Below are 55,368 nucleotides of genomic sequence, written 5' to 3' on the forward strand. Positions count from 1 at the left end.
GAACAGGTCTTTGAATTCGTGACACAGCCCGAACATCTGATGAAGTGGTGGGGGCCGGAAGGGACCAATGTTTCAAACGGGAACCTTGATCTGACCAGCACCGGTGCGTGGGATTCCACGATGAAAAGCCAGCAAGGCAATGAATACAAGGTCAGCGGCCAAGTCACGCAAGTCAAGCGCCCGAACCTCGTCGCCTTCACATGGGGTTGGCACGACGAAAACGATGCGCGTGGCCATGAAAGCCATGTTATGATCGAACTTCAGGCCGATGGTGACGATCGCACGCGGTTTAGGCTGACGCATCAGAAGCTTGTCGATGAGGAAAGCGTCGAGAACCATAACATTGGCTGGACGTCTTCGATCAAAAAACTCGAACGCTGTTTCGAATAACAACCAACGGGAGGATAAAATGCCAAATTTCGTATTCGCTTACCACGGCGGCAAAATGCCGGAGACCGAAGAAGAAGGTGCCAAGGAAATGGCCGCCTGGGGCGCTTGGTTTGAACAGATGGGGTCTGCGGTCGTCGATCCCGGTAATCCCGTCGGGATGTCAAAAACCGTCAGCGCAGATGGTGTTGAGGATAGCGGTGGCGCGAACCCGGTATCAGGCTACACCGTGGTGTCGGCCGACACGATCGACGCGGCCTGCGACATGGCGAAGGGTTGCCCTATCCTGAAACACGGAACCGTCGAAGTGGCAGAGGTGCATGTGATCGACATGTAGATCACCTGCCGCCAAACGACCCCGCGCCTTTTCAGAAACCAATAGGATTGGAGCCTTTATCATGCCGAATTTTGTCTTTGCCTTTCATGGCGGAAGTATGCCCGACACCCCGGAAGAAAGCGCCAAGGTCATGGCCGAATGGGGCGCGTGGATGGAAGGAATGGGCAGCGCCCTCGTGCATCCGGGCGCGCCGGTCGGAAAATCCAGCACGGTCAGCCAGTCTGGCGTCGCGGATGATGGCGGGCCAAACCCGATTTCCGGCTTTATTGTCGTTGAAGCGAGCGATCAGAACGCCGCCGTTGAAATGGCCAAGGGCTGCCCCGGCCTCAAGACCGAAGCGACCGTTGAGGTCGCGGAAATGATGCAGATGTAGGCAAACCGCCTGCCTTAGAAAAAACAAACCCCCGGGCGATGGCTCGGGGGTCGTTTTTTGGCAATCGAAACTGCCCAGGTTCTTTGAAAGCGGCGCTTAGAGCATTCCCTCGCGCTGTGCTTTCTTCCGAGCCAGCTTGCGTGCACGGCGAATTGCTTCGGCCTTGCAGCGTGCTTTTTTCTCGGACGGCTTTTCATACGCCTGACGAAGCTTCATCTCACGAAAGACACCTTCGCGCTGCAGCTTCTTTTTCAGGGCACGAAGCGCCTGATCGACGTTGTTGTCGCGAACACTGACCTGCATGTGGTTGTCACCACCTTCCTAAGTTAAAGTTGCAATAGATTGCAGGAAGCCGCCGTATAGCAAAGCGCTTTGGCTTTGTCTACTACTGCGGATGAACAGTGGAAGGGGATGTGATGACACCCGAAAACCCGGTGAAAACCAAGTTGTTGCAAGCGGCGCTGCCGCATGTCGCCTTTGATGGTTGGGGGGAGGAGACATTTCGCGCCGCCGCGGCGGACGCGGATATTGCGATGGACCTTGCGACATCTGTCTGCCCGCGCGGTGCGGTCGATCTGGCCATCGCGTTCCACGAGGCGGGTGATAGCGCTATGGTCGATGCGCTCGCCCAAGAGGATTTAAGCGATATGCGCTTTCGCGACCGGATCGCGCGGGCCGTGCAACTGCGGTTGGAAGCGGTTGAGGATAAGGAACTCGTCCGGCGCGGCACGTCGCTGTTTTCGCTGCCCCAGCATGCGCCCGACGGGGCGAGGCTGATCTGGGGCACGGTGGATAAAATCTGGACCGCGCTTGGCGACACGTCCGAAGATGTGAACTGGTATAGCAAACGGGCGACGCTGTCTGCGGTCTATGGTGCGACGGTTCTGTTCTGGCTTGGCGATCAAACCGAGGGCGACAGCGCGACTTGGGCGTTTCTGGATCGGCGCATCGATAACGTGATGCAGTTTGAAAAGGTGAAGGCAAACGTGCAGAAACTGCCGCTGGTCGGCCCATTGATCGACGCAACGCTTGGGCAGATTCGCGCGCCGACGGCCGGACCGATGCGCGATGTGCCGGGCACCTGGACCGATGAAAGGACAAACACCGAATGACCACGCCGAAGACGATGCGCGCTATTGAAATCACCAAACCCGGCGATCCGTCTGTTTTGCAGACGGTGGACCGCCCTGTGCCAAAGCCGGGTTATGGCGAATTGCTGATCCGCTTGGCCTATGCCGGGGTGAATCGCCCCGACGCCTTGCAACGCGCTGGCGCATACGCTCCGCCCCCCACGGCAAGCGATCTGCCGGGGTTGGAAGGCGCTGGCGAAGTCGCCGCAGTTGGCGAGGGTGTCACGGGCTGGGCTGTGGGCGACGCGGTCTGCGCCTTACTGCCGGGCGGCGGGTATGCGGAATACGTCACGACCCCAGCCGCCCACGCGCTGCCAGTGCCGGATGGAATGTCGATGGACAAGGCCGCGTGCTTGCCAGAGACGTATTTCACCGTCTGGTCCAACGTCTTCATGCGTGGCCGTTTGCAGGCGGGGGAAAGGTTTTTGGTCCACGGCGGATCATCGGGGATCGGCACGACCGCGATCCAACTTGCACATCATTTCGGCGCGCGGGTCTTTACGACCGCGGGGTCTGATGAAAAATGCCGGGTATGCCGTGAATTGGGGGCGGAAAGGGCGATCAACTATCGCTCCGAAGACTTCGCAGAGATCGTCCGGGCCGAAGGCGGTGCGAATCTGATCCTTGACATGGTCGGCGGCGATTACATTCCCCGCAACATAAAAACTCTCGCGGATGAGGGGCGCATGGTCCATATCGCGTTCTTGTCCGGCCCGAAGGCGGAGGTGAACTTTGCCCAGATCATGGCGCGGCGATTGACCGTCACGGGTTCTACCCTGCGGCCTCAATCCGACCTCGCGAAAGCGCGGATTGCCGATGCGTTACGCGAACAGGTCTGGCCATTGCTGTCGGAGGGCCGTATCGGCCCGATTATGGATTCGGAGTTTCCGCTGGAAGACGCGACAGAGGCGCACAGGCGGATGGAAAGCTCTGACCATATCGGAAAGATCGTTCTGAAGGTCGGATAGCGGGCCTTGGTGTCGGTTTTCGCCTGACACGTCCCGCAAAATGTAGCCATAAGGCCATCGCAATAAAGACGAGGACGACGCATGGCCTTGATGCTGGGGATAGATACGGGCGGGACGTATACCGATGCCGTGCTGCTGCGCGATGAAACGGATGTGGTGGCCAAGGCAAAATCCCTGACGACGCGCCATGACCTCGCGCTCGGCGTTGGTGACGCGATTGCGCGGGTGATGGACGAAAGCGGGGCGGCGGCTTCCGATATCGGGCTGGTGTCGTTGTCGACAACGCTTGCCACCAACGCGCTGGTTGAGGGGCAGGGCGGGCGCGTTGCGCTGATCTTCATCGGGTTTGACGAAAAGGATCTGAATCGGCAGGGGTTGTCCGACGCGCTGAAGGGCGATCCGGCGCTGCGCCTTTCGGGCGGGCATACCCATGCGGGCAACGCGGTCGCGCCGCTTGATACGGGTGCATTGCGCGACTGGCTCGCGACCTATGGTGGCCAGATTTCAGGCTTCGCCGTTGCCGGGGCGTTCGCAACCCGTAACCCAGCGCATGAGCTTGAAGCGCAGGCGATCATTGCGGAGCTGACGGGCAAGCCGGTATCCTGCTCGCACCACCTGTCGTCAAAGCTGAATGGGCCTAAGCGGGCGATGACCGCCGTTCTGAACGCGCGTCTGATCGGTATGATCGACCATCTGATTTCCGCGACCGAAGGGTTGCTGGACACGCTCGGCGTCACCGCCCCGCTGATGGTTGTTCGCGGCGACGGCGCGTTGATCTCCGCCGAAATGGCACGCGGCCGCCCGATTGAAACGATCCTGTCCGGCCCCGCCGCCTCTATCGTCGGGGCGCAATGGCTGACCGGGGAAGGCAACGCGCTGGTGTCCGACATTGGCGGCACGACCACCGACGTTGCCCTGCTGCGGGACGGAAAACCGACGATTGACCCCAACGGTGCGCAGGTCGGTGGATTCAGAACGATGGTCGAAGCCGTCGCGATGCGCACAAGCGGTCTTGGCGGTGATAGTGAGGTTCATGCAATCTCGGTCGGGTTGGGCGATGGCTTGTTCCTCGGCCCGCAACGGGTGATCCCGATTGCGCTGACCGCCCACAACGCGCCCGCGATGGTGCACGACGCGCTCGACCGCCAGCTTGCGGCAGATGTGAACACAGATTCCGACGGGCGCTTTGTCGTTCCGGTCTTACGGGTGGACCCGCAAGTGGCCGGCTTGTCGGAGAGGGAGGCCGCATTGCTCGCCCGGATTAGCGACCGCAGCTACCCGCTGACGGGCCTTCTGAACAGCCGGATGGAGATCGCATCGCTAAGACGGCTTGTCGAACGTGGGCTGGTCCAGATGTCCGCCATCACACCAACGGATGCGAGCCATGTGCTGGGTGGCATGGCGGAATGGGATACGGACGCGGCGACGAAAGCCCTGCGTCTGTTCGCCCGCAGCCGCGGCAAGCTGGGCGATCCGATGGCAGCGTCGGCGGAGGCATTGGCCGAAGCCATCCTTCGCCAGTTGACCGATCAGACCAGCACCGTTTTGCTGGAGGCCACGTTTGATGATGACGACGGGTTTACCGGTGATCCGATGGCGCTCGCCCGGCATGAATTGCTGCTGAAGGGGATTGCTGGACATAGCGGCCTGATCGCCGCCGATATCCGTCTGAACATCCCCGTCGTCGGTCTTGGCGCGTCGGCGCACGCCTATTACCCGGCGGTGGGGGAACGGCTGCGCACGCAGATGATCCTGCCCGAACACGCTGAAATCGCGAATGCCCTCGGCGCGATTGTCGGGCAGATCAGCATCCGGGAATCCGGGATCGTTACGGTGCCCGCCAAGGCGCAATATCGCGCCCACTTGCCCGATGGCGGCGTGGATTTCGGCACCGAAAACGCGGCGCTGGAATGTCTTGAGACGCATTTGACCGAAGCCGCGAAGGCCGGTGCACTTGCCGCCGGGGCGGAAGACGTGCGCATCAGCGTAGAGCGGACGTTTCAGCGGACGGGTGAGGAAGGGGTCGATACGTTGCTTGAGGCCGACGTGATCGTCACCGCGTCTGGCCGCCCCCGGATTGCGATTGGGTGAGCGGCGATAAGAGATTAGTGCCTCCGGCGGGGATATTTATGGAAAGATGAAAGCGTGCTACCGGATCACGTCCATCGTTGCACGGTTAAGGTTGCAGTCGCGCTGAACATCCGCGCCGCAGTCCCGGAACTCAAGGGAACGGGTGAGACAAATCCGGGCTTCCTGTATGCCGCCGTCCTTGCAGGTGATCGTGATCTGGCCTGCCGAGAGGTTCGGGTTCGCGGCCAGAAACGCCTCCTCAACCACAGAGGCTGGCAGGCGGATCGGTTGCTTCAGGCGGCGGAAGGCATCGGGGTGGGTGACGGTGGCGTAAGCTTCACGCGACAGTGCGAAATAGGCGTCAGAGGACAGGCCAGAGCATCGCCCGTGCTTCTGCCACTGATGCCACGCAAGGCCGGAAGAGCCCATGATATCAGCCATCGCGCGGGTGTCGGAACGGGATGGGTTGCGGTGGCGTGTTGGGCAAAAGCTTGGCCAACCCCGATCATACTGGGGCCAGAGTCCGTGCAGAATCCACCCGAAGTCATGCCGCGCATCGCATTGATCCGCGTCCCGCGCATCACCTTCGCGGATGCACCAATTGGGCGACCAAGACAGCGACAGGACGTAATAGTCAAACTCGCCCGCTGTTTCACCGTCAGCGCGGGCCAACCCGACGCCAAGCGCGAGAACCAACAAAGACTGCGTAATCAGGCGCATTTCCTCTTCCCTCTTTCGCGTATCGGCACTATACAGCCGCCAAGTTCCCCGACAACGAGAACCCGCCCGCGCGAGGGCTGCCCCCTCAAGGGCGCGGGGAAGACGTGTTTAAAGGAGAAAGCAATGTCCAAACCGATCATGGCAAAAGCGACCGCCGTTTGGCTGGTGGACAACACCACAATCAGCTTCAAGCAGATCGCGGACTTCGCGGGGCTGCACGAACTGGAAGTGCAAGGGATTGCCGATGGCGACGTTGCAGCCGGCGTGAAGGGCTTTGACCCGATCGCGAACAACCAGTTGACGCAGGAAGAGATCGACGCAGCCGAGAAAGACCCGCTGCATAAGCTGAAGCTGAAATACTACGCCGCCGCCCAGGGCGAGGAAAAACGCCGTGGTCCACGCTACACCCCGCTGTCAAAGCGTCAGGATCGCCCGGCTTCTATTCTGTGGCTGGTGAAATTCCATCCCGAACTGACCGATGGCCAGATCTCAAAACTTGTCGGCACGACGAAGCCGACGATTCAGGCGATCCGTGAAAGAACGCATTGGAATATCAACAATATTCAGCCGATTGACCCCGTCGCGCTGGGCCTTTGCAAGCAATCGGAGCTTGACGCCGTTGTGCAGAAAGCCGCTGCGAAAAAGGCCCGCGAGGGTGAGGTGATGTCGGACGACGAACGGCGCAAGCTGGTATCGACCGAGCAATCGCTTGAGATGGACTCCGAGCCGAAAATCCCCACGGCGATTGAGGGTTTGGAGACCTTCACTCTCAGCGAAGACAAGCCGGAAGAGCGGGAGAAGCCGGTCGACGCGGACAGCTTCTTTAACCTGCCGGACAGCGATGAAGATGAGGACGAAGACGACAAATAGGTCGCGCGTCCGCTGCGGAATTCGAAAACCCCGGTCGGTTGGCCGGGGTTCTTCTGTTTGCGGGGATCTGTTTCGTGGGGCACCCCCATTCGGTTCTATTTCGTGGCTGTGACGACTGATACCTCAACAACTTGATTGGTTTCTGAAAACCTGAATACGACTTCGTATCTCAGAAGGGGATCAAACCCCGTTAGGGCTCGAATCCATGAGGGATTTCTTTCCCTGTATCGTTCTGTCGCCCAGTAGGCCGACATATGTGAAACTGGCTGTGTTTCGTAGCGAACGACATAATCTTCACCTCGATATTTGTGGAGTTCGCTCAACTCAAACCCGTGATACACCAACCACTGCTGAAGCCTCTCAAGATTCCCAAGGCTGCGCGCGATCCGAAACAGGCAGACCTCGGCACCGCGTCCGGTTCCTGTTCGGTCCCAATCAATCAGCAGCAGGTTCGGTTCTCTTCTGTTCCATTCGGTGCGGACCAGGCAGCGTTCTACATCCGGATATTCATGAATGGCCCGGCGAAACTGCCGCCATCGCGCTTGTTCGTTGTCCATGACGCGGCCCAGAAACATAAACGGATCGCTTTCTTGGGTCGCCAAATGATCAAATTCAATGCGGCAGGTATTGGTTTTCCGGCAGTCGTCCCAGTGGGTGTCGAGGGCTTCGTCGGCTTGGGCGTTGCCGACCGCAAGGGAGTAAATCGTTACCGCAGAAGCGAAAAATAATCTATGATTCAATATTTTAACTCACCCAAGTGACTGTCGAACTCAAAATTCAGTCAATCAAAAGTTGTGGCGAGTGGCAAGCGCAGATGGGCCATCGTGTTGGACGCCGTCAGAAAACAGTCTGACGTGCCCTTGAAAGGAAAAATCCATGCCCATCGCTGTTGCGGCATTCAAGGCCGTTCCTTGAGGAATGGCAGGTGATGCCGCCGAATTGCCCGGTGACGCCGTATTCCGCACGCTCGAACCCGTCGCGGTTGCGGTTTAGTGGCCCGCAGATCATCTGGACCGGCCCGGTGTCGAACATCAGAAAGCTGTGCCCCCAATCCGACGTGCAATTGGTCGGGCGCGGTGCGGCAGGTGCGCTGTGATGTTCGATGATCGTGCATTCAAGGTCGGCGCCGTTGACACCCTCACCGACGACGCATTGGATGTTTTCCGATGGCGTTTCAAACGTCCAGACATCCGCGATTGTAGGTGAGGCGGTTGCCGTTATCATCAAGAAAATAAGGCGCAACATGCTAAATCCCTCTCAATAAATAAATGACTTTCAATGCAGTCATGATAGTGGCCCAAGGGTGTGCTGTCATCTGGTTGTGGTCGCGAGGTTGCGGAGCGGACTAGAAAATTCCCCGGCCCTCGAAAATAAGTCTTGCGCGACTCTGCGTTCGGCCCTAAATGCGCGCTTATAGACGCCAACGCACGCGCCTCTGGCCGATGGTCACGCACCTCCGTGTTTACGTAGCGACGGTAACGTCTCCCTTGGAACTGAGCGGTCTCGGGCGGAATCTCCGCACAATGGCCGGGTCTATTGGAGATGACCATGAACGCTTTCGTAACCGGCCTTGTCGGCGGCGCTGTCGCTGACCGTTCTTCCCGCATCCACGACTACATCCGGGCGACCGCGTTTGACCGGCCTACGCTGGTTCTGGATACGGCGATTGTGGCGGAACACTACCGCGCTTTGAAGGCGGGGCTGGGCCGGGCGCATGTGCATTATGCGGTCAAGGCGAACCCGACGCGGGAGATCATCGAGACCCTGATCGCGCAAGGGTCGCGTTTCGATGCGGCATCGCGGGGCGAGATCGAGCTTTGCCTGAGCCTTGGTGCTGCGCCGGAGCATATTTCTTTCGGCAACACGGTCAAGCGGGCGTCGGACATTGCGTTTGCACATCAGGCGGGGATCGCGGTGTTCGCAGCGGACGCGGAAGAAGAGCTTGAGAAGATTGCAGAGCACGCGCCGGGGGCAGAGGTTTACATCCGCCTGATCGTCGATGCGTCGGAGGCCGACTGGCCGCTGTCGCGGAAGTTCGGCTGTGCGCGGGACAAGGCGTTGGGGCTGCTGGGCTATGCGCGGGACCTGGGGCTAAAGCCGGTTGGATTCTCGTTCCATGTCGGGTCGCAAACCCGGCGGGCGGCGATGTGGCGAGTGACGCTGGATCAGGTGGCGTCGGTCTGGAGCGCGGCGATCGAGGCGGGGTTTGACCTTGACCTGCTGAACATCGGCGGGGGCTTTCCGGCGTTTTACGGCGACGACATTCCGCACCCGACGGTTTACGCGGCGGATGTTATGGCGTTGGTTGCCGAGCGGTTCGGCGACGTGCCGCGCGTGATGGCGGAGCCGGGCCGCGGGCTGGTCGCAGAGGCCGGCATGATTGCTGCCGAGGTTCTGCTGGTGTCCAAGAAATCCGACAACGACCTGCACCGGTGGGTGTATCTTGATATCGGCAAGTTCTCCGGCCTCGCGGAAACGATGGACGAGGCGATCCGCTATCAGTTCATCACCGACCGCGACCACGAAGACATGGGTGCCTGCATCCTGGCCGGGCCGAGTTGCGACAGTGCCGACGTGCTTTACGAAAAGCGCCCGGTGATGCTGCCGCTGGGGTTGAAATCCGGTGACCGGTTCATCATCCGCAACTGTGGTGCCTACACCTCAAGCTACTCGTCCGTGGGGTTCAACGGTTTCCCGCCGCTTGACGTTATCGCGATCTGAAACGCGGGAGGAGGCTGCCCCCGGCGTTCAGGGAGGGCGTCGGGGTCAGACTGATTTACGGGCCTTGAGCGCGGCACTGATCGTGCCGTCGTCGAGGTAGTCAAGCTCCCCCCCAATCGGGACGCCCTGGGCGAGCGAGGTGACACGCACCTCGCTGCCGTCGAACTGATCCGCGATGTAATGGGCGGTGGTCTGGCCGTCGATTGTCGCGTTGAGGGCGAGGATGATTTCGGTCACGTTTTCATCACGAACCCGGTCGAGCAGCTTGGGCAGGCGGAGTTCTTCCGGCCCGATTGCGTCGAGCGCGGACAGCGTGCCGCCAAGCACGTGATAACGGCCCTTGAACACCTGCGCGCGCTCCATCGCCCAGAGGTCGGCGACATCTTCGACGACACAAATCTCACCGATTTCGCGTTTGGGAGAGCGGCAGATGTCGCATTTTTCCTCGGTCCCGATATTGCCGCAGGTCAGGCATTCGCGTGCGGTCACGGCGACCTGATGCATGGCATCGGCCAGCGGGGTCAGCAACATGCCACGCTTCTTGATGAGGTGCAGCACCGCGCGACGGGCAGAGCGGGGGCCGAGGCCCGGCAGTTTTGCCATCATGTCGATCAGGTGATCGATGTCGCGGGGGGCGTCGGTCATCGGACGTCGGTGATATTGATCGCGACCCGCCAGAGATTTTGAGCCTCCGGCAGGGATATTTTTGAAAAATGGTGGGGCGGTTGCCGCATCAAAACGGCAGTTTCACGTCTGGCGGCAGGCCCATGGATGTCGTCAGGTTGCGCATTTCTTCTTCGCTACGGGCTTGCGCCTTTGCCTGCGCGTCCTTGATCGCGGCGAGGATCAGGTCTTCGACCACTTCCTTGTCATCGGCGTTGAAGATTGACGGGTCGATGTCGAGCCCGGTCAATTCACCCTTCGCTGTCGCAGTGGCTTTGACCATGCCCGCCCCGCTTTCACCGGTGACGGTGATCGACGCGAGGCTGTCCTGCATTTCGGCCATCTTGCCTTGCAGTTCCTGCGCCTGTTTCATCATTTTGCCCATGTCGCCGAGTTGGCCCAGACCTTTAAACATTATGTCTCTCTCCTAGTCTTCTTCGAACGGGTCCCATTCATCGGGAACCTCTGGCAATGCTTCGGCTGCCGCGTCCGCTTCGATTTCCTTGGCTGTTCTGATATCCGTGATTGCCGCGTCTGGAAAGGTGTCAAAAACGGCCTGAACCAGCGGATGGGCGCGGGCTTCGGATTTCAGAGCTTCGCCTTCGGCGTCGCGGTCTTCGGCAATCGTCGTGCCGCCACCGTTGCCAACGACGCTGACGCCCCAGCGCGCGCCGGTCCAGCCCTGTAACTTTTGGCCAAGCCGTTGGGCAAGGTCGCCGGGCGCATCATTGGTCGGCTGGAATTCGATACGGCCGGGGGTGTAGCTGACGAGACGCAGGCAGGTTTCAACCTCGACCAGTAGCTTGACGTCGCGGTTGGCGCGGATCAGGGCGACCACCTGATCGAACTGGGCGTAGCGGGCAAGGGCGTTTTCGGGCGCAACGGCGAGGGCGGTCGCCGCACCGGATGCCTGCACGCCGCCGCTTGGGGCGGAGGACGTGGCGCGCGGGGCCGCTTGGCCGCCTTGCGTGGTTGTTCCGTTAGGCGTCGCGCCGCCGCCGCTTGGTGTCGGCGGGGGCGGCGTGTTTTGCAGCTTGCGCACAAGGTCTTCGGGCGAGGGCAGGTCCGCGACATGGGTCAGGCGGATCACGGCCATTTCGGCGGCCATCATGGCGTTCGGGGCGTGGGCGACTTCTTCCAGTGCTTTCAGTAACATTTGCCACATCCGGGCCATGACGCGCATTGGAAGGTCGTCGGCGACGGCACGGCCACGGGCGCGTTCATCGGGCGAAACGGTGGGGTCTTCGGCCGCTTCGGGGGTAATCTTGATGACGCTGATCCAATGGGTGATCTCAGCCAGATCGCGCAGCACGGCGAGCGGATCGGCCCCATCGGCATATTGGCCGGACAGTTCCGTCAGCGCCCCGGCGGCGTCGCCTTTCATAATCATGTCGAACAGGTCGAGCACACGGCCCCGATCCGCAAGGCCCAGCATCGCGCGGACCTGATCGGCGGTCGTCTCGCCTGCGCCATGCGAGATTGCCTGATCCAGTAGCGATTGCGCGTCACGGGCGGAGCCTTCGGCGGCGCGGGTGATGAGGGCGAGCGCGTCGTCGGTAATTTCGGCCTTTTCGGCATCGGCGATCTTGCGCAGAAGCGCGATCATCACTTCGGGTTCGATCCGGCGCAGGTCGAACCGCTGGCAGCGCGACAGGACGGTGACGGGCACCTTGCGGATTTCGGTCGTGGCGAAGATGAATTTCACATGGGCGGGGGGTTCTTCCAGCGTCTTCAGCAGCGCGTTGAACGCGCTGGTCGACAGCATGTGAACCTCATCGATAATGAAAATCTTGTAACGGGCCGAGGCGGCGCGATAGCTGACCGTTTCTATGATCGCGTCGCGGATGTTCTGAACGCCCGTGTGACTGGCGGCGTCCATCTCCATCACATCGACATGGCGGCCTTCCATGATGGCGACGCAATGTTCGCATTCGCCGCACGGGTCTGTCGTCGGTCCACCTTCGCCATCGGGGCCGATGCAGTTCATGCCCTTGGCGATGATCCGCGCGGTCGTGGTTTTGCCGGTGCCCCGGATGCCGGTCATGATGAACGCCTGCGCGATACGGTCGGCGGCAAAGGCGTTTTTCAGGGTGCGCACCATCGCATCCTGACCGACAAGATCGGCAAAGGTTTCGGGCCGGTATTTGCGGGCGAGCACCTGATAGCCGGTATCGTCAGGCTTGGACATTGCGACCTCGGATTCGTGACATTGGCAAAACCTACTGGCAGAGGCGCGTGGCGTCCACCGGTTCTAGAGGCTCCAGAGGATTGCGCCGACGCAAAGCGTGGCGAAGGTCATGGCAATCGCCAGCCCAGTGAAGTTCTTGGTCGGGGTCGCTTCGGCATCGTTGCGGTCAAGGCGATCGTAGGTCTTTCGGGCCTGACGGCGCGCGGCCCAGAAGATCAGGATTGCGATACACAGAAAAACCGAGGCGACCAGTTTGGCCGCCCAGGTCGGTTCAAATTCGCCAAAGACCGCTTTCAGGCCGACCGCGACGCCGATTGCGCCCATGCCCATACCCATCCAACTAGCGAAGGTGCGTTCATTGGCGAGGATCGTGCGATCCTCTGCCCAATCGGTGCGGTCTTCGGCCATGTCTTCGCGTTCGCCCATAGGGAAACGTTAGGGCGTGGATTGAGGGGGCGCAACGGTCACCGGCCCTTTCGGTTCTTTGCTTCGTCCTGATGGCGTTTGTAGAATTTGCCGAGCGCCTTGTTACGGGCGCGGGATTCGGCCAGCGTTTCGCTATTGCGGGCGTCTTCGCGTTCGAGCTTTTGCCAGCGGCGCAGGCGGGCGGGGTCGAGCCGTCCGGCGGCGATTTCGGCCTGTATCGCGCAGCCGGGTTCGGTGTCGTGCTGGCAATCGCGGAACTTGCAACCTTCGGCCAATTCCGTGAGGTCCGCAAAGACCGCATCGATCCCATCGGATGCGTCGTGGAGCCTGAGCGCACGCATACCTGGTGTATCAACCAGCCAACCGCCGTGTGTCGCGGGATACAGGTTGCGGGCGGTCGTGGTGTGGCGGCCTTTCGCGTCATCCTCGCGAATGTCCTGGGTCAGCAGGGCTTGTCCCGTCAGGGTCGCAGTGAGGGTCGACTTGCCTACGCCGGAGGAGCCGAGCAGCGCTGCGGTTTGCCCCTTGCGCCACCAGTCGAACAGCCGCGCCGCCTGATCCTTGTCGCGGGCGTCGAGCGCGAGGACGGGAAGCGCTGGGGCGAGGGTTTCAGCCTGTGCGACATAGCGGTCAGCGTCGTCGCAGAGGTCGGGTTTGGTCAGCACGATCACCGGCTGGCAGCCCGCGCTTTCAGCGAGCACGAGGTAACGTTCCAGCCGCGCCGGGTTGAAGTCGGCGTTACACGAACTGACGATGAAAAGCGTATCGACATTGGCGGCGAGCAGCTGCTGGCGCGCATCTTCGCCAGAGGCGCGGCGGGAGAGGGTCGTGAGGCGGTCGAGCAGTCGGATGACAAGGGCGCTGTCGTCGATCATCACCCAATCGCCGACTGCGATCCCGGACGTGGGCAGATCGGGGGGAGTGACCAGCGTGCGTGGGCCGGATTCGGTCAGCGCCTCCACCGCGGCGCGGTGGACGGAGGTAATGCGGGCAGGGGTATAGGTTTCAAGTTCTTCCACGGAGAGCTGCATCATGAAGTGGGCCGACCAGCCGAGGTCGGAAAGCGTGTGAGACATTAGATTTCCTGTCAACGGAACAACTGGGCATATCGCACCGCCCATGCAGGCGCGATCTGCGTGTGTTCAGGCAGGATGGCGGGTTTGTCCGCTAGAATCCGGCCTGAGGGATGTATGTGACAATCATGAAGTCCCTCCCGTTCCGTTGCTGACCCTCTCGACATTTTGCTTCGCAAAAGGTCTGCCGGGCTTCGCATAACGGCTTTTGGGGCCGTTATTGCTTAGGTGAGAGGCTGGACAACGACCCAAGCGAGGCTCGTTACGGCTGCTTCCTTCCGGACCTGACCGGGTTGGCGAGGTGCCTGCCCGCGCCAACCTCTCACCTTGGTATGTAGGGGAAGGCTGGCGGATTCGCAAGATGGTGGATTGGTTGTTCGGGGCAAGCGGAGTTATGGTTACCCTCGCCGCTGACGCGGCTCAGGATTTGGATATTTGTGGAAAGATGAAAGCCGGGCGCGAGTGGTTGCCGCGCCCGGATGCTATGGGTCAGAGGCTGATACGGAACAGCGCGAAGCCTTCGGGGCCGTCGCCTGCCGGTTCGATTTCGAGGGTTTCGACCTGATCAATGTAGTCCTGCGCCTTTGGTCCGGTTTCAAACACAACGCTGGTGTCGGGCAACGGTGCGAAGGACCAATTGGAGTCAGCCTTCGGGTTGATCGTGCCCTGTTCGACGATATAGCGCACGATTACATCGCGGTTGGTATCCGGCCCTTCAAAGATGATCGTAGAGCCGTCGGCACCGGGGAAATCCCCACCGCCAGAGGCGCGATAGTTATTCGTTGCGATAACGAATTCCTGATCGGGGGTCACGGGTTCACCGTTGTAGGTCAGGTTGGTGATCCGGTTTGCGTCAGGGTTTTCAAGTGCGCCTTTCGGGCCGAATTTCGACGGCTGGCTGATATCGATCTGGTAGCTGACGCCGTCGATCACGTCGAAGTTGTAACTGGGGAAGTCGGGGTTCAGCAGTAGCTGATCCGCTTCGCCAGGTGTCACCCGATTGAAGATCCCGGCGGAGCGTTCGAGCCAGTCCTTGAGTTGCGCGCCGTTGATCTTCACCGCGCGGACGGTGTTGGGGTAGAGGTAAAGATCGGCCACGTTCTTGATCGCGACATCACCGACCGGCACGTCGGTGTAGTATTCTGGGCCGCCCCGACCGCCGGCCTTGAACGGGGCAGCGGCGGAGAGAATCGGCAGGCCCGCATATTCCGTGCCTTCCATCATTTCGCCGATATACCACTCCTGCGCGATGGAAACGATCTGCACCGATGGGTCATCCGCGACGAGGGCGAAGTAGCTGTGAAGCGGTGCGTCGGTCTTCCCAACGGCACGGCGCACATAAGCAAGCGTTTCCTCGTGTTCCTGCGCAACAGAGTCGAGCACGTATTGCGCGTCCTCGACCAATGGCGTGATTGAGCGATCCTCGTTTCGCTGGGAAATCGGGCGCGTCGTGCTTTCATGCGCCGCGATGCGCCAGCCGTCGCCGTCGCGTTCTAGCATCAGGTCGATCAGCCCAAGGTGTGAGCCCCAGAAGCCGCCCATCGCGGCGGGTTTGCCCATCAGCGTACCGGTGGCGGTGTCGACCCCGGCAAGACCCTCGAACCGATCGCTTGGGAAGACAAGGTGCTGGTGCCCGGTCAGGATCGCGTCGATGCCTTCGACGGCAGCCAAAGCGACAGAGGCGTTTTCCAACCCCTCTTTCTCTTCCGCGTCGGCGATGCCGGAGTGGCTGAGCGCGATGATGATGTCGGCGCCGGCCTCTTTCATCTCAGGCACCCAGGCGCGGGCGGCTTCGACGATGTCACGGACTTCGACATTGCCCTCAAGGTGCTTGCGGTCCCAGTTCATGATCTGGGGTGGGACAAAGCCTATGATGCCCACCTTGATCGCGTGTTCCTCGCCTGCGCCATCGGTCACGGTGCGGTCCATCAGGGAGTAGGGTTTCAGCAGCCCTTCATCTTCGCGCGGAGAGGCGCCCTTTTTACGCAGCACGTTGGCGGATACGATGGGGAAGTCGGCCCCTGCGAGCGATTTCATCAGGAAATCAAGGCCATAGTTGAATTCGTGGTTGCCAAGGGTCGACGCGTCAAACCCCACGGTGTTCATCGCGGTGATGACCGGGTGCATGTCGCCCTCTTTCATCCCGCGTTCATAGGCGATGTAGTCGCCCATCGGGTTGCCTTGCAAAAAGTCGCCATTGTCGAATAGCAGCGCGTTCGTCGCCTCTGCCTTGATTTCGTCGATGATCGACGCAACGCGGGACAGGCCGACCGTGTCGATTGGTTTGTCCGAATAATAATCATACGGGTAGACGTGGACGTGCAAATCGGTGGTTTCCATGATCCGCAGGTGGGCTTGGTTGGTGGCCGCGTGCACGGAGAAAGGGTGGAGTGTGAACAAGGTCGCTCCCGCCATGCCGCCGGCAAGGAAATGTCGGCGATTGAGTACTGTTGCTGGTTTATAGGTCATGGTTTCCCCCCAAGGTTTGGTTGCCAGAGTAATAGGGTCGTCGCATGACGTTAGCTTGACGGTAGCGGCGGGCGATCCGATTGGCCAGCCGTTTGAGAGAGTGAACGAGATATTATTCTCGCCAAGATTGTATGCGGCCGCGCCATCCCTTTCAGAATTGCAGGAAAGTCGTGTGCGTGCGAGAGATACGCAATGATGGGGCAGGTAAAATGAAAATAGCTGAGCAGGTGACATTTGGCGGCGCTGGCATCAATCGCGCGGCAGAGTTGCGGGGCGATTCGGATGAGATTGACGCCATGTTGGGGGCGACGGCCACGCGGTTTTTGCCGCTGTGGCGCGGAAAGCCGTTGATTGGTGGCGAGGATCGGAATCGTCTGGCGTTTCTATCCGGCGGGCACGATGTTCTGGGCTATGCGACCGAGGCACCGATCTTTCTAGGGATGGACGATGAGGGCGCGATCTTTGCGCTCGATATCTCGGCGTGGGCGCCGGAGGATGTTGACCCAGAGGCGCTTGGCCAATTTCTCGACCCGAGCGAACAGCACCATGCAGGACTCGTGCCGGACGAGCGGTTCAGTGAACTCAGGGCAGTGATGGCACGGCTGACCCCGCGGGATGCGGAAGTCGCGGCGACGGCGAAGGCCGTGCTCGGCTGGCATCAAACGCACGGGTTTTGTGCGGCGTGTGGGCAGAAGAGCGAAATCGTCATGGCGGGCTGGCAGCGACAATGCCCGGACTGCGGTGCGATGCATTTCCCGAGGACCGATCCGGTTGTCATCATGCTGATCCTTAACGGCAATGACGTTCTGATCGGGCGCAGCCCCGGATGGCCCGAGGGGATGTATTCACTGCTTGCTGGATTTGTCGAACCTGGAGAGCCGATAGAAGCGGCTGTGAGGCGTGAGGTGTTTGAGGAAACCGGCGTCAGGGTCGGTGCGGTCAGCTATCTTGCCAGCCAGCCGTGGCCGTTTCCGGCATCGTTGATGATCGGCTGCCACGGTGTTGCCGAAAGCCGTGACATCACGATCGATCCGGCAGAGATCGAGGATGCGCTGTGGCTGTCCCGCGAGGATATGATGCAGGCGATTTCCGGACAGCACCCCACGTTGCTGCCCGCCCGCAAAGGGTCCATCGCCCATTTCCTGCTGTCGAACTGGCTTGCGGATCGGTTGGATTAACGCCACAACAATGGCGCGAAAACGGGCGGGCATATGAAATTTTCGACACGGGAAGATATTGCGGCACCTATCGATCACGTGTTTCGTGCCGTGTCTGATTTCCGTGTGTTCGAACGGGCCGCGCTGCGCCGGGGTGTTGCGGTCGACCGAATGGAAACCCTGACCCATCCGGACGCTGAAATGGGTTGGACGATCAACTTTACCTATCGCAAGAAACCGCGTCAGATTTCGGCGGAACTGGTGCGCTATGACCCGCCCAACGTCTTGATGTTTGAAAGCTATGCGCCGGGGATTACGGCACTTGGATTGATTGAGCTTGTGGCCCTGTCACGTCAGCGCACCCGGTTAAGCATGTCGGTCGATATGCGCCCGACCTCAATCGGGGGGCGGTTGACGATCCAGTCGCTGAAATTGACCAAGACCAAGCTAAATCAGAAGTTCAAGAACCGCGTCGCGAAGCTGTCCGATCAGATCGAAAGCAGCGCGACCTAGCGCCGCTTTGTATCCGCCGGGTAAACGCCAAGCAGCGAAATCTGCGACGTGAAGTATTCGAGCTCTTCCAGCGCGAGTTGGACATTCTTGTCGTCCGGGTGGCCTTCGATATCGGCGTAGAACTGCGTGGCAGAGAAGATACCGTCGACCATGTAGCTTTCCAGCTTGGTCATGTTGACGCCGTTCGTCGCAAAACCGCCCATCGCCTTGTATAGCGCGGCTGGAATGTTGCGAACACGGAAGACGAAGCTGGTCATCATCCCGGCATCGCCCCGGCGTTTCAGGTCAGCCTCGCGCGACATCACAAGGAACCGGGTGGTGTTGTTGCCCTGATCTTCGACATTGCGGGCAAGCACATCCAACCCGTAGATTTCCCCCGCAAGTTCCGACGCCAGCGCGGCTTGCGAGGCATCGCCATCCTCCGCCACCATCTTGGCGGAACCTGCGGTATCGGCCCCGGTCACGCGATGGATGCTGTTTTCGGCCAGAAAGTCGCGGCATTGGCCCAGCAAGACCGGATGGCTGACGGCGGTTTTGACATCAGACAGGCGCGTGCCGGGAACCGCCAACAGGTTGATGTGAACCCGAACGAACGCTTCGTCGACGATATGCAGGCCGGAATTCGGCAAAAGGTGGTGAATGTCCGCCACACGCCCATAGGTCGAGTTTTCGACCGGCAGCATGGCAAGTTCGGCATCGCCCTTACGCACGGCTTCGATCGTGTCTTCAAACGTGCGGCAGGGCAGCGCCTCAAGATTCGGGCGGGCCATTCTGCACGCTTGATGAGAGTATGCGCCCAGCTCTCCCTGAAAGGCGATTTTGCCTGTCATGTTCCGTTTCCCCCCGGTTTTTTTGCACAAAAGGCAATTGGTCGCGGTAACTACACCTTGCACCATGACAGGGGAAGCGGATAGATACCCCAGAAATTCGAACAACATGGAACGCGACATGTTCGACACAATGACAGTTACGAAGATCATCGGCGGCTTCTGCGGCGCCTTCCTCATTTTCCTGCTTGGCGGCTGGGCGGCGGAGTCGCTGTATCATGTCGGCGGTGGCGGGCATGGCGAAGAGCATAGCGAAGCCTATCCCATCGAAGTTGCCGAATCCGGCGACGCGGGCGAGGTTGAAGAAGGCCCCGATTTTGCAACCGTTCTGGCCGAGGCTGACCCAGCAGACGGCGAAGGCGTGTTCCGCAAATGCGTCGCATGTCATTCGGTCGCTGCGGGTGAAAACAAGACCGGTCCGCATCTGGCCGCAGTCGTCGGCCGCGATATCGCTTCGGTTGATGGGTTCGGCTATTCCGGCGTTCTGGACGGCATGGAAGGCGACTGGACGCCCGAGGCGCTGAGCGACTTCCTCGAAAACCCAAAAGGTTTTGCGCCGGGCACCGCGATGAGCTTTGCCGGCCTCAAGAAAGTCGACGACCGGGCGGATCTGATTGCCTACCTGCAAACATTGAACTGACCGATCTGACACGGAATAAAAGGCCGTTCCCCGCGTGGGAGCGGCCTTTTTTCATGCCAATAAGGGAAATTTGGGCGAAATCACCACCAGATCACGGAATATCAACTTGATTGTTGACCACTCCAATCTAGGCTGGCGAACAACTAGGTTGTTTGAACACACCACGGAGGTTTCGCATGAACAGTCGCACCACAACCCAAGCCGTGCAAAAAGCAGATCGAACCGGCTGGTCCCTGTTGGGGCTGATGCTGGTCATCGCAACGGTTCTGAGTTGGGGATTTGCGGCCCGCGCAGATGAGGATATGACCCGTGCGCATGGCTATAACTTCTTCGGAGAGTTGAGCTATCCCGAGGATTTTCCGCATTTCAGCTATGTGAACCCCGAGGCGCCGAAGGGCGGTGAAATCTCTCTCTGGGCGTCGGGGACGTTTGACTCTCTGAACCCCTATTCGCGCAAGGGCCGCGCGGGCCGGTATTCCAGCATCATGTATGAAAGCCTGCTCGATACATCCGGTGCGCAGGATCAGTATGCGGAATATTACGGGCTGCTGGCCGAAAGCCTTGAATATCCTGCATCGAAGGAATGGGTGATCTTTCATATGCGGCCTGAGGCGCAGTTTTCCGACGGCACTCCTTTGACAGCGCATGACGTGGTCTTCAGCCACAACCTGTTTTTAGAACAGGGCCTTCCGTCCTACGCGCAGGCCGTGTCAAAACGCGTTCTGTCCGCCGAGGCGCTGGATGATCACACCGTCAAATTCACCTTCGCGACGGACCTAGATTCCCGCCGCAGCCTGATTGACCAAGTCGGCGCGACGCCAGTGTTTTCCAAGAAATGGTATGAGGAAACCGGAGCGCGGATGGATGAATCGCGGCTGATCACAAGCCCCGGTTCCGGTCCCTACATGCTTGATAATTTTGAGGTCAGCCGACGGATTGTCTACCGCCGAAACCCGGATCACTGGGGTCGCGACTTGCCGATCAATATCGGACGACACAACTTTGATACCATCAAGGTCGAATATTTCGCTGATGATGCCGCCGCGTTTGAGGCCTTCAAGGCCGGGATTTATACGTTCCGGGTCGAAAATTCATCGAAGAAATGGGCGTCGGGCTATGACTTCCCCGCGATCAGCAGCGGTTTCGTCATTCGGGAAGAGTTGCCGAATGGCAATCCGCCGACGCCACAGGGCATCGTCTTTAATCTTGCCCGACCGCAGTTTCAGGATTCGCTTGTTCGGCAGGCGCTGACGCTGGCTTATAATTTCGAGTGGACGAATGAGACCTTGCAATACGGGCTGTTCAAACACCGGGAGTCCTTCGTTCAAGATACGCATTTGCAGGCGATGGGCGTGCCGGAAGGGGCGGAGCTTGAATTGCTCGAAAGCCTCGGCGACCTTGTTCCGCCAGATATGCTGACCGAGCCTGCGGTGGGCGTTCACACCTCAAACGCGCGACTGCCGGCTGACCGCCGCAACCAGCGCCGGGCGCTCGCTCTTCTGCAAGAGGCGGGCTGGACCATTGATTCAAGCGGTAAACTCCGCAATGCGGACGGGCAGCAGATGAAGGCGGAGTTCCTTCTGCCATCCAACGGCTCCGACACGATGAGCGCGTTTGTCGATGCCTATGTGCAGAACCTGCAAGCGCTTGGAATTGATGCGATTGCAGACAAGGTTGATGCGTCGCAATTCACCTTGCGTCGGCGGGATCGCGACTATGATCTAATCGTCGGCAGCTATGACTCCTTCCTTGGAGCAGGCACCGGCCTGCGCCAGCGGTTCGGGTCCGGTGAGGCTGAGTTCAGTTTGTTTAATCCGGCAGGCATTGCCAGCCCGATGATCGATGCGATCATCACCAAGTCGCTGGAATCCAAAACCCTTGAAGATCAGGACGTCGCCCTGACCGCGCTTGATCGCGCGCTGAGGTATGAACGGTTCATGATTCCGACCTGGTATAACGACAGCTATTGGGTGTCTTACTACGATATGTATGAACACCCGGAGGAGCTTCCGGCATACGACCTCGGGGTGCTGGACTTCTGGTGGTATAACGAAGAAAAGGGCGCTGCTCTGCGCGCCGCTGGCGCGTTCCAATAACAAGAAGAAAGCAGGCAAGATGGGCGCCTATATCCTCCGGCGATTGTTGCTGATTATCCCGACGCTGCTTGGGATCATGGTCATCAACTTCGTCCTGATCCAGTTCGTCCCCGGCGGCCCGATCGAACAGGTGCTCGCCCAGCTTGAAGGGCAGGGCGACGCCTTCGGAGGTTTCGCCAGCGGTGGTGATGGCAGCGAGGCGATTGGCGAAGAAGCCTATATCGGCGCCCGCGGTCTGCCGCCCGAATTCATCGAACAATTGGAAAGGGAATTCGGCTTTGACAAGCCACCGCTGGAACGGTTCCTGAACATGATGTGGAACTACATGCGGTTCGATTTTGGCGAAAGCTATTTCCGATCCGTCGGGGTCATTGACCTCGTGATCGAAAAAATGCCGGTGTCGATCACGCTGGGGCTGTGGTCCACCTTGATCGCCTACCTCGTGTCGATCCCGCTGGGTATCCGCAAGGCGGTGCGCGATGGATCGAAGTTCGATACGTGGACCTCGGGTGCCATCATCGTCGCCTACGCGATCCCCGGCTTCTTGTTCGCGATCCTGTTGCTGGTGCTGTTCGCTGGCGGGTCATACTGGAAGGTCTTTCCGCTGCGCGGCCTTACCTCGGACAACTGGGCCGATCTCAGCATGATCGGCAAGGTACTCGACTATCTCTGGCACATCACGCTGCCGGTTCTGGCGGGGACGATTTCATCGTTTGCGACGCTGACGCTGCTGACCAAGAACTCCTTCCTCGACGAAATCAAGAAACAGTATGTGGTGACGGCGAAGGCCAAGGGCCTCAAGGAAAATCGCGTGCTTTATGGCCATGTGTTCCGCAACGCGATGCTGATCGTTATCGCGGGGTTCCCGTCGCTATTCGTCGGAGTTTTCTTTGGTGGATCGCTGATTATCGAAACGCTGTTCTCGCTCGACGGACTGGGGCGACTTGGGTTTGAGGCGGCGGTCGAACGCGACTATCCCGTTATGTTCGGAACGCTTTATGCGTTCGGGCTGCTGGGGCTGCTGGTCAATATCCTGTCGGACTTGATGTATGTCTTTATCGATCCCCGGATTGATTTTGAGGCGAGGAAAGTCTGATGGCGCTCTCCCCCCTCAACCGTCGCCGCTTGCGCAATTTCCGCCGAAACAGCCGGGCTTTCTGGTCGCTGATAATCTTTTCGGTGCTGTTCGGCCTGTCGCTTTTTGCGGAGTTCATTGCGAACGACAAACCTATCCTCGTCAAATATCAGGGCGAGCTTTATATGCCGGTCTTCAATTTCTACCCCGAAACGGCGTTCGGTGGTGATCTGCCGATTGAGGCGGCCTACGCTTATGAGGACGTGCAGTGCCTGATCGTGACCGGCGGGCTTGAGGAATGCTGGGACGATCCCGAAGGGCTGCTGACCGACGCAGAGGACGGCGTGGTCGCGGGTGAGCAGATCGATAAAGGCTGGCTCGTCTGGCCGCTGATCCCCTATTCCTATCGCACCGTGGTCGATATTCCCGGCGCTGCCCCGTCTGCGCCGGATGGCAACAACCTGCTCGGCACTGACGACACCAAACGCGACGTCTTGGCGCGGGTGATCTATGGGTTCCGCCTGTCGATCGTCTATACGATTATTGTGACGTCGGTTGCATCGGTGATCGGCGTGATTGCAGGGGCATTGCAGGGATTTTTCGGCGGCTGGCTCGATCTGATTTTTCAGAGGTTCTTGGAGATATGGGGCGCGATGCCGTCGATCTATGTCATCATCATTCTGTTCGCCATTCTTGGGCGAGGGTTCTGGATACTTGTCGGGATAACGATCCTGTTCGGCTGGCCCGCTTTGGTCGGGGTTGTCCGCGCCGAATTCCTGCGGGCGCGGAACTTTGAATATGTCCGTGCCGCGCGCGCGCTGGGCGTGTCGAACTGGACGATCATGTTCCGCCACATGCTGCCAAACGCGATGGTCGCGACGCTGACGTTCCTGCCGTTCATCATCACGGGCACCATCGGCACGCTGGCAACGCTGGACTTCCTCGGCTTCGGGTTGCCGTCATCTTCTCCCTCACTCGGGGAACTCACGCTGCAGGCCAAGCAGAACCTTCAGGCGCCGTGGCTGGGGTTCACCGCGTTCTTCGTCTACGCCATCATGCTGTCGCTGCTGGTCTTCATCTTTGAAGGCGTGCGCGACGCCTTTGACCCCAGAAAGACCTTTCAATGACGCAAGTTCTGGATGTCAAAGACCTGACGGTCAGTTTTCGGCAGGACGGGCAATTGATCGAAGCGGTCAAGCATGTGTCCTTTACCGTCGGCGAAGGCGAAACCGTTGCCATCGTCGGCGAAAGCGGGTCGGGCAAATCGGTGTCAGCACTATCGACCGTGGGCTTGCTGCCGGAAAGCGCTGAGGTTTCGGGCTCCGTCACCTATAGCGGCGCACAGATGATCGACGCGGATGAGGCAGAGCTTCGCCGCGTGCGGGGCAACGATATCAGCTTTATCTTTCAGGAGCCGATGACGAGCCTTAACCCGCTTCACACCATCGAAAAGCAGTTGGCCGAAAGCCTGCTGCTGCATCAGGGGCTAAGTGGACGCGAGGCGCGCGAGCGTATTATTCAACTGCTTGATCGCGTCGGCATTCGGGATGCGGAAAGCCGCCTTTCCTCATATCCGCACCAACTGTCCGGTGGGCAGCGGCAGCGGGTGATGATCGCGATGGCGCTGGCGAACGGCCCGGAGCTTTTGATTGCGGATGAACCAACGACAGCGCTCGACGTGACAATTCAGGCGCAGATTCTTGAACTGCTGGCCGAACTCAAGCGCGAAGAAAGGATGAGCCTTCTGTTCATCACTCACGACCTTGGCGTCGTGCGCAAGATCGCGGATCGTGTCTATGTCATGCAGAAGGGCGAGATCGTCGAAGAAGGGCCAACGGAAGAGATATTCAGCAATCCGCGTCACCCTTACACACAAAAACTGCTGGGAGCAGAGCAGACCGGAACACCCGATCCCGTGCCGGACGGCGCCGAGGAAGTCGTGCGCACCGAAGACCTGCGCATCTGGTTCCCGGTTCAACGTGGCCTGTTGCGCCGGACGGTCGGGCATATCAAGGCGGTGAACGCGGCGAGCGTGTCTGTGCGGCAGGGTGAAACGCTTGGCATTGTGGGCGAAAGCGGGTCGGGCAAAACCACGCTCGCGCTCGCCATCATGCGGTTGATCCGGTCCGAGGGGCCGGTGGTGTTCTTTGGGCGGAACATTCAAGGCGTCGGCGGGCGCGATCTTCGTGGGTTGCGGCGCGACATGCAGATCGTGTTTCAAGACCCCTACGGCTCCCTCTCTCCGCGGATGTCGGCGATGCAGATCATTGCCGAAGGGCTGGGCGTGCATGGCATGAAACCGGGGCAGAACCTGCGCGATCTGGTGGCTGACATCATGGTTGAGGTCGGCCTCGATCCCGACGCGATGGACCGCTATCCGCACGAATTCTCCGGCGGGCAGCGCCAGCGAATCGCCATTGCGCGGGCGATGATCCTGCGACCGAAACTGCTGGTGCTGGATGAACCGACATCGGCGCTGGACATGACTGTGCAGGTCCAGATTGTGAAGCTACTACGCGATTTGCAGAAGAAATACGGGCTGGCCTACCTTTTCATCAGCCACGACCTGAAGGTCGTCCGCGCCCTCAGTCACAAGGTTGTGGTGATGAAGGAGGGCGACGTGGTCGAAACCGGCCCGACAGAGCAGGTGTTCGATGCGCCGCAGACAGAATACACCCGCGCCCTGATGGCCGCGGCGTTCGATTTGCGTGCTGTGGAAACCACCGCCGTCAGCCAGTAATCCATCCGAAAATCCCACACGCGGCAAAACGCCGTCGGCACACACGTTGCGATTGGGGGGTGGTTCACATACGTTACTGGGGAATGTATCCGAACCTTTAGATACAGACACGCGCGCACAGGACACCATGACCGTACTAGACTTCAAACTAGCCTCTCGCGGGTGCGATGATTGCCCGATCCGGCACCGTGCCGTCTGCGCGCGGTGTAACGCAGATGAATTGGCAGAGCTTGAGCGGATCAAATACTATCGCAGTTTTGAGGCGGGTCAGACCGTTGTTTGGGCGGGCGATCAGATGGATTTCGTCGCGTCCGTGGTCAGCGGAATCGCGTCGCTGTCGCAAACGATGGAGGATGGGCGCACCCAGATGGTTGGGCTGCTGTTGCCGTCTGATTTTGTCGGGCGGCCCGGGCGTGGGATCGCGGCGTTTGACGTGACCGCGACGACAGATCTGGTGATGTGCTGCTTCCGCAAGGCACCGTTTGAAGAATTGATCCGCTCCACCCCGCATATCAGCCAGCGTTTGCTGGAGATGACACTCGATGAACTCGATGCCGCGCGGGAATGGATGCTGCTGTTGGGCCGCAAGACCGCCCGCGAAAAGATCGCGAGTCTTCTGGCGATCATCGCCCGGCGCAATACGATGCAATCCGACCTTTCAGGGCTGCGTCAGGTGCATTTCGTGCTGCCCCTGACGCGGGAGGCGATGGCCGACTACCTTGGCCTGACGCTGGAAACGGTCAGCCGTCAGATGTCCGCGCTAAAAAAGGACGGGGTGATCGTTCTGGATGGGATGCGGCAGATCACGGTCCCCGATTTCGACCGGTTGATGGACGAAACCGGCGATGACACGGATGGCGCGATTCTGAGTTGACGCGACCCAGCCCCAAGGTGGGGCCGGGCCTTGCCGACTTAGTGCGCCATCAAGACCGGCACTTCGGCCATTTCAAGCATGTCGCGGGTTGCACCACCAAGAATCGCCTCGCGGAATCGGGAGTGGCCATAGGCGCCCATCACCAGCAACTCCGCGTCAAGATCACGCACGTGCCGGGTCAACACATCCGCGACCCGTGGCATCGTCTTGGCAAGGACGGAGATCTCGGCCGTCACCCCTTGCCGCGCGAGCATCTGCGACAGCGCACCACCGGGGTCGGACCGGTCCGGGCCGTGGGTTGGCGGATCAATCACTGCGATATTCACAAAATCGGCGCCTTGAAGCATCGGCAGGGCGGCGCGAACGGCGGCAAGCGATTCGGCGCTTTCGTTCCATGCGATGGTGACGCGGCGTGGCGCGATGGGGGCGGTGTTGTTCGGCGGAATTACAAGGACAGGCGCATTACCTTCGAACATCGCGGCTTCCATGATGACCTCGTGTTCCTGCCCGCATCCTTCGCCGTAAGGCTTTGGCAGCACGACCAGATCACTGAACCGGGCGCGATGGGTCACGACCCGCGTCACGCCGACCATTTGGGTTACGACGGTTTCGCAGGCCCAGCTTATATCCTCGGCCTTTAGCTGCGCGCGAACCTCTGCTTCAAGCTCTTCCGCCGCTTTCTGCGCTGTCTCAAGCGCGTCTTGCTGGATCAGCACATTCGCGCCGCCGTAGTAGTAGCCCATCTGCGTGCGATCAATGCCGAGGCACTGCACATCGAGATGAGAATCACCCGCCCGCGCAAGGTCAATCGCGCGGGTCAAAGCCGTGCCGCAGGTGTCCTTGTCGGTCGTGATGGTAAGCAGGGATTTATACGCCATTGTCCTACACTCTTTGTTCATTAGGCTTGCAGGATATTGGACACAATTCTGGGTTGCTTTGATGTCGATCAAAAGACAAACACGACCTGCATTTTGACATGGATCAAGGCGGCGAGTGGCGATGTCTTCCATACGACACGCAGACAGGACAATTCCGCACGCCGATCTGGGTCGTGGCGGAAAAGACGAAGGGACGCGTTAATGATGAATTATATCAAGCTGATTGTGCTTGGTCTGATCGCGCTATGTGCTGCGATTGCGGCCAACTATGCACGTGATCTTGGCTATCAGGTCCATGCACTGATCGTGATGTTGGTCGCGGGTGGCATGTTCCTGTGGACGCTGCGCAATACTGATGAACCTGTGAAGGTGTCTGCCAGCGCGGCTTACATGGATGATGTTATCCGCGCCGGTGCAATCGCCACGGCGTTTTGGGGCGTTGTCGGTTTCCTTGTCGGGACGTTCATCGCGTTCCAACTTGCCTTTCCGGCGCTGAATTTCGAATCCCTACAGGGTTTTGCAAATTTCGGACGGCTTAGACCACTGCACACCTCTGCGGTGATTTTTGCGTTTGGCGGTAACGCGCTGATCTGCACGTCCTTCTACGTTGTTCAACGCACCTCGGCCGCGCGGCTTTGGGGCGGCAACCTCGCCTGGTTTGTGTTCTGGGGCTATCAGCTATTTATCGTTCTGGCGGCGACCGGTTATCTTTTTGGTTCCACCCAGTCCAAGGAATACGCGGAGCCTGAGTGGCACGTTGACCTGTGGCTGACCATCGTCTGGGTCGCTTATCTGGCGGTCTTCATGGGCACGATCATCAAGCGGAAAGAAAAGCACATCTACGTCGCGAACTGGTTCTACCTGTCCTTCATCGTGACGGTCGCGATGCTGCATGTTGTGAACAACCTTTCGATCCCGGTGTCGATCTTCGGGTCGAAGTCGGTTCAGGTCTTCGCCGGTGTTCAAGATGCGATGACGCAGTGGTGGTATGGCCATAACGCGGTTGGGTTCTTCCTGACGGCGGGCTTCCTTGGCATGATGTACTACTTCGTGCCAAAGCAGGCGGAACGCCCGGTCTACAGCTACAAACTGTCGATCATCCATTTCTGGGCGCTGATCTTCCTTTATATCTGGGCGGGTCCGCACCATCTGCATTACACGGCGCTGCCTGACTGGGCCTCGACTCTTGGCATGGTGTTCTCGGTGATCTTGTGGATGCCAAGCTGGGGCGGCATGATCAACGGCCTGATGACGCTTTCGGGCGCTTGGGACAAGCTGCGCACCGATCCGATCATAAGGATGATGGTGGTCAGCATCGGCTTCTACGGCATGTCGACCTTCGAAGGGCCGATGATGTCGATCCGGGCCGTGAACTCCCTGTCGCACTACACCGACTGGACGATTGGGCACGTGCATTCCGGCGCGCTTGGCTGGAACGGTATGATTACTTTCGGCGCGCTTTACTTCCTGTTCCCACGTTTGTGGAACAAGACCGGGCTGTATTCGCTGAAACTGGTCAACTGGCACTTCTGGCTCGCCACCATCGGCATCGTGCTTTACGCGGCGTCGATGTGGGTCACCGGCATCATGGAGGGCCTGATGTGGCGTGAAGTGGATGCAAACGGCTTCCTCGTGAACTCGTTCGCGGACACGGTTGATGCGAAGTTCCCGATGTATGTCGTGCGCGGTTTGGGCGGGGTTCTGTTCCTCACCGGTGCATTGATCATGTGCTACAACCTCTGGATGACTGTCGTGCGGGGCGAGGCGAAAGCCGACGCCGCCGTCGCAGCGCCGGCTGAATAAGGAGGGCCGGACAGATGGCAATTCTCGACAAACATAAGGTTCTGGAAAAGAACGCCACGCTTCTGCTGGTCTTTTCCTTTCTGGTCGTGACCATCGGCGGGATCGTCGAAATCGCACCGCTGTTCTATCTGGAGAACACGATCGAAGAGGTGGACGGGGTTCGGCCCTATTCACCGCTCGAACTGACCGGGCGCGATATCTACGTCCGCGAGGGCTGTTATGTCTGCCATTCGCAGATGATCCGCCCGATGCGGGATGAGGTTGAGCGTTATGGCCACTACTCTCTTGCGGCGGAGTCGATGTATGACCGGCCGTTCCAGTGGGGGTCAAAACGCACGGGGCCGGATCTGGCCCGCGTCGGTGGCCGCTATTCGGATGAATGGCACGTAGATCACCTGCGCGATCCGCAGGCCGTCGTGCCGGAATCCGTGATGCCGAAATACGGGTTTCTTGAGGATAATCTGATCGAACCTGATCACATCGGCGATCTGCTTTCGACGCACGCCCTGCTTGGCGTCCCTTATACGGACGAGATGATCGAAACCGCCGCCGCGGATTTCCGGGCGCAGGCCGATCCAGACAGCGACTATGACGATATGCTGGAACGCTATCCCGGCGCGCAGGTCAGAAACTTTGACGGGCAACCGGGCATCTCCGAAGCGGATGCACTGATCGCCTATCTTCAAATGCTTGGCACGCTGGTCGATTTCTCGACCTTTGAGCCGGACGCGAACCGGTAGGGGGGCGACATGGATCTATACACCCTGCTCCGAGAATTCGCCGACAGTTGGATGTTGTTGTTCCTGTTCTGTTTCTTCATCGGCTGTGTGATCTGGGCGTTCCGCCCCGGCAGCCGCAAGACGCATCAGGACACCGCGAACATCCCGTTCCGGCACGAAGACAAACCCGCCAGCGATAGCGACGCGCAGATCAAGGAGGTGCGGTCATGACAAAGAAGCCGCAACCGAAAAAACAGGACCAAGATATCCCGACCACAGGCCATAGCTGGGACGGGATTGAGGAATACGACAACCCGATGCCGCGCTGGTGGCTGTGGACCTTCTACATGACGATCATCTGGGGGATCGGTTATACCATCGCCTATCCCGCGTGGCCGCTGATTTCCGAAGCGACGCCCGGTTTGCTTGGCTATTCGACCCGCGCCGAAGTGGCAGAGGAAATCCAGCGCTTTGAGGATGCGAACGAAGGCATCCAGACGCGGCTCGCCTCGACCGAACTGTCGGAACTGCCGAATGACCCTGAACTTCTGGCCTATGCCCAGAACGCCGGTGGCGCAGTATTCCGCACGTGGTGTGCACAGTGCCACGGGTCAGGCGCGGCGGGGGCCAAGGGCTATCCCAACCTGCTGGATGACGCATGGCTTTGGGGCGGCACGATGGAGGATATCTACCTGACCGTCAGCCACGGCATCCGGAATGAGGATGACCCAGACGCCCGCTGGTCCGAAATGCCCGCCTTTGGCGAGTTGCTGAGCGAGGAAGAGATCGCGCAGGTCGTGAACCACGTGCTGTCCATTTCCGGGCAGGACGCGGATGCGGAGCTCGCCTCGGCCGGCGCAACGGTGTTTGAGGAGCAATGTTCAGCCTGTCACGGCGAAGACGGCAAAGGCGACCGTTTCCAAGGCGCGCCCAACCTGACTGACGCGATCTGGCTATACGGCGGCGACGCCGAGACATTGACCGAGACAGTAACGAATTCCCGCTTTGGCGTCATGCCAAGCTGGACGACCCGATTAAGCGAAGCCGACATTCGCGCCGTTTCCGCTTATGTTCACCAGCTTGGTGGTGGTGAAGCCCCCGAAGTGGCCGAAGAAGAAACGGCCAACTGATACATACGGTTCCGGGGGCTTCGGTCCTCGGGATGGCACCGGCACCCCGTCCTGTTCGCGCGTTTCCTGGGGGCCGGTGCTACATTTTCTAGAGCTTCTCCGGGTCGATGCAAGTGGTCCGCCTGTTCCGCCAGGGCCACCGCGCCCTGTTTTTTCGTTCATGGCTCAGCACGCTTCGCACCTTGATGCAGGGGGTGCGCGTCGCGATCATGAAAGTTTTTGCGTAGATATCAAGCATGGGATCATCCTTTCCATGTGCTTCTGACCCTTAATATTGCTATTTTTCGGGTTTCATGCGACTCAGGAATTCTGCAGATATGTAAGTTGGGGTTACATATGGATTGGATGACCTTGCCATCGCTGAACGCGCTGCGCGCCTTCGCGGCCTTTGCGGAGCACAAATCAATGTCGCTCGCCGGGCAGGCATTGAATGTCAGCCACGCCGCCATCAGCCAGCAGGTGCGTTCGCTCGAGGATCACCTGGGCACAACGCTCGTTGATCGTCGACAAAAGCAGCTGGAGTTAACCGCAGAGGGCGCGCAGCTTGCCGAGGCGCTCGCGCTCGGTTTTGGGGCGATTGAACGCGCGGTGAACGTTTTGACGGAGGCCGACGCAAACCGGCCCTTACAAATCTCCGCGACGCCGGGTTTCGTGTCTGTCTGGTTGATGCCACGGCTGTCGGATTTCTGGCACCAGCACCCCGATATCGACATGATGGTGAACCCCACGCCGGAACTGATCGAACTGGAACCTGGTGGAATTGACGTTGCGATCCGCTTCGGGGCCGGGCACTGGCCGGGCTTGGAGGCTGAGCCGCTTTTGGAAACATCGCTGGTTGTCGTTGCGGCCCGGTCACTAGTCGGAGAGGCGGAGATCAGCGATCCGCTCGACCTTCTGGAATATCCATGGCTTCAGGAGCTTGGCACGACTGAATCGACCGATTGGTTTCACCAACACGGCGTGACAAAGGAACGCACGAAAGGGCTGGTCCAGATGCCCGGTAATCTCGTGCTGGAAGCGGCCCGCGCGGGGCAGGGCGTGGTGATGACAGCGATGACGTCCGTGGCCGCGGATATTGCCGCCGGACGCCTGCGCCTTTTGTTCGAAGATAAACGCGATACGGCCTACTATATCGTCACCAGACCCGGCACCCAACGCAGGCCCGTAAAGCTGTTCGTGAACTGGCTGAAACGGCAAAGACTGCGGCAAATGCTTCCCTTGGAATCAGGCGAGAGTTGACTTAGGTCAATGCCAATGCGTCCCACCCCTGCCAGAAGGGCACAGACGCGCACAGGATGACCGGAGAGATTCCGTGAACACTCAAGACACCCCACCGTCGCTATACGCGGCCAGAGAGCCCGTGTTTCCACGGCGTGTTTCAGGCAAATTCCGCAATCTCAAGTGGTGGATCATGGCGGTCACGCTAGGCATCTACTACATCACCCCGTGGATTCGCTGGGACCGCGGCCCGAACCTGCCGGATCAGGCGGTGCTGGTCGATATGGCAAGCCGCCGGTTCTTCTTTTTCTGGATCGAGATTTGGCCGCATGAATTCTATTTCATCGCAGGTCTGTTGATTATGGCGGGGCTTGGCCTGTTCCTGTTCACCTCGGCGCTGGGACGGGTGTGGTGCGGCTATGCCTGCCCGCAAACGGTCTGGACGGATCTGTTCATCCTCGTCGAACGCTGGATCGAGGGCGACAGAAACGCCCGCCTGCGACTGCATCGACAAAAGAAATGGGATTTCCGCAAGGCGCGGCTTCGGGTGACGAAATGGGTCGTTTGGCTGCTGATTGCCATCGCGACGGGCGGCGCGTGGGTCTTTTACTTCACCGATGCGCCGACCTTGCTGCGCGATCTATTCACCTTGAATGCCCACCCGGTTGCCTATTCGACCATCGCCGTTCTGACCGCTACGACTTTTGTGTTTGGCGGCTTCATGCGCGAACAGATTTGTATCTATATGTGCCCGTGGCCGCGGATTCAGGCCGCGATGATGGACGAAGATACTTTGGTCGTCGCCTACCGCGAGTGGCGGGGGGAGCCGCGCGGCAAGCATCGTAAATCCGAGGGCGCGGATGAGCTTGGCGATTGCATTGATTGCATGGCCTGCGTGAATGTCTGCCCCGTCGGAATCGACATCCGCGACGGGCAACAGCTTGAATGCATCACCTGTGCGCTGTGTATCGACGCCTGTGATGACGTGATGGAGAAGATCGGCAAGCCACGTGGCCTTATCGACTACATGGCGCTGAAAGACGAAGAGGCCGAGCGTGCGGGCCACCCGCCCAAGCCGTTGATGAAGCACATTTTGCGGCCCCGGACGATCCTTTACACGACGCTGTGGTCGCTGGTTGGGGTTGGCTTGTTGTTCGCGCTGTTCATCCGCTCTGACATCGACGTGACGGTCGCGCCGGTGCGGAACCCGACTTTCGTGACTTTGTCCGATGGATCGATCCGCAACACCTACGACGTGCGGATGCGCAACAAACACGGCGATGATCGCCCGTTTGAAATCACCATGACGTCTGAGGCCGATCTTGAGATTTCGCTGGAAGGGCAGGATGATTTGGTTGTCGAGGTGCCCGCTGATACGCTGAAGTTGCAGCGGGTCTACGTGACGGCCCCGGCAGGCTCCGAAGCTGCGACCACCGCACGGAGCGAGCTGCGGATATGGGTGGCGGACACAACCAACGATGACCGGGTCCATGCGGACACCGTCTTTAACGGGAGAGTGCAATGACCACCAAACCCCTGACCGGCCGCAAGGTCTTTGCCATCGTGGCAAGCGCATTTGCGGTGATTATCGGCGTGAACATCTTCATGGCCTACAGCGCAATCAACACGTTTCCCGGGCTTGAGGTTGGCAATTCCTATGTAGCGAGCCAGTCGTTTGACGCCGATCGCGCGGCGCAAGAGGCGCTTGGCTGGACTGTTTCCGCGACGGTTGAGGGGGATGAGCTGATCTTGTCCGTGACCGATTCCGAAGGGCTGCCCGCCGCGATCGACGGGATGACCGCAACGCTTGGCCGCGCGACCCATGTGCGCGACGATCACACACCCGAGTTCACCCGTGAAGGCGGCGTTTACCGCGCGCCGGTTGATCTTGCGAGGGGCAACTGGAACCTGCGGCTTGTTCTGATTGCAGAGGATGGAACCGAATTCAAACAGCGTATCGCCCTCCGGGTGAAAGGATAAAATGTCCGACGTCGCGTATCCCAGCCCGTCTGCTTGCCCGGCCTGCGCCGCGGCACCCGCTGCGGAACGGCTGGCGGAAGCGGCTGAAGCGCGCGATGCTCGTATCCTTCTGTCCCTGCCGACGATCCACTGCGCGGGCTGCATTTCGGCGGTCGAACGCGGGCTGACCGCGCATCCGGGCGTTCAGTCGGCGCGGGTTAACCTGACGCTGAAACGCGCGAGCGTTGAGGCAGCGCCGGATGTGACCTCTGACGCGCTTGTCAGTCTGCTCGACGGTTTGGGGTATGAAGCGCATGAGCTTGATCCCGGCACCCTCAGCGCGACCGAAACCGACCGTGTGGGCCGCGACCTGCTGATGCGTCTGGCCGTCGCAGGGTTCGCGATGATGAACGTCATGCTGCTGTCGGTCGCTGTCTGGTCTGGCGCAGCGGATGCGACACGCGACCTGTTCCACTGGATTTCGGCGGCCATTGCCCTGCCGACCATCGCGTTTTCTGCGCAGCCGTTCTTCCGTCATGCGTGGACGGCGCTTTCGGTGCGGCGGCTGAATATGGATGTGCCGATCTCCCTCGCGATTATCCTCGCGGGTGGGATGTCGCTTTACGAAACCATGCAGTCCGGTGAACACGCTTATTTCGATGCGGCACTGTCGCTGACGTTCTTCTTGCTTGCGGGGCGCTACCTCGATCATCGGACCCGCGCCGTCGCACGATCCGCGGCCGAGGAGCTGGCGGCGTTGGAAGTGCCGAGGGCGACCCGAATTGATGGCGCGGATGAAGTGACCGTTCCGATTGCGGAGCTAGCGGTCGGCGATCTGGTCAAGGTGCGACCGGGCGGACGGATGCCTGTTGACGGTGTCATTGCCAGTGGCAGTAGTGAGGTTGATCGCTCGCTCCTCACCGGGGAAACCTTGCCGATTTTTGCGAGCGAAGGGGCGACGGTCAGCGCGGGCGAGGTCAACCTGACCGGGCCACTTACCGTGCGCGTGACAGCGGCGGGGGAGGCGACATCGCTGCACCGGATGGCGGACCTTGTCGCGATGGCCGAAAGCGCGCGCAACCGCTACACGTCGCTGGCGGACCGGGCCGCGCAGATCTACGCGCCGGGAGTGCATTTGCTGGCGTTTGTCGCGTTTATCGGTTGGCTTTGGGCCACGGGCGGCGACGTTCGGCTGGCGCTGAATATCGCGGTGGCGGTGTTGATTATCACCTGCCCCTGTGCGCTGGGGCTCGCGGTTCCCGCGGTGACGACAGCGGCCTCTGGCCGGTTGTTCCGTCAGGGGATGCTTATCAAACACGGCACGGCGCTAGAGCGTTTGGCGGATGTTGATACGGTTGTGTTCGACAAGACCGGAACGCTGACAGAAGGCCGGCCGGTTCTGACCAACCTGGATGATTTTGACCGCGATACACTTGGCATCGCACGCGCGATTGCCGAAGCGTCTTCTCACCCGCTGGCACAATCACTGGCGGGGGCGGCGCGCGACGCCGGGGTAGAACCTGCGACGCTTGACGACGTGCGTGAGGTTCCGGGATACGGCATCGAAGCGCAGCTTGCGGGGCAAACCGTGCGGCTTGGTCGGGCGGAGTGGGTCGGGGCCACCCCTGCCGCGCAGACGGCGACATATCTGGTGATCGGGGATGACGCGCCGCTGGCCTTTTCCTTCACTGACCAGTTGCGCCCCGGCGCGGCTGAGGCTGTGGCAGCCCTGAAATCGCAAGGCAAGGACGTGCGCCTGATCTCGGGCGATACGGAGGCGGCTGTGCTGGACCTTGCCGCGCGGGTCGGGATCGACCAATGGCAGGCGGGGGCGTTGCCGCAGGACAAGGCGAACGCGATTGATACGCTGGCGTCATCCGGTGCGCGGGTGCTGATGGTTGGTGATGGCCTGAACGACACGGCGGCGCTGGCAGCGGCGCATGTTTCGATCTCTCCGGCCAGCGCGCTTGATGCGGCGCGGGTGGCGTCGGATATCGTGCTGCTGGGGTCCGACCTGTCGCCGCTCGCGGATGCTGTCACGACTGCAACCAAAGCGACGCGTCGGATCAAGGAAAACTTCGCAATCGCCGCGCTTTATAACCTGATCGCGGTTCCAATCGCGCTGTCGGGCTTTGCCACACCGCTAGCGGCGGCCTTGGCGATGTCGTTCTCATCCATTACCGTATCGCTGAACGCGCTTAGGCTAAGGTAAAGCTGATGGAGATGCTGGCCTATCTGATCCCGATCTCGCTCTTTCTGGGCGGGCTCGGGCTTGCCGGGTTCTTCTGGGCGCTGAAATCTCGCCAGTTCGACGATCCCGAAGGCGATAGCCATCGCATCCTGTCAACCGATTGGGACGATGAACCGAAACCATAGCGGCCCCTATTTATAGCTGATTTCGACCGCACCCAGCCCCGCGATTTCAACACGACACACGTCGCCCGACACGAGCGGCCCAACGCCCGCCGGGGTGCCGGTATAGATCAGATCGCCGGGCGCGAGTTCGACGAAACCCGACAGGTAGGACACGACGAACGGCGCGGGCCAAATCATCTCGGTTATATCGCTTTCCTGACGGGTTTCGCCGTTTACGACGCAGGTGATGCGGGCAAATTCGGGATGACCCACAACGCTTGCCGGGTGGATCGCACCGCATGCGGCGGATTGGTCAAAGCCCTTGGCCATGTCCCAAGGACGCCGCGCCGTTTTCGCGGCGGATTGCATATCGCGGCGGGTCAGATCGTTGCCGGGTGCGTAGCCCCAAATGTGCGATTGCGCGTCTTCGACGTCGATATCCTTGCCGCCTTTGCCGATGGCAACGACCAACTCAGCCTCATGATGCAGGTTTTCAGTCCGCGCGGGGTAGGGGAGCGTCGTGCCATCCCCGACCAGTGCATCCGCCGGTTTGGTAAAGAAAAACGGCGGTTCTTTTTCGGGATCATTGCCCATTTCGCGGGCATGTTCGGCGTAGTTCCGACCAACGCAGAAAATCCGGCGCACCGGAAAACGGGCATCACTATCGGCAACGGCGACAGAGGGCGTCGGTGCGGGCGGAAAGACGTAATCGGTCATCGAAATCTCCTTGTCCACTTCATGCCCGGTTCGGACATAGGGGGCAAGGGGATCGCTTAGGACGGGCCGATGGGGGTGCAGTCGATGCTGCGGGCCTGTAGGCGACGGCAGGCAAGGTCAGCGGTTTCCTGGCTCATCCCCATGAAGTTCGCGTCAAACCCCTGCGGGCTGCGCACGACGCGACGCAGCGTTCCATCGAGGGTCGACATCTCTTTCAACGCGGTGCGCAGAAGCACACGCTCCGCCTGATAGCGCGATCCGTAGCGCCCGACATTGACGCCCCAGTGCCGCCCGCCGGAGGTTGAAACCCGCGTCACGACGATAGGATCTTCGGGCACAATCCGGGGTTCCGGCTGGATGCTGACCGTCGGAGCGACGGAGGCGAGCGTGACCTGCTCCGCTGGGGCGGTTTCGGGCGCGGTCTGGGCGGCGGTGGCTTGTTCGACACCTGCCGTCGCTTCGGCCAGCGCTGCGGCGATCGCAAGGGCGGTCGGATCGGATTCGGCCTCAGGCTCTGCGACCGTTTCGGGTTCTATTGCGGCCAAGGCAACCGGCGCTGCGGCGGTTTCCGGGCGTGGCACGGGCGTAACCTCGGCAGTCACGATGGGTTCCGCCGCTGTTTCCTCCGGCGTCTCGGCCGGGGCTTCAGCGACTTGCACGCCTTCTTGCTGGGCCGTTTCAATCGCCTCTTGGATTTCGCTTTCAAGCGCGATCATCAGATCTTGTGCCGGTTCCTGAACCGGACGCGGGGCCGGGCGCAGGCTGCGGACCACGGCGGTCGCAACCCGTGTCGTCGCACCGGATGGCGTGGCGGGCTGGTTGCCGTATTGCGGGCGCGGCGGCGCGTTTACCGCCACACGGGTGTTCGCGCGCCGGAACCCCATGTCGAGCAGTTCGGCGACCCGCGCGTTCCGCGTTGCGGAGGACCGCCCTCCGAAGACCGTCGCAATAATCCGCTCCTGACCCCGTTCGGCAGAGGCGACTAGGTTGAAACCGGCGGCGTTGGTGTAGCCGGTCTTGATACCGTCAGCACCGCGATAAGACCCCAGCAGGCGGCGATTGGTGTTGCGCACCTCGCGGATACCGGCATTCGTCGAGCGGCGGGAGAACAGGTTGTAATATTGCGGGTAGTGATAGAACAGCCGACGGCCCAGATTGGTCATGTCGCGGGCGGTTGAAAGGTGCCCGCTTTCGGTCAGACCATGCGCGTTGCGGAAGGTCGTGCGGGTCATCCCGAGCGCTAGGGCGGTCCGGTTCATCCGCCGCGCAAACGCCGCTTCGGAGCCTTCGATCGCCTCACCCAGTGCGGTTGCCGCGTCATTTGCGGATTTCACTGCCGCCGCGCGGATCAGATACCGCAAGCGGATACGCTGGCCAGAACGAAGGCCCAGTTTAGACGGCGGCTCTGACGCGGCGTTTTGCGAAATACGCACTTCGGTATCAAGGCTGATCTCGCCATTCTCGATCGCTTCGAAGACCACGTAAAGCGTCATCATTTTTGTTAGGGATGCCGGATGCAGCCGCGTGTCCGCGTTGCGCGAATGAAGAACCTCACCCGATCGCGCGTCCATCACAACCGCCGCGTATGGCGCTGCAACGCCCCTGACGGGCGCCCATGCCAAGACGCAAATCATGACCACATAAAATAAACCGTGTCGAATACACTGCCCAAGACGTGTTTGCACGTCGCTCGCCTTTTCTGCCTCATGCTGCCGATTTTTCGGTCAGCTTATCATTAATTGCGAAGAGGTTAGCACAGGGTTCAATTTCAGAAAACACCCAAAATTCAGTAACTTTCGGGGTGTCTTTCAAGCAACGCGGGGCATATCTTGTGTCCGATTCCGGCTGTGGCACAAGATGGCGGATCGCCGCATCAGGCGGCGCTGAACGGTCAGAGCGCCTGAATCGCCCCCGGCAATTCACCCAAATCAGCCAGTTCGCGGTAGCGGGGGTTTAATGTCGGCGGATCGGCTTTCTCAAGCTCCCACGTCAAACCGTGCGGAACGTAAACGCCCCAACCGCCCGCCTCGATCACCGGAATCACGTCAGAGCGGAGCGAATTGCCGACCATCAGCGCCGCACCGGCACCCTCGCCATGTCGCGCGAAAATGTCTGCGTAGACCTTTGGCGTTTTGTCCGACACGATTTCGACCCCGTCGAACAATTCGCCCAACCCTGATTGCGCAAGCTTGCGCTCCTGATCCAAAAGATCGCCCTTGGTAATCAGCAATACGCGGTAATCGGCGGCGAGGGCCGTCACTGTTTCTTCGGCATGGGGCAGCAGATCAATCGGGTGGGACAGCATATCCTGCCCCGCTTCGATCAGTTCTCGGATGACGCGGGCGGGGACGCGGTCGTCTGTTACCTCAATCGCGGTTTCGATCATCGACAGAACGAACCCTTTGATTCCAAACCCGTATTGTCCAAGATTGCGGCGTTCGGCGGCCAGTAGACGGTCTTCCAGATGCGGTCGTTCCGCATAGTCGGCCAGCAGGTCTGCGAAACGGTCCTGCGTTATCCGAAAGAACTGTTCATTGTGCCACAGCGTATCGTCGGCATCGAAGCCGATTGTCGTGACTTTTCCTGTTGATGCGCGGGTCATTCCTGTTAAGCCCCTTTTCACGCCGGACCATGAGATTATATAGTCAGGTCCAGACTGCAGATGGAACTCCCTTTGACTGACGTGCGGACACATAAACCGATATTCGGCCCCAACATTCCGTTGCTTATGGCAGATAAGGACGGGGATGGGGATGCTGACACCGGCACGCTGACGAAGACCAAGCCGAAAACGGCGCGGCCGCCGCTTTATAAAGTGCTGCTGCTGAACGATGATTTCACGCCGATGGAATTCGTTGTGCATGTGTTGGAGCGGTTCTTTGGCCTGACCCATGCGCAGGCGTTTGAAATCATGCTGACGGTCCATAAAAAGGGCGTCGCGGTCGTTGGTGTCTTCAGCCATGAGATTGCCGAGACCAAAGTGACACAAGTGATGGATTTCGCGCGCCAGCATCAGCATCCGCTGCAATGCACGATGGAAAGGGAATAGGGCCGACGCCCTTGAAGCACCTGACATGACAGCCTATCGCCTGACCCTCGCGCTTGACGCTGGCGCATTTGCCGTGCCGGATGACGGACGGATCGCCGTGTTTCGCCCGCGTGCTGATCATGACCTTTCTTCTCTGTCCAAGGAACGAGTGGAGATCATTCAGGGCTTTCGCCCGGACCATGATGCATGGACCGCACGGGGTTATGACGCTTCCGCGGTTGCAGGGCAGTCGGACTATGCTCTGTCCATTGTCATGTTGCCGAGGGCAAAGGCCGAGGCCCGCGCGGTGATCGCAGAGGCCGCATCGCGCACCAAAGGCGCGTTGATCGTCGATGGGCAGAAAACCGATGGTATTGATAGCGTTTGGCGTGATTGCCGGAAGCGGGCCGATGTGACCGGCACGTTTTCAAAGGCGCACGGAAAGACGTTCGCAATCAACAACCCTGCCGGGTTTGATGACTGGGCTGCCGGGCCAGCCGAGGGGCCGGAAGGATTCGTCACCGCGCCGGGCGTATTTTCAGCGGCGAAGATCGACAAAGGATCGCGCCTGTTGGTTGAGGCGATGGAAGAATGTCCGCTGTCGGGCAACGTTGCAGATCTGGGCGCTGGTTGGGGGTATCTTTCGCATCACCTTGCGCAACACGACGGCATCAAGACGCTGCATCTGATCGAGGCGGAGCACGCCGCGCTGGAATGCGCCCGGCGGAACGTCACCGATCCGCGGGCCGAATTTCATTGGGCTGACGCGACCCGCTTTCAACCATCCGATCCTTTCGATGTGGTTGTCACCAATCCGCCATTTCACACCGGACGGGCGGGCGACCCTTCGCTTGGTCGCGCCTTCATCGCGGCAGCGGCAAAGATGCTGACCCCGCGTGGCACGCTTTGGATGGTTGCGAACCGACATCTGCCTTACGAGGCTGAGCTGTCCGACCTTTTCCGCAACGTCGAAGAAATCGGCGGCGATACCGGCTTCAAAGTGCTGAAAGCGGCGCTGCCCAAGCGTTCCTCTCGAACAAAAACCTGAATTCCCCTAGGCTCCGTCAGAGAATCATGAAAGCGACACGCACATGAGCTTTTCCATCACAGGCAAAACAGCCATCGTCACCGGGGCCGCGAACGGCATCGGGCTCGCGATCGGGCGGCATTTTGCGGATCACGGCGCGAACGTCATGTTCGCTGACAAGGACGAAGCGCGCTTGGTCGAAGAACTCGGCAAATCGCCAGAGGATTCGAACATCCGCTACTTCGCCGGTGATCTGCGGCAAAAACTGACGGTCGCGAACCTGCTTTCGGCCACGATCGACGCGTTCGAGCGGGTCGATATCCTCGTCAATGCGAGTCGCCAAGTCGTGACCTCTGACCCGCTCGACACAAAAGACGACTCGGTTGAGGCATTGCTGGAGCAGAACCTTCTGACAAGCCTTCGGCTAAGCCAAGCTGTCGCCCGTCGGATGATCCAGCAGGCGGAGGATGAGGAATCCGAAAGCAGTTGTATCGGGTCAATCGTCAACCTGTCCTCAATCGCGGCCCGGCGGACGCACCCATCACTGCTGGCCTATTCGGTGTCCGCTGCGGCGCTGGATCAGATGACGCGCTCGCTTGCCGTGGCGCTTGCGCCGAAACGTATCCGAGTGAACGCGGTCGCCTTCGGCAGCGTGATGAGTGCGAGCCTGCGATCCGATCTGAAGGAAAACGACGAATATCGACAGGAAATCATCGACCACACCCCAATGCGCCGCATCGCCCCGCCGGGCGAGATTGCCGAGGCCGTGCAGTTCTTGTCATCGGACAGTTCAGGCTTTGTGACGGGTCAGATTATGACGGTCGACGGTGGGCGCACCCTGCTTGATCCGGCTGCGGCCCCTGCGCACTGATCTCTGCTACGCCGGATAACGCGCTGCACAGGCGGCAATCGCGCGGCGGGCGGAGCGCTCCATCTCTCGGCGCCGTTGTTGAAGGGAGCGGAGCTTGCGCTGCTCCGCATTCAAATCAATCGGCTCCGGTCGCTCTACCAGCCGCGTCGCGTGGGTGTTGCAGAAGTGGACGTTCCGGTTTGGTGAGGTGCAAAACCGCAGCCGCATCGTCGGTTCCACATCCCGCCGGATCGCATAGCCCCGCGCGATGTTCGCCTCGGTTTCTTCGATCAACGCATCCATCACCCGCAGCTCACCGGTTGCGGAAGTCATACACTGCTCTCGCGGTGTGGCGCAGGCGGCCAGAAGCAGCAATAGGGGCAGAAAGCGTTTCATCTTGAACCTCACACTCAGATACTCTGCCGATGATAGCGGGATCAGTCGCCGTTGAAAAATCACTTCTGGCGGCGGCGGGGCTGGCACCCCATCCGGTGACGCGCTATGCGAACGGGCGAAGGAGACCGCCAGATGACCGACCAGATGCAAGATCAGAAAACCCGCGCGGCCCAGTGGTTCCGCGCGCTGAGGGATGAGATCGTAGCAGCGTTTGAGGGCTTGGAAGACAGCCAGACGTTCGGACCGACCGCCGATTTGCCTGCCGGTCGGTTCGAGGTATCAGAGACGCGCCGCGCCTCCGACGACGGCAGCGACGCCGGTGGCGGTTTGATGAGCGTTATGCGTGGCGGGCGGGTGTTTGAGAAGGTCGGCGTCAATGTCTCAACCGTTTACGGACAACTTGGCGAGAGGGCGCAGGCCGCGATGGCGGCGCGGGGCATTCCGGGGATGAAGGATGATCCGCAGTTCTGGGCCGCAGGCATATCGCTGGTCGCGCATATGCAGAACCCGCATTGTCCGGCGGTTCACATGAACACCCGCATGTTCTGGACGCCGCACGCGTGGTGGTTCGGCGGCGGATCGGACCTGAACCCGGCTATTGAATACGCTGAGGATACAGAGGCTTTTCATGCCGTCCAAAAGGCGCAATGCGACCGGCACGATACGGACTATTACCCCCGGTTCAAGAATTGGGCGGATGAGTATTTCTTTGTCCCGCACCGGGGCCGTGCGCGCGGAGTTGGGGGCATTTTCCTTGACGACCACAACACCGGCGATTGGGAGGCTGATTTTGCCTTCATCCAAGATGTCGGGCGGGCGTTCTTGCCGGCCTTCGTTCCCCTCACCGAACGCCGCCGCGATACACCTTGGTCGGAGGCTGATAAAGACGCGCAGCTTGTGCATCGCGGGCTCTACGCGGAATATAATCTGGTCTATGATCGGGGCACGAAATTCGGGCTGGAGACCGGTCACGATGCAAACGCGGTTTTGATGAGCCTTCCGCCCCTCGCCAAGTGGATTTGACCGCGGCCTTGCCCGCCCAAAGCATCCGTGTAGGAATGGGCGAACCTGAGTGAAAGCCCGCACCTGATGCTCGCCATCCTTCGCAATCCGACCTATGCCCGCTTGTTTTCCGCGCAGTTGGTGGCGTTGCTGGGGACCGGGTTGTTGACCATCGCGCTTGGCCTGATCGCCTATGACATCGCGGGTGGAGACGCGGGGCGGGTGCTTGGAATCGCGTTGACCATCAAGATGCTCGCCTATGTCGGGCTTGGTCCGTTCCTGACCGCCGCCGTCGCAAACCTTCCGCGAAAGACCGTATTGATCGCGGCCGATCTGGTGCGGGCGGCTGCTGCGCTGTGTTTACCATTCATCGAAACGGTTTGGCAGATTTACCTGCTGGTCTTCCTGCTTCAGGCCGCGTCCGCGACGTTCACCCCGACCTTTCAAGCGATCATCCCGCAGATATTCGACGATGAGGGTGAATACACGCGAGCGCTTAGCCTGTCTCGGCTGGCCTATGACATCGAAAACCTGATCAGCCCGGTGCTGGCGGGGCTGTTGCTGTTGGTCGTGACGTATTCGACGTTATTCGTTGGAACGACGCTCGGTTTCCTTGCCTCGGCTTTTCTGGTTTTTGGTGCGAATCTGCCCGAGGCCGTCGTGACCCAACAGCGCCGATTCATCGACCGGGTCACGCATGGCAGCCGCATTTACCTTGCGACGCCGCGCCTGCGCGGGCTGCTGGCGTTGAACATGGCGGTGTCGTCGGTCGGTGCGGTGATGATCGTCAACACGGTTGTCATCGTGCGCGTGGCCTATGGCGGAGGGGACACGAAATTCGCGATGGCACTGGCGGCGGCGGGTGGCGGATCAATGCTCTCCGCGCTTGTGTTGCCGAGAGTGCTTGATCAGCTTTCGGATCGGAGAGTCATGCTGACGGGGGCGACGGTCTCTGCCGGGCTGTTGATGCTTGCCGGGCTTTGGGTGCTGGCGGTTGGATGGCCTGTCTGGGTGGTTTTCCTGCTGCTTTGGTTCGCGCTTGGCGCGGGGAACTCGGCGATCCAAACGCCGACGGGGCGATTGTTGCGACGATCCGCCGAGGATGTCGATCGCCCGGCACTATTCGCGGCGCAGTTCGCGCTGTCACATGCGTGCTGGCTGCTGGCCTACCCCGCAGCAGGCATTCTGGGGGCTGAGATCGGGCAGGCCGCAACAATGGTTCTGCTGGCGTTTGTGGCGCTGTCCAGCGTCCTGTTGGCACGTCGATTGTGGGTCAGCCCGCCACTAGCCCCGGATCGCGTCTAACATAACCTGCACATTGTCGGGGTCCGCGTCAGGCGTAATCCCGTGGCCGAGGTTGAAGATGTGGGGTCCGTTGCCGAACGCCTTAACGATCTGCTTGGTTTCATCAATCAAGGCCTGTCCACCGCTCACCATATGACGAGAGGCGAGGTTGCCCTGCACGCAGCCATCGACCTGCACATGCTTGGCCCCCCATTCCGGCGTGACGGAGTTGTCGAGCGCGACACAATCCGCCCCCGTCGCCTTGGCGAACCCGATATAGCCATCGCCCGCCTCTCTCGGGAAGGCGATGATCGGCGTGTTCGGGTGCTTTTCCTTGAGGGCCGCGATGATCCGTTTCGTCGGGGCGACCGCGTATTTGGCGAACGTGTCGCCTTGCAGCGATCCGGCCCAACTGTCGAAGAGTTTGATGACCTCCGCCCCCGCGTCGATCTGGGCGGAGAGGTAGAGGATCGTTGCTTCGGTGATCTTGTCGAGCAAAGCCTCGAACGTCGCGATATCCTCCTGCATCAGCTTGTGCGCCGGACCCTGATCGGGGGTGCCGCGCCCGGCAATCATGTAGGTCGCGACCGTCCACGGCGCACCGGCAAAGCCGATCAGCGTGGTTTCCTTCGGCAACTCCCGCGTCAGGATATTGACGGTTTCGTAGATCGACGACAGCGTTTCGTGGATGTCGTCGGCGGGGCCGAGTTTGCCAAGGTCATCCGACCCGGTGAACGTCGAAAGGCGCGGGCCTTCGCCGGTGACAAACCACAGATCCGCGCCAAGCGCCTGCGGCACCAGCAGGATATCGGCAAACAGGATCGCGGCGTCGAAGCCATAGCGGCGGATCGGCTGAAGCGTGACTTCGGCGGCCAGTTCCGGGTTGTAGCACAGCGACAGGAAATCCCCTGCCTTCGCCCGCGTGGCCCGGTATTCCGGCAGATAGCGGCCCGCTTGGCGCATCATCCAGACCGGGGGCACGGCTTGCGTTTCACCGGCGAGCGCCTTCAGGATGGTTTTCTGTTCCGCCATTTTATGTCGTCCTTCCGAGTTCGTCCGCCGATGGGTCGCCGCCATGCGACCCGATGTCAAGCCAAAGCCGTGTTGTCAGGCGCTTGTGACGCGGGTAGACGGTGGGGATGACATTGACCTTACCCACACCGTCCACGCCGCTAAAGATCGGAACGCGCGGATCGCCCCTGGCGCTTGCCCAGGCGCATGAAACGCGAAATCGCCTGCGGTCCGCGTTCGATCTGCCTGAAGAGGCGTTCGAGGTTGTCGTCATCAAGACAACCGGGGACCGGGTGCAGGATCGCCCGTTGAAGGAGCTTGGCGGCAAAGGGCTGTTCACCAAGGAAATCGAAGAGGCGCTGCTGTCCGGCGGCATCGACATCGCAGTTCATTCAATGAAGGACATGCCGGTTGCGCAGCCGGGGGGCCTGACCCTAGACACGCTGTTGCCGCGCGAAGATGTGCGGGATGCGTTTATTTCTCCGCACGCGTCCGGGATCGCTGAATTGGTTGAGGGCGCGGTTGTCGGCACCTCAAGCCTGCGGCGTCGGGCGCAATTATTGCATAAGCGGCCCGACCTTAACGTGGTAGAGTTTCGCGGCAACGTGCAGACCCGCCTGCGGAAACTGGATGAAGGCGTCGCGGTTGCGACCTTCCTTGCCATGGCCGGGCTGAATCGGCTGGGCCGGGGCGATATCGCCAAGGCACCGATTGAGCCGGAAGATATGCTACCCGCCGTCGCGCAAGGCGCGATTGGGATTGAGCGGCGCGAGGGGGACACCAATACCGCTGCGTTGCTGGAACCGCTGCACGATCTTCACACAGGCCAACGCTTGGCGGCGGAGCGGGCCTTCCTCGCCGCACTTGACGGGTCGTGCGAAACGCCGATTGCGGCCCTGGCTGAACTTGACGGTGGCACAGTGCATTTCCGCGGTGAAATCCTGCGGCCCGATGGGTCGGAGTGTTTGGTCGAAGCAGGCGCCGCGCCGGTAGAGGATGCGGCGAAGTTGGGCGACGAGTTGGGCAGGCGATTGCTTGAGGCCGCGCCAGAGGGCTTTTTCGACTGGCGCAGCTAGGGGTTAGTGCTTGTCGTAATAAAGGCCGACGACATGCTCTGCCTCTGCAAAGAACAACCAGCGTGACACGACAGCCCCTGCCAGATGGCTAAGCACGGCGAGGGCGGCGAAGGCATGGTTTGCCCCCATGCCAAGCAGCAGAAAAATCGGCAGGATAATCAGCAGCAGGAACGAGATCATGCGAAGCTTTAACGCATGTTTCCGGCCAATCACGAATGCCATTTCCTTCAGCAGATAATTTGACCCACTATGCGGTGATTCAAGCAACCGAACCGCTCCTCGGCTGCCGAGACCCGTGGCGGTTTCGATGGTGTGGCCGTGGGCTTCAAACTGCTTATCACCCTGAAACCAATAAGCGATTTGGATCAGGCCCGACGCGACAAGCAGCCAAATCGCGAGCGATACCTGCCCCGACAGAAGCGCCCCGGCGGTTAGCGCGAAGGCGAGGAAATAGACGCTAGTCAGCGGATGGTTCCAGCGCGGCACGGTCTTGAGCTGCCCGTAGATCATCGAGGTCGCGTAGACCGCTGCGACGGATAGCGCAGCGCCGATCCAGCCGAGCGGGGCGATCCGCGTGTCGAAAAAGATCACAGCAAGCGCGTGGAGACCCATCACCACAAGCGCCAAAACGGCGAGCCACCCTTCACGGGACAGCCAACTGCTGCGCCATTGGGTAAACGCCTTCAGCGCGCGTTGCGGGTTGCCGAGGTGGAAGGTTGAGGCAACCAGCCCGCCAACCGCCATCGCATAGGCGATCAGGTAGAACACAAAGGCGACCCAGCCGCTGACGTCGGGCGCTCCGAAGCCAAGAAAGGCCAGCAGGCCAAAGCCTGCGCCTGAAAAAACGGTGAAGAAAATAACGGACGGTGCGGGGTGCATCAGAGCTTCTCCAGCGCTTTGTCGAGCCATCCGAGGAAGCCCTTGGGTTCTTCGGTCACGGGAGTCAGGAGGGGCGCGAGGATGTCGACCTCTTCCCACGTATCCTTGGGGCGCGGGGGCAGGTATTTATTGACCGGCTTGGTGCCTTGCTCCGGCATCAAATCCATCCCGCCGCGATCCGCGACAAGTTGCGATACATCGCTGTCGGGGTCGCCCAGATCACCAAAATGACGCGCCCCAGCGGGGCATGTTCTGACGCAGGCGGGAACGCGGTCTTCTTCGGGAAGGTTGTCGTTATAGATGCGATCAACGCAGAGCGTGCATTTCTTCATCACCCCTTCCAGCGCATCCATTTCGCGGGCGCCGTAAGGGCAAGCCCACGCGCAGAGACCGCAGCCGATGCAATCCTGTTCGTTGACCAGCACGATCCCGTCTTCTACCCGCTTGTAGCTGGCGCCGGTGGGGCAGACGGTGACGCAGGGGGCGTCCTCGCAATGAAGGCAGGATTTCGGGAAATGGACGGTCTGCACAAGCCCCTGATCTGGCTGGACTTCGTAGGAGTGGATGCGGTTCAGGAACGTGCCCACAGGCTCCGCCCCATAAGCATCCACATCGCTGAGCGGCGCACCGTAGTTCTCCGTATTCCAGCCTTTGCAGGACACGACGCAGGCGTGACAGCCGACGCAGGTATCAAGGTCAATGACGAGGCCGAGCTTGCGGTCGGTATGGGTTGGAAGGTCGGTCATGTCGCGGCCTCCGGAGCGTGTGACGGGTGGGCGGACCGGGGCGTTGCCCCGGACCCCAGAGTATTTTTGGCAAGATGAAGGTCGATCATTTAGCGGCCTCCGGTTCGCCGCGCAGGCCAATGGCGATAGCGGCGAGGATCAGTGCCGCGCCGGACGTGATGCTGAGCCATTTTTCGAATTTCGACCCGAGCGCTGCGACAAGTCGGGTCGCGCAGGCGCCCATTGCGATCAGGATGGCACCGTCGATCACCAGATAAGTCGCGCCAAGGATTGCGACCTGCGGGGCAACCGGGGCATCAAGGCTGATGAATTGCGGGAAGAGGGCCGCGAAGAACACGACCGCGTAGGGATTCGCCGCAGAGGTCATGAAGCCGCTGCGGAAGAGAACTCCGCGCGAAGGCGCTGGCCGTGCCTTGCGAGGGCGCGTCGCGTCGCGGATCATGCGGACGCCCATCCAGATAAGGTAGGCGACGCCGAGATACTTCAGAACGGTGAAGGCGGTGGCCGACAGCGCGATAAGGCTGGCAAGGCCAAAGCCCGCGATGATGATCTGGATCGCATTGGCCGAAAGATCACCCGCCATGATCGGCATCGCGCCTTTCAGCCCGTGCTGAAGTGACCCGCCGACGAACAAAAGCTGGCTGGGGCCGGGCGGGTGCGCGAAGAATAAGAGCACCGTGCCGAGGTAGAGTATGTAGGTTTCGACAATCATTTCCCTACCTTCCATGCGAGGTTTTTCGGCCCCTTGCCGACCGGCGACTTGATCGGCGGGAAGGCGGGCAGCGGTTCGGCGGGGGCGGGCACTTTGCGCAGCTTGACCCGCAGGTCGAACCACGCCGCCTGTCCGGTGATCGGGTCGGAGTTTGACCAGCGTAGGCCGTCGCCCCGCGGCGGTAGCAGTTCGTGGATCAGGTGGTTCAGGAGGAAGCCCTTGGTCGCCTCCGGCGCGTCCTCATCCAGCGCCCACGCGCCTTTGCGTTTGCCGATGGCGTTCCACGTCCAGATGGTGTTTTCGTTCAGGGCGGCCATATGGGCAACCGGGACGGTGATGGTTCCGTGGGGGGATGTCACTTCAGCCCAGTCGCCGTCGGAAAAGTCGTTCGCCTCCCATAACTTTGTCGGGATGTAGAGCGGGTTGCGCCCGTGGATCTGGCGCAGCCACGCGTTTTGCGTGCCCCATGAATGATACATCGCCATCGGGCGCTGGGTCAGGGCGTGGATCGGATATTCCTCGGGGTCGGTATGGCCGTCTTCGAGTGGCGGATACCAGATCGGCAACGGGTCCATCGTCGCCTTGATCTGGTCGCGCAGGTGATCGGGTGGCTGGCGATCCCCGTGGCCCTCGGCGGCGCGTTGGAACTTGCGCATCGGTTCGACATAAAGCTGAAAGATATAGGGTTGTGGCGCATCGAACAGGCCCATGCCGACCGCCCAATCCTGATATTTCATGTTCCACGGTTTGTAGTAATCCGCGCCCTCGGGGATGTGGCTGACGAAAAAGCCGCCGTTTTCGATGTAGCGGTCAAGCTGATCCGGGTTCGCATCGCCACGACCGACCTGATCGCCGTCGCCGCGGAACCCGGCGAGCGGGCCGATGCCCGGCTTGCGCTGGTGGTTCACGATGTAATCGGCGTAGTCCTGATACTTCGCGCTGCCGTCGTCATTAGTGAAGCCGGGCAGCTTCATCTTGTTGGCAAGCTGAATCAGCGCTGTCTGGAAACCGCGCACGTCGCGGTCAGGCTCAATCACCGGCCAGCGGATCGCGTCGGCGGCGGCGTCAGCCTCGCAAATCGGGCGGTCGAGCAGACTTATGCAATCGTGGCGTTCAAGGTAGGTCGTGTCGGGCAGGATCAGATCGGCATAGGCGACCATTTCGGAACTGTAGGCATCGGAATAGATGATCCGGGGAATGACGTATTCGCCGCTTTCGTCCTTATCGGTCAGCATGTCGATGACGCCGCGCGTGTTCATGGATGAATTCCACGACATGTTCGCCATGTACATGAAAAGCGTGTCGATCTTATAGGGATCGCCGGCATGGGCGTTCGATATGACCATGTGCATCAGGCCATGCGCGCTCATCGGGTTTTCCCAAGTGAAGGCCTTGTCGATGCGGGCGGGGGTGCCGTCATCCTTCAGGGTCAGGTGTTCGGGACCGCGCGGAAAGCCGAGGTGCGGGCCGTTCAGCGGACTGCCGGGCTGGGTGTAGGAATGGGGCGTCGGGTGGGCTTCGATCGGCTTGGGATAGGGTGGTTTGAAGCGGAAGCCACCGGGCGTTTCGACCGAGCCGAGGATGATCTGAAGCACATGCAGCGCGCGGCAGGTCTGGAAGCCGTTCGAATGGGCCGAGATACCGCGCATCGAATGGAACGACACCGGGCGGCCAACCATCGTCTTGTGGGTTTCGCCGCGAAAGTCCGTCCACTCCTGCTTGATCTCGATCGCTTCTTCAAAGGCGACGCGGGCGAGTTCGGCGGCGATCTTGCGGATACGTCCGGCGGGGATGCCGCAGCGCTCCGCAACAGCTTCGGGCGCGTAGTCGTCGGATAGGTAGCGGTCCGCCATCAGATGGAAGACCGGGCGGTGCGTGACGCCTGCGTGGCGGTGCGTGCCAGAAAGGTCGGGACGGACGCCTTTCTGGTCGAACGGTGCGGGTTTGCCGGTGTTGCGGTCGATGACAAGCGGCTTGTCGTCATCGTCGCGCAAGAACAGGCCAGTTTCCGCATCAACCAGAACCGGTGCGTTGGTGTAGCGGGCGAGGTAGTTGAGGTCGACCTTGCCAGCTTTCATCAGCTCATGAATCAGGGACAGGATGAACAACCCATCGGTGCCGGGCGTGATGCCGACCCATTCGTCGGCAATCGCGTTGTAGCCGGAGCGGATCGGATTAACTCCGATTACCTTCGCGCCGCGCGCCTTGATCTTGCCAAGGCCCATCTTGATCGGGTTAGAATCGTGATCCTCGGCCACGCCGAAAATCATGAACAACTTGGTGTTGTCCCAGTCTGGTTGGCCAAATTCCCAGAACGCACCGCCCATCGTGTAGATCCCGGCGGCGGCCATGTTGACCGAGCAGAACCCGCCATGCGCCGCATAGTTCGGCGTGCCGAAGTTCTGCGCCCAGAAGCTGGTGAAACTTTGCGACTGATCGCGGCCCGTGAAAAACGCGAGCTTTTCGGGATTGTCCTTGCGGATCGGCTCCAACCAACTTGCGGCGAGGGTAAGGGCTTCGTCCCAGCTGATCTCCTCAAACTCACCGGACCCGCGGGGGCCGACGCGTTTCAGCGGTGCGCGCAGTCGGGAGGGCGCGTTGACCTGCATGATCCCGGCAGAACCTTTGGCACACAGCACGCCCTTGTTCACCGGATGATCGCGGTTGCCTTCGATATAGGCGACCTTGCCGTCTTTCATATGGACGTTGATCCCGCAGCGACAGGCGCACATATAGCAGGTGGTTTTGCGGATTTCGTCCGACACATGCGGAGAGGTGTCCAAGGCGGGTTGGGTGTGGGTCATGCCTGTTCCTCTTTCCATCGGGTCGTTGGGTCATCTATCCAGATATTGCCGCCAGAAGCGACCGGGAATCTGCTTATCGGCCCCATTTCAATACGTTTGTTCCTATCCGCTGTGCTGCGCCTGAACGGCGGTCACGGCGATCATGTGAAGCACGTCCTGTGCGGTGCACCCGCGCGACAGGTCGTTGGCGGGTTTGGCAAGACCTTGCAGCACCGGGCCGATGGCGGTTGCGCTGCCGATGCGCTGGGCAATCTTGTAGCCGATATTCCCGGCGTCGAGGTTCGGGAAAACAAAGACGTTGGCGTCGCCTTCAAGCGGCGACGTTGGTGCTTTCGACGCGGCGACGGCAGGGACGAAGGCAGCGTCGAACTGAAGCTCTCCGTCGATCAGAAGGTCCGGCGCGGCGGCGCGGGCGAGGGCGGTTGCCTCGGTCACTTTGGTCACGGCCGGGTGCGCGGCGCTGCCAGCGGTCGAAAAAGACAACATCGCAACGCGGGGCGTTTCGCCGGTCAGCGCGGCATAGGACGCGGCAGAGGCGCGGGCGATATCCGCAAGCTGCTGCGCGTCGGGGTCCACCACAAGGCCGCAATCCGCAAAGATATGCGCGCCCTTATTGGTATGGTGCGGTTCACAGAACAGCATCAGGAAAAAGCTGGAAACAAGCGCCGCGTCGGGCGCTTTGCCGATCACCTGCAACGCTGCGCGCACGGTGTCAGAGGTCGTCGCGACCGCGCCGCCAACGGTGCCGTCCGCATGGCCTTCGCGGACCAGCATCGCGGCGTAGACAAGCGGTTGTAGCACGAATTTTCGTGCCACTTCGGGTGTGACGCCCTTGTGCTTGCGCAACGCGTGGAATGCGTTGGTGAACTCATCAATCAGTACTGAGTCGTTAGGGTCGTGAACCTCGATTCCATCGCCTACGCTCGCGTTCTGCCGAGCAAGTTCTGCCGTAACAGCGGCCCGGTCGCCGACGAGGATGATCCGGGCCACACCTTCGGCACGGGCGCTAAGCGCCCCTTCGACGATACGGGGATCTTCCCCTTCGCTAAGTGCGATGGTTTTCGACGACTCTGCCGCCGACCCCAGTATCTGCCGAAGGGGTTTCATGCCCTGCCTTGCGTGTTCTTATGCGCCAGCTTGCGGGCGCATATCGTCTTTGCTGATCCCAGCCACCGCAACCGGCGCTTTCATCGCGTCGCGACGGAAGGGCTCACCTAGTTCCTGGTTGATGAGCGCTTCGATAAAGGTGGTTTTGCCTTCCTTCATCTGTGCCTTGATCGCCGTATCCAACGCGTCGGTCAGTTCATCCATCGTCTTGGCCTGAACGCCGATCAGCCCGCACGCATTGGCGATTCCGGCGTAGGAAACATCTTCGTCAAGCTCTGTTCCGACGAAATTGTCGCTATACCAAAGCGTGGTGTTGCGCTTTTCAGCACCCCATTGGTAGTTGCGGAACACAACCATCGTGATCCCCGGCCAGTCGCCGCGGCCAACTGCCGTCATCTCGTTCATTGAGATGCCGAACGCGCCGTCACCGGCAAAGCCGACAACCGGAACGTCAGGGCAGGCGATTTTCGCGCCGGTGATCGCCGGGAAGCCATAGCCGCACGGGCCGAACAGGCCGGGTGCCAGATATTTGCGGCCCTGTTCAAAGGACGGGTAGGCGTTGCCGATGGCGCAGTTGTTACCGATATCGGATGAAATGATTGCGTCTTTCGGCAGCGCGGATTGGATCGCACGCCACGCTTTGCGCGGAGACAGCCAATCCGGCTTTGCCTTGCGGGCGCGTTCGTTCCAAGTGGTGCCGGGATCGTCATCCTCGTGATCCATCGAGGTCAACTCCTGCGCCCAAGCGGATTTCGTCTTAGCGATCATTTCCTTGCGGTCTTTGCGGCCCGCGTCGCCTGCGGAATCCGACAGTTTGGCGAGGATCGAATTCGCAACTTTCTTTGCGTCACCGATGATACCGACAGAGACTTTCTTGGTCAGGCCGATCCGGTCTGGGTTGATGTCGACCTGAATGATCTTCGCATCCTTGGGCCAGTAATCGATGCCGTAGCCCGGCAGGGTCGAAAACGGGTTAAGGCGTGTGCCGAGCGCCAGAACAACATCGGCTTTTGAGATCAGCTCCATCCCCGCTTTTGAGCCGTTATAGCCAAGCGGACCAGCAAACAGCGGGTGCGAACCGGGGAAGGCGTCATTGTGCTGATAGCCACAGCAGACCGGCGCGTCGAGCCGTTCGGCCAGCGCCATGGAATCCTTGATCGCGCCACCGATGACAACACCGGCGCCGTTCAGGATGACTGGGAACTTGGCGTTGGAGAGCAGGTCGGCGGCTTTTGCGATCGCCTCTTCTCCGCCGCTCGGGCGTTCGAATTCGACGATGGCGGGCAGTTCGATGTCGACCACTTGGGTCCAATAATCACGCGGCACGTTAATCTGCGCAGGGGCAGAGGCGCGTTTGGCTTTCAGGATCACGCGATTCAGCACCTCGGCGATGCGGGTCGGGTCGCGGACTTCTTCCTGATAAGCGACCATATCCTTGAACGTGTTCATCTGCTCAACTTCCTGGAAACCGCCTTGACCCATCGTCTTGTTCGCGGCTTGCGGTGTGACCAGCAGTAGCGGCGTGTGGTTCCAGTAGGCGGTTTTTACAGGGGTGACAAAGTTGGTGATTCCGGGGCCGTTTTGCGCGATCATCATCGACATTTTGCCAGAAGCGCGGGTAAACCCATCGGCCATCATGCCGGCATTCACTTCGTGGGCGCAGTCCCAGAACGTGATGCCCGCCTTCGGAAACAGGTCAGAGATCGGCATCATGGCAGAGCCGATGATCCCGAATCCATGTTCGATTCCGTGCATTTGCAGGGTTTTGACGAAAGCTTCTTCGGTGGTCATTTTCATGTGGGCGGTCCTCGAACTAGATGCGCAGTGGCAGCGGTGAGCGATGTTATCGCGCGGAAATTAGCGGCAGAGCCTCGCTTGGCCTAGGGCCAGATGAAGGCACTGGATATATCCAGTGAATTTCAAAATGAGACTAATAATCTCGTTTTTGATACATGAGATGACCGCAAAAAGATAGCGGGAAGTGCACCGCGGGAAGGGGCGTCACATTTCGTCGGCGAGGATGGCGATGCCGTCGGGGATACGCTCAACCGGGATCGAAGAATAGGCAAGGCGGAAATGGGATTGGCCGTCCTCTGGCCGGTCGAAGAACGGGGTGCCAGGTTCGATCAGGACTCCGCGTTCTTTCAGGCGGCGGGCAAGGTCGTCGGATCGCGTATCGTTCGTCGTCGACATCCAGTAGGAAGAGCCGCCAAAGCTTGCCGCCCCCGCGATTTCAAGCCCGTGATCGTTCAGTGCGTTGTCCATGACCTTGCGCCGCTCGTGAAGCGCATTGCGCAGGCGGCGGATTAGCGCGTCATAATGGCCGCGCGATAGGAAATAGGCAGCCGTC

Annotated in this window: 55 protein-coding genes and 1 other RNA gene (2 of these 56 only partly in view); 31 read left to right on the plus strand and 25 right to left on the minus strand. The window is 60.4% G+C overall.

Annotated features, from left to right (window positions below):
* The 3 genes from ACEWPJ_RS14125 to ACEWPJ_RS14135 all read left to right on the plus strand — a co-directional run.
* Positions 1-390 carry the 3' portion of an SRPBCC family protein gene (locus ACEWPJ_RS14125; RefSeq protein WP_416513752.1) on the plus strand. It extends 42 nt beyond the left edge of the window, so 390 of the gene's 432 nt are visible here — the last part of the coding sequence; its start codon lies off the left edge, out of view; the stop codon is at positions 388-390.
* 19 nt (positions 391-409) lie between these two features.
* Positions 410-724 carry a hypothetical protein gene (locus ACEWPJ_RS14130; protein WP_416513753.1) on the plus strand — a complete coding sequence of 105 codons (315 nt, stop codon included), beginning with the start codon at positions 410-412 and terminating at the stop codon, positions 722-724.
* Between the two features lie 61 nt (positions 725-785).
* A complete protein-coding gene (locus tag ACEWPJ_RS14135; protein ID WP_416513754.1) occupies positions 786-1,097 on the plus strand; it encodes a YciI family protein in 312 nt (103 codons plus the stop codon).
* Between the two features lie 96 nt (positions 1,098-1,193).
* On the opposite strand, the gene rpsU is transcribed toward ACEWPJ_RS14135, so the two are convergent.
* The gene (gene rpsU, locus ACEWPJ_RS14140; protein ID WP_416513755.1) at positions 1,194-1,400 is read right to left on the minus strand and encodes a 30S ribosomal protein S21; all 207 of its coding nucleotides are present in this window, start codon (positions 1,398-1,400) and stop codon (positions 1,194-1,196) included.
* Positions 1,401-1,513: 113 nt separating this feature from the next.
* Between rpsU and ACEWPJ_RS14145 the strand changes: the two genes are divergently transcribed.
* The 3 genes from ACEWPJ_RS14145 (at position 1,514) to ACEWPJ_RS14155 (ending at position 5,286) form a co-directional block, all read left to right on the plus strand.
* Positions 1,514-2,209, plus strand: coding sequence for a COQ9 family protein (locus tag ACEWPJ_RS14145; protein ID WP_416513756.1), 696 nt, complete (start codon positions 1,514-1,516; stop codon positions 2,207-2,209).
* Complete coding sequence (locus tag ACEWPJ_RS14150) at positions 2,206-3,195, plus strand: NAD(P)H-quinone oxidoreductase (RefSeq protein ID WP_416513757.1); 990 nt, start codon at positions 2,206-2,208, stop codon at positions 3,193-3,195. Before ACEWPJ_RS14145 ends, ACEWPJ_RS14150 begins: the two co-directional genes overlap by 4 nt.
* An 81-nt stretch (positions 3,196-3,276) precedes the next feature.
* Positions 3,277-5,286, plus strand: coding sequence for a hydantoinase/oxoprolinase N-terminal domain-containing protein (locus ACEWPJ_RS14155; RefSeq protein ID WP_416513758.1), 2,010 nt, complete (start codon positions 3,277-3,279; stop codon positions 5,284-5,286).
* Positions 5,287-5,343: 57 nt separating this feature from the next.
* Here ACEWPJ_RS14155 and ACEWPJ_RS14160 read toward each other — a convergent pair whose 3' ends face one another.
* Positions 5,344-5,985: a ribonuclease T2 family protein gene (locus tag ACEWPJ_RS14160; RefSeq protein WP_416513759.1), complete on the minus strand. Its 642-nt coding sequence runs from the start codon at positions 5,983-5,985 to the stop codon at positions 5,344-5,346.
* Between the two features lie 123 nt (positions 5,986-6,108).
* Between ACEWPJ_RS14160 and ACEWPJ_RS14165 the strand changes: the two genes are divergently transcribed.
* Entirely contained in the window at positions 6,109-6,855 is a 747-nt protein-coding gene (locus ACEWPJ_RS14165; protein WP_416513760.1) for a DUF1013 domain-containing protein, read from the plus strand.
* A 95-nt stretch (positions 6,856-6,950) separates the two neighbouring features.
* Here ACEWPJ_RS14165 and ACEWPJ_RS14170 read toward each other — a convergent pair whose 3' ends face one another.
* Both ACEWPJ_RS14170 and ACEWPJ_RS14175 read right to left on the minus strand, forming a co-directional pair.
* Positions 6,951-7,595, minus strand: a complete 645-nt coding sequence (locus ACEWPJ_RS14170) for a hypothetical protein (protein WP_416513761.1) — start codon at positions 7,593-7,595, stop codon at positions 6,951-6,953.
* A 97-nt stretch (positions 7,596-7,692) separates the two neighbouring features.
* Positions 7,693-8,100: a DUF6636 domain-containing protein gene (locus ACEWPJ_RS14175; protein ID WP_416513762.1), complete on the minus strand. Its 408-nt coding sequence runs from the start codon at positions 8,098-8,100 to the stop codon at positions 7,693-7,695.
* A gap of 303 nt (positions 8,101-8,403) precedes the next feature.
* Here ACEWPJ_RS14175 and ACEWPJ_RS14180 point away from each other — a divergent pair, with 303 nt between their 5' ends.
* Entirely contained in the window at positions 8,404-9,576 is a 1,173-nt protein-coding gene (locus ACEWPJ_RS14180) for a type III PLP-dependent enzyme (RefSeq protein WP_416513763.1), read from the plus strand.
* Between the two features lie 45 nt (positions 9,577-9,621).
* Here ACEWPJ_RS14180 and recR read toward each other — a convergent pair whose 3' ends face one another.
* From recR to ACEWPJ_RS14215, 7 genes are all read right to left on the minus strand, one after another.
* Positions 9,622-10,221, minus strand: coding sequence for a recombination mediator RecR (gene recR / locus ACEWPJ_RS14185; RefSeq protein WP_416513764.1), 600 nt, complete (start codon positions 10,219-10,221; stop codon positions 9,622-9,624).
* An 88-nt stretch (positions 10,222-10,309) separates the two neighbouring features.
* Complete coding sequence (locus tag ACEWPJ_RS14190) at positions 10,310-10,654, minus strand: YbaB/EbfC family nucleoid-associated protein (RefSeq protein ID WP_416513765.1); 345 nt, start codon at positions 10,652-10,654, stop codon at positions 10,310-10,312.
* A gap of 12 nt (positions 10,655-10,666) precedes the next feature.
* Positions 10,667-12,427 carry a DNA polymerase III subunit gamma/tau gene (locus tag ACEWPJ_RS14195; protein ID WP_416513766.1) on the minus strand — a complete coding sequence of 587 codons (1,761 nt, stop codon included), beginning with the start codon at positions 12,425-12,427 and terminating at the stop codon, positions 10,667-10,669.
* Positions 12,428-12,490: 63 nt separating this feature from the next.
* Positions 12,491-12,853 (minus strand): YidH family protein, encoded by a 363-nt coding sequence (locus ACEWPJ_RS14200; protein WP_416513767.1) that lies wholly within the window; start codon positions 12,851-12,853, stop codon positions 12,491-12,493.
* Positions 12,854-12,891: 38 nt separating this feature from the next.
* Entirely contained in the window at positions 12,892-13,929 is a 1,038-nt protein-coding gene (gene rsgA / locus ACEWPJ_RS14205; RefSeq protein ID WP_416513768.1) for a ribosome small subunit-dependent GTPase A, read from the minus strand.
* A 223-nt stretch (positions 13,930-14,152) separates the two neighbouring features.
* Positions 14,153-14,251, minus strand: an RNA gene (ffs, locus tag ACEWPJ_RS14210) — signal recognition particle sRNA small type.
* A gap of 164 nt (positions 14,252-14,415) precedes the next feature.
* Positions 14,416-16,395 (minus strand): bifunctional 2',3'-cyclic-nucleotide 2'-phosphodiesterase/3'-nucleotidase, encoded by a 1,980-nt coding sequence (locus ACEWPJ_RS14215; protein WP_416513769.1) that lies wholly within the window; start codon positions 16,393-16,395, stop codon positions 14,416-14,418.
* A 209-nt stretch (positions 16,396-16,604) separates the two neighbouring features.
* Between ACEWPJ_RS14215 and nudC the strand changes: the two genes are divergently transcribed.
* Complete coding sequence (gene nudC / locus ACEWPJ_RS14220; RefSeq protein WP_416513770.1) at positions 16,605-17,573, plus strand: NAD(+) diphosphatase; 969 nt, start codon at positions 16,605-16,607, stop codon at positions 17,571-17,573.
* Positions 17,574-17,606: 33 nt separating this feature from the next.
* Positions 17,607-18,065 carry an SRPBCC family protein gene (locus ACEWPJ_RS14225; protein WP_416513771.1) on the plus strand — a complete coding sequence of 153 codons (459 nt, stop codon included), beginning with the start codon at positions 17,607-17,609 and terminating at the stop codon, positions 18,063-18,065.
* Here ACEWPJ_RS14225 and ACEWPJ_RS14230 read toward each other — a convergent pair.
* Complete coding sequence (locus tag ACEWPJ_RS14230; protein WP_416513772.1) at positions 18,062-18,895, minus strand: prephenate dehydratase; 834 nt, start codon at positions 18,893-18,895, stop codon at positions 18,062-18,064. The two genes, ACEWPJ_RS14225 and ACEWPJ_RS14230, sit on opposite strands and share 4 nt — an antisense overlap.
* Before the next feature lie 130 nt (positions 18,896-19,025).
* On the opposite strand from ACEWPJ_RS14230, the gene ACEWPJ_RS14235 reads away from it, so the two are divergent.
* The 6 genes from ACEWPJ_RS14235 to fnrL all read left to right on the plus strand — a co-directional run bounded on the left by ACEWPJ_RS14235 (position 19,026) and on the right by fnrL (position 26,317).
* Positions 19,026-19,532 carry a c-type cytochrome gene (locus ACEWPJ_RS14235; RefSeq protein WP_416513773.1) on the plus strand — a complete coding sequence of 169 codons (507 nt, stop codon included), beginning with the start codon at positions 19,026-19,028 and terminating at the stop codon, positions 19,530-19,532.
* Between the two features lie 176 nt (positions 19,533-19,708).
* Positions 19,709-21,628, plus strand: a complete 1,920-nt coding sequence (locus ACEWPJ_RS14240; protein ID WP_416513774.1) for an extracellular solute-binding protein — start codon at positions 19,709-19,711, stop codon at positions 21,626-21,628.
* Positions 21,629-21,647: 19 nt separating this feature from the next.
* The gene (locus ACEWPJ_RS14245; RefSeq protein WP_416513775.1) at positions 21,648-22,724 is read left to right on the plus strand and encodes a microcin C ABC transporter permease YejB; all 1,077 of its coding nucleotides are present in this window, start codon (positions 21,648-21,650) and stop codon (positions 22,722-22,724) included.
* Positions 22,724-23,830, plus strand: a complete 1,107-nt coding sequence (locus ACEWPJ_RS14250) for an ABC transporter permease (protein WP_416513776.1) — start codon at positions 22,724-22,726, stop codon at positions 23,828-23,830. The genes ACEWPJ_RS14245 and ACEWPJ_RS14250 overlap by 1 nt, the downstream gene beginning before the upstream one ends.
* Positions 23,827-25,443: an ABC transporter ATP-binding protein gene (locus tag ACEWPJ_RS14255; protein WP_416513777.1), complete on the plus strand. Its 1,617-nt coding sequence runs from the start codon at positions 23,827-23,829 to the stop codon at positions 25,441-25,443. The genes ACEWPJ_RS14250 and ACEWPJ_RS14255 overlap by 4 nt, the downstream gene beginning before the upstream one ends.
* A gap of 127 nt (positions 25,444-25,570) precedes the next feature.
* Positions 25,571-26,317 carry a transcriptional regulator FnrL gene (gene fnrL / locus ACEWPJ_RS14260; RefSeq protein WP_416513778.1) on the plus strand — a complete coding sequence of 249 codons (747 nt, stop codon included), beginning with the start codon at positions 25,571-25,573 and terminating at the stop codon, positions 26,315-26,317.
* A gap of 38 nt (positions 26,318-26,355) precedes the next feature.
* Here the strand turns inward: fnrL and ACEWPJ_RS14265 are convergent, their stop codons facing one another.
* Positions 26,356-27,195: a universal stress protein gene (locus tag ACEWPJ_RS14265; RefSeq protein ID WP_416513779.1), complete on the minus strand. Its 840-nt coding sequence runs from the start codon at positions 27,193-27,195 to the stop codon at positions 26,356-26,358.
* Between the two features lie 201 nt (positions 27,196-27,396).
* Between ACEWPJ_RS14265 and ccoN the strand changes: the two genes are divergently transcribed.
* The 9 genes from ccoN (at position 27,397) to ccoS (ending at position 36,400) form a co-directional block, all read left to right on the plus strand.
* Positions 27,397-28,998 carry a cytochrome-c oxidase, cbb3-type subunit I gene (gene ccoN, locus ACEWPJ_RS14270; RefSeq protein ID WP_416513780.1) on the plus strand — a complete coding sequence of 534 codons (1,602 nt, stop codon included), beginning with the start codon at positions 27,397-27,399 and terminating at the stop codon, positions 28,996-28,998.
* Between the two features lie 14 nt (positions 28,999-29,012).
* A complete protein-coding gene (gene ccoO / locus ACEWPJ_RS14275) occupies positions 29,013-29,738 on the plus strand; it encodes a cytochrome-c oxidase, cbb3-type subunit II (RefSeq protein ID WP_416513781.1) in 726 nt (241 codons plus the stop codon).
* Positions 29,739-29,747: 9 nt separating this feature from the next.
* Positions 29,748-29,948 carry a cbb3-type cytochrome c oxidase subunit 3 gene (locus ACEWPJ_RS14280; RefSeq protein ID WP_416513782.1) on the plus strand — a complete coding sequence of 67 codons (201 nt, stop codon included), beginning with the start codon at positions 29,748-29,750 and terminating at the stop codon, positions 29,946-29,948.
* Entirely contained in the window at positions 29,945-30,847 is a 903-nt protein-coding gene (ccoP, locus tag ACEWPJ_RS14285) for a cytochrome-c oxidase, cbb3-type subunit III (RefSeq protein WP_416513783.1), read from the plus strand. The genes ACEWPJ_RS14280 and ccoP overlap by 4 nt, the downstream gene beginning before the upstream one ends.
* A 336-nt stretch (positions 30,848-31,183) precedes the next feature.
* On the plus strand, positions 31,184-32,086 hold the full coding sequence (locus ACEWPJ_RS14290; protein WP_416513784.1) for a LysR family transcriptional regulator: 903 nt from the start codon (positions 31,184-31,186) through the stop codon (positions 32,084-32,086).
* A gap of 73 nt (positions 32,087-32,159) precedes the next feature.
* Positions 32,160-33,590, plus strand: a complete 1,431-nt coding sequence (ccoG, locus tag ACEWPJ_RS14295; protein ID WP_416513785.1) for a cytochrome c oxidase accessory protein CcoG — start codon at positions 32,160-32,162, stop codon at positions 33,588-33,590.
* Positions 33,587-34,045 (plus strand): FixH family protein, encoded by a 459-nt coding sequence (locus ACEWPJ_RS14300; protein WP_416513786.1) that lies wholly within the window; start codon positions 33,587-33,589, stop codon positions 34,043-34,045. The genes ccoG and ACEWPJ_RS14300 overlap by 4 nt, the downstream gene beginning before the upstream one ends.
* 1 nt (position 34,046) lies before the next feature.
* Complete coding sequence (locus ACEWPJ_RS14305) at positions 34,047-36,236, plus strand: heavy metal translocating P-type ATPase (protein WP_416513787.1); 2,190 nt, start codon at positions 34,047-34,049, stop codon at positions 36,234-36,236.
* A 5-nt stretch (positions 36,237-36,241) separates the two neighbouring features.
* Positions 36,242-36,400, plus strand: coding sequence for a cbb3-type cytochrome oxidase assembly protein CcoS (ccoS, locus tag ACEWPJ_RS14310; protein WP_416513788.1), 159 nt, complete (start codon positions 36,242-36,244; stop codon positions 36,398-36,400).
* Positions 36,401-36,406: 6 nt separating this feature from the next.
* Here the strand turns inward: ccoS and ACEWPJ_RS14315 are convergent, their stop codons facing one another.
* The 3 genes from ACEWPJ_RS14315 to ACEWPJ_RS14325 form a co-directional block, all read right to left on the minus strand.
* Positions 36,407-37,096 (minus strand): fumarylacetoacetate hydrolase family protein, encoded by a 690-nt coding sequence (locus ACEWPJ_RS14315; protein ID WP_416513789.1) that lies wholly within the window; start codon positions 37,094-37,096, stop codon positions 36,407-36,409.
* A 56-nt stretch (positions 37,097-37,152) separates the two neighbouring features.
* Complete coding sequence (locus tag ACEWPJ_RS14320) at positions 37,153-38,730, minus strand: serine hydrolase (RefSeq protein ID WP_416513790.1); 1,578 nt, start codon at positions 38,728-38,730, stop codon at positions 37,153-37,155.
* Between the two features lie 257 nt (positions 38,731-38,987).
* The gene (locus tag ACEWPJ_RS14325) at positions 38,988-39,698 is read right to left on the minus strand and encodes an HAD family hydrolase (protein WP_416513791.1); all 711 of its coding nucleotides are present in this window, start codon (positions 39,696-39,698) and stop codon (positions 38,988-38,990) included.
* Between the two features lie 126 nt (positions 39,699-39,824).
* Here ACEWPJ_RS14325 and clpS point away from each other — a divergent pair, with 126 nt between their 5' ends.
* The 3 genes from clpS to ACEWPJ_RS14340 are packed head-to-tail and all read left to right on the plus strand — an operon-like array spanning position 39,825 to position 42,022.
* Positions 39,825-40,145: an ATP-dependent Clp protease adapter ClpS gene (clpS, locus tag ACEWPJ_RS14330; protein ID WP_416513792.1), complete on the plus strand. Its 321-nt coding sequence runs from the start codon at positions 39,825-39,827 to the stop codon at positions 40,143-40,145.
* A 25-nt stretch (positions 40,146-40,170) separates the two neighbouring features.
* Entirely contained in the window at positions 40,171-41,172 is a 1,002-nt protein-coding gene (locus tag ACEWPJ_RS14335) for a class I SAM-dependent methyltransferase (protein ID WP_416513793.1), read from the plus strand.
* A gap of 43 nt (positions 41,173-41,215) precedes the next feature.
* Positions 41,216-42,022, plus strand: coding sequence for an SDR family NAD(P)-dependent oxidoreductase (locus tag ACEWPJ_RS14340; RefSeq protein WP_416513794.1), 807 nt, complete (start codon positions 41,216-41,218; stop codon positions 42,020-42,022).
* Positions 42,023-42,028: 6 nt separating this feature from the next.
* Here the strand turns inward: ACEWPJ_RS14340 and ACEWPJ_RS14345 are convergent, their stop codons facing one another.
* Positions 42,029-42,397: a hypothetical protein gene (locus ACEWPJ_RS14345; protein ID WP_416513795.1), complete on the minus strand. Its 369-nt coding sequence runs from the start codon at positions 42,395-42,397 to the stop codon at positions 42,029-42,031.
* Between the two features lie 132 nt (positions 42,398-42,529).
* On the opposite strand from ACEWPJ_RS14345, the gene hemF reads away from it, so the two are divergent.
* Positions 42,530-43,420, plus strand: a complete 891-nt coding sequence (gene hemF / locus ACEWPJ_RS14350) for an oxygen-dependent coproporphyrinogen oxidase (protein WP_416513796.1) — start codon at positions 42,530-42,532, stop codon at positions 43,418-43,420.
* Positions 43,421-43,486: 66 nt separating this feature from the next.
* Complete coding sequence (locus ACEWPJ_RS14355; protein WP_416513797.1) at positions 43,487-44,704, plus strand: MFS transporter; 1,218 nt, start codon at positions 43,487-43,489, stop codon at positions 44,702-44,704.
* Here the strand turns inward: ACEWPJ_RS14355 and hemE are convergent.
* Positions 44,684-45,715 carry a uroporphyrinogen decarboxylase gene (gene hemE, locus ACEWPJ_RS14360; RefSeq protein WP_416513798.1) on the minus strand — a complete coding sequence of 344 codons (1,032 nt, stop codon included), beginning with the start codon at positions 45,713-45,715 and terminating at the stop codon, positions 44,684-44,686. The genes ACEWPJ_RS14355 and hemE overlap by 21 nt on opposite strands.
* A 107-nt stretch (positions 45,716-45,822) precedes the next feature.
* Between hemE and hemC the strand changes: the two genes are divergently transcribed.
* Entirely contained in the window at positions 45,823-46,770 is a 948-nt protein-coding gene (gene hemC / locus ACEWPJ_RS14365; protein WP_416513799.1) for a hydroxymethylbilane synthase, read from the plus strand.
* 3 nt (positions 46,771-46,773) lie between these two features.
* Here hemC and ACEWPJ_RS14370 read toward each other — a convergent pair whose 3' ends face one another.
* The 7 genes from ACEWPJ_RS14370 to ACEWPJ_RS14400 all read right to left on the minus strand — a co-directional run.
* A complete protein-coding gene (locus ACEWPJ_RS14370) occupies positions 46,774-47,649 on the minus strand; it encodes a dimethyl sulfoxide reductase anchor subunit family protein (RefSeq protein WP_416513863.1) in 876 nt (291 codons plus the stop codon).
* Positions 47,649-48,395 (minus strand): 4Fe-4S dicluster domain-containing protein, encoded by a 747-nt coding sequence (locus ACEWPJ_RS14375; protein ID WP_416513800.1) that lies wholly within the window; start codon positions 48,393-48,395, stop codon positions 47,649-47,651. The genes ACEWPJ_RS14370 and ACEWPJ_RS14375 overlap by 1 nt, the downstream gene beginning before the upstream one ends.
* A gap of 85 nt (positions 48,396-48,480) precedes the next feature.
* A complete protein-coding gene (locus ACEWPJ_RS14380; protein WP_416513801.1) occupies positions 48,481-49,107 on the minus strand; it encodes a LysE family translocator in 627 nt (208 codons plus the stop codon).
* Complete coding sequence (locus ACEWPJ_RS14385; RefSeq protein WP_416513802.1) at positions 49,104-51,911, minus strand: molybdopterin oxidoreductase family protein; 2,808 nt, start codon at positions 51,909-51,911, stop codon at positions 49,104-49,106. Before ACEWPJ_RS14385 ends, ACEWPJ_RS14380 begins: the two co-directional genes overlap by 4 nt.
* 102 nt (positions 51,912-52,013) lie before the next feature.
* Positions 52,014-53,018, minus strand: a complete 1,005-nt coding sequence (gene pta / locus ACEWPJ_RS14390; protein WP_416513803.1) for a phosphate acetyltransferase — start codon at positions 53,016-53,018, stop codon at positions 52,014-52,016.
* Between the two features lie 18 nt (positions 53,019-53,036).
* Positions 53,037-54,815 carry a sulfoacetaldehyde acetyltransferase gene (gene xsc, locus ACEWPJ_RS14395; RefSeq protein ID WP_416513804.1) on the minus strand — a complete coding sequence of 593 codons (1,779 nt, stop codon included), beginning with the start codon at positions 54,813-54,815 and terminating at the stop codon, positions 53,037-53,039.
* A gap of 204 nt (positions 54,816-55,019) precedes the next feature.
* Positions 55,020-55,368 carry the end of a PLP-dependent aminotransferase family protein gene (locus tag ACEWPJ_RS14400; RefSeq protein ID WP_416513805.1) on the minus strand. 1,100 nt of this gene lie beyond the right edge of the window, so 349 of the gene's 1,449 nt are visible here — the last part of the coding sequence; the start codon falls outside the window, past its right edge; its stop codon occupies positions 55,020-55,022.

Origin of the sequence: Aliiroseovarius sp. YM-037, assembly GCF_048060095.1 — a bacterium.
Classification (GTDB): domain Bacteria; phylum Pseudomonadota; class Alphaproteobacteria; order Rhodobacterales; family Rhodobacteraceae; genus JBLUOA01.

Excerpts from the sequence above, each read along its gene's own strand:
- ACEWPJ_RS14130 (WP_416513753.1), top strand. The coding sequence starts at position 410 with ATGCCAAATTTCGTATTCGCTTACCACGGCGGCAAAATGCCGGAGACC.
- ACEWPJ_RS14135 (WP_416513754.1), top strand. The coding sequence starts at position 786 with ATGCCGAATTTTGTCTTTGCCTTTCATGGCGGAAGTATGCCCGACACC.
- rpsU (WP_416513755.1), bottom strand. The coding sequence starts at position 1,400 with ATGCAGGTCAGTGTTCGCGACAACAACGTCGATCAGGCGCTTCGTGCC.
- ACEWPJ_RS14145 (WP_416513756.1), top strand. The coding sequence starts at position 1,514 with ATGACACCCGAAAACCCGGTGAAAACCAAGTTGTTGCAAGCGGCGCTG.
- ACEWPJ_RS14150 (WP_416513757.1), top strand. The coding sequence starts at position 2,206 with ATGACCACGCCGAAGACGATGCGCGCTATTGAAATCACCAAACCCGGC.
- ACEWPJ_RS14155 (WP_416513758.1), top strand. The coding sequence starts at position 3,277 with ATGGCCTTGATGCTGGGGATAGATACGGGCGGGACGTATACCGATGCC.
- ACEWPJ_RS14160 (WP_416513759.1), bottom strand. The coding sequence starts at position 5,985 with ATGCGCCTGATTACGCAGTCTTTGTTGGTTCTCGCGCTTGGCGTCGGG.
- ACEWPJ_RS14165 (WP_416513760.1), top strand. The coding sequence starts at position 6,109 with ATGTCCAAACCGATCATGGCAAAAGCGACCGCCGTTTGGCTGGTGGAC.
- ACEWPJ_RS14175 (WP_416513762.1), bottom strand. The coding sequence starts at position 8,100 with ATGTTGCGCCTTATTTTCTTGATGATAACGGCAACCGCCTCACCTACA.
- ACEWPJ_RS14180 (WP_416513763.1), top strand. The coding sequence starts at position 8,404 with ATGAACGCTTTCGTAACCGGCCTTGTCGGCGGCGCTGTCGCTGACCGT.
- recR (WP_416513764.1), bottom strand. The coding sequence starts at position 10,221 with ATGACCGACGCCCCCCGCGACATCGATCACCTGATCGACATGATGGCA.
- ACEWPJ_RS14190 (WP_416513765.1), bottom strand. The coding sequence starts at position 10,654 with ATGTTTAAAGGTCTGGGCCAACTCGGCGACATGGGCAAAATGATGAAA.
- ACEWPJ_RS14195 (WP_416513766.1), bottom strand. The coding sequence starts at position 12,427 with ATGTCCAAGCCTGACGATACCGGCTATCAGGTGCTCGCCCGCAAATAC.
- ACEWPJ_RS14200 (WP_416513767.1), bottom strand. The coding sequence starts at position 12,853 with ATGGGCGAACGCGAAGACATGGCCGAAGACCGCACCGATTGGGCAGAG.
- rsgA (WP_416513768.1), bottom strand. The coding sequence starts at position 13,929 with ATGTCTCACACGCTTTCCGACCTCGGCTGGTCGGCCCACTTCATGATG.
- ACEWPJ_RS14215 (WP_416513769.1), bottom strand. The coding sequence starts at position 16,395 with ATGACCTATAAACCAGCAACAGTACTCAATCGCCGACATTTCCTTGCC.
- nudC (WP_416513770.1), top strand. The coding sequence starts at position 16,605 with ATGAAAATAGCTGAGCAGGTGACATTTGGCGGCGCTGGCATCAATCGC.
- ACEWPJ_RS14225 (WP_416513771.1), top strand. The coding sequence starts at position 17,607 with ATGAAATTTTCGACACGGGAAGATATTGCGGCACCTATCGATCACGTG.
- ACEWPJ_RS14230 (WP_416513772.1), bottom strand. The coding sequence starts at position 18,895 with ATGACAGGCAAAATCGCCTTTCAGGGAGAGCTGGGCGCATACTCTCAT.
- ACEWPJ_RS14235 (WP_416513773.1), top strand. The coding sequence starts at position 19,026 with ATGACAGTTACGAAGATCATCGGCGGCTTCTGCGGCGCCTTCCTCATT.
- ACEWPJ_RS14240 (WP_416513774.1), top strand. The coding sequence starts at position 19,709 with ATGAACAGTCGCACCACAACCCAAGCCGTGCAAAAAGCAGATCGAACC.
- ACEWPJ_RS14245 (WP_416513775.1), top strand. The coding sequence starts at position 21,648 with ATGGGCGCCTATATCCTCCGGCGATTGTTGCTGATTATCCCGACGCTG.
- ACEWPJ_RS14250 (WP_416513776.1), top strand. The coding sequence starts at position 22,724 with ATGGCGCTCTCCCCCCTCAACCGTCGCCGCTTGCGCAATTTCCGCCGA.
- ACEWPJ_RS14255 (WP_416513777.1), top strand. The coding sequence starts at position 23,827 with ATGACGCAAGTTCTGGATGTCAAAGACCTGACGGTCAGTTTTCGGCAG.
- fnrL (WP_416513778.1), top strand. The coding sequence starts at position 25,571 with ATGACCGTACTAGACTTCAAACTAGCCTCTCGCGGGTGCGATGATTGC.
- ACEWPJ_RS14265 (WP_416513779.1), bottom strand. The coding sequence starts at position 27,195 with ATGGCGTATAAATCCCTGCTTACCATCACGACCGACAAGGACACCTGC.
- ccoN (WP_416513780.1), top strand. The coding sequence starts at position 27,397 with ATGATGAATTATATCAAGCTGATTGTGCTTGGTCTGATCGCGCTATGT.
- ccoO (WP_416513781.1), top strand. The coding sequence starts at position 29,013 with ATGGCAATTCTCGACAAACATAAGGTTCTGGAAAAGAACGCCACGCTT.
- ACEWPJ_RS14280 (WP_416513782.1), top strand. The coding sequence starts at position 29,748 with ATGGATCTATACACCCTGCTCCGAGAATTCGCCGACAGTTGGATGTTG.
- ccoP (WP_416513783.1), top strand. The coding sequence starts at position 29,945 with ATGACAAAGAAGCCGCAACCGAAAAAACAGGACCAAGATATCCCGACC.
- ACEWPJ_RS14290 (WP_416513784.1), top strand. The coding sequence starts at position 31,184 with ATGGATTGGATGACCTTGCCATCGCTGAACGCGCTGCGCGCCTTCGCG.
- ACEWPJ_RS14300 (WP_416513786.1), top strand. The coding sequence starts at position 33,587 with ATGACCACCAAACCCCTGACCGGCCGCAAGGTCTTTGCCATCGTGGCA.
- ACEWPJ_RS14305 (WP_416513787.1), top strand. The coding sequence starts at position 34,047 with ATGTCCGACGTCGCGTATCCCAGCCCGTCTGCTTGCCCGGCCTGCGCC.
- ccoS (WP_416513788.1), top strand. The coding sequence starts at position 36,242 with ATGGAGATGCTGGCCTATCTGATCCCGATCTCGCTCTTTCTGGGCGGG.
- ACEWPJ_RS14315 (WP_416513789.1), bottom strand. The coding sequence starts at position 37,096 with ATGACCGATTACGTCTTTCCGCCCGCACCGACGCCCTCTGTCGCCGTT.
- ACEWPJ_RS14320 (WP_416513790.1), bottom strand. The coding sequence starts at position 38,730 with ATGATTTGCGTCTTGGCATGGGCGCCCGTCAGGGGCGTTGCAGCGCCA.
- ACEWPJ_RS14325 (WP_416513791.1), bottom strand. The coding sequence starts at position 39,698 with ATGACCCGCGCATCAACAGGAAAAGTCACGACAATCGGCTTCGATGCC.
- clpS (WP_416513792.1), top strand. The coding sequence starts at position 39,825 with ATGGCAGATAAGGACGGGGATGGGGATGCTGACACCGGCACGCTGACG.
- ACEWPJ_RS14335 (WP_416513793.1), top strand. The coding sequence starts at position 40,171 with ATGACAGCCTATCGCCTGACCCTCGCGCTTGACGCTGGCGCATTTGCC.
- ACEWPJ_RS14340 (WP_416513794.1), top strand. The coding sequence starts at position 41,216 with ATGAGCTTTTCCATCACAGGCAAAACAGCCATCGTCACCGGGGCCGCG.
- ACEWPJ_RS14345 (WP_416513795.1), bottom strand. The coding sequence starts at position 42,397 with ATGAAACGCTTTCTGCCCCTATTGCTGCTTCTGGCCGCCTGCGCCACA.
- hemF (WP_416513796.1), top strand. The coding sequence starts at position 42,530 with ATGACCGACCAGATGCAAGATCAGAAAACCCGCGCGGCCCAGTGGTTC.
- ACEWPJ_RS14355 (WP_416513797.1), top strand. The coding sequence starts at position 43,487 with ATGCTCGCCATCCTTCGCAATCCGACCTATGCCCGCTTGTTTTCCGCG.
- hemE (WP_416513798.1), bottom strand. The coding sequence starts at position 45,715 with ATGGCGGAACAGAAAACCATCCTGAAGGCGCTCGCCGGTGAAACGCAA.
- hemC (WP_416513799.1), top strand. The coding sequence starts at position 45,823 with ATGACATTGACCTTACCCACACCGTCCACGCCGCTAAAGATCGGAACG.
- ACEWPJ_RS14370 (WP_416513863.1), bottom strand. The coding sequence starts at position 47,649 with ATGCACCCCGCACCGTCCGTTATTTTCTTCACCGTTTTTTCAGGCGCA.
- ACEWPJ_RS14375 (WP_416513800.1), bottom strand. The coding sequence starts at position 48,395 with ATGACCGACCTTCCAACCCATACCGACCGCAAGCTCGGCCTCGTCATT.
- ACEWPJ_RS14380 (WP_416513801.1), bottom strand. The coding sequence starts at position 49,107 with ATGATTGTCGAAACCTACATACTCTACCTCGGCACGGTGCTCTTATTC.
- ACEWPJ_RS14385 (WP_416513802.1), bottom strand. The coding sequence starts at position 51,911 with ATGACCCACACCCAACCCGCCTTGGACACCTCTCCGCATGTGTCGGAC.
- pta (WP_416513803.1), bottom strand. The coding sequence starts at position 53,018 with ATGAAACCCCTTCGGCAGATACTGGGGTCGGCGGCAGAGTCGTCGAAA.
- xsc (WP_416513804.1), bottom strand. The coding sequence starts at position 54,815 with ATGAAAATGACCACCGAAGAAGCTTTCGTCAAAACCCTGCAAATGCAC.